Annotated in this window: 42 protein-coding genes (1 of these 42 running past the window's edge); 19 read left to right on the top strand and 23 right to left on the bottom strand. The window is 69.6% G+C overall.

The features are described from left to right. Nucleotides 1-1,251, top strand: partial view of a helicase HerA-like domain-containing protein gene (locus Q0654_RS15265; protein WP_298855336.1) — the 3' portion only. Its footprint begins 282 nt before the window's first position; only the last 1,251 of its 1,533 coding nucleotides appear in the window; its start codon lies off the left edge, out of view; its stop codon occupies nt 1,249-1,251. A gap of 85 nt (nt 1,252-1,336) precedes the next feature. After that, nucleotides 1,337-1,462, top strand: coding sequence for a type B 50S ribosomal protein L36 (ykgO, locus tag Q0654_RS15260; RefSeq protein WP_091238229.1), 126 nt, complete (start codon nt 1,337-1,339; stop codon nt 1,460-1,462). A gap of 93 nt (nt 1,463-1,555) precedes the next feature. Here the strand turns inward: ykgO and Q0654_RS15255 are convergent, their stop codons facing one another. From Q0654_RS15255 to Q0654_RS15230, 6 genes are all read right to left on the bottom strand, one after another. After that, a complete protein-coding gene (locus Q0654_RS15255) occupies nt 1,556-1,846 on the bottom strand; it encodes a helix-turn-helix transcriptional regulator (RefSeq protein WP_298855333.1) in 291 nt (96 codons plus the stop codon). Between the two features lie 387 nt (nt 1,847-2,233). Then, nucleotides 2,234-3,346 carry a hypothetical protein gene (locus tag Q0654_RS15250; protein WP_298855330.1) on the bottom strand — a complete coding sequence of 371 codons (1,113 nt, stop codon included), beginning with the start codon at nt 3,344-3,346 and terminating at the stop codon, nt 2,234-2,236. A gap of 81 nt (nt 3,347-3,427) precedes the next feature. Then, a complete protein-coding gene (locus Q0654_RS15245) occupies nt 3,428-4,699 on the bottom strand; it encodes a hypothetical protein (protein WP_298855328.1) in 1,272 nt (423 codons plus the stop codon). Nucleotides 4,700-4,701: 2 nt separating this feature from the next. After that, nucleotides 4,702-6,144 carry a hypothetical protein gene (locus Q0654_RS15240; RefSeq protein ID WP_298855326.1) on the bottom strand — a complete coding sequence of 481 codons (1,443 nt, stop codon included), beginning with the start codon at nt 6,142-6,144 and terminating at the stop codon, nt 4,702-4,704. A 30-nt stretch (nt 6,145-6,174) separates the two neighbouring features. Beyond that, on the bottom strand, nt 6,175-6,873 hold the full coding sequence (locus Q0654_RS15235) for a hypothetical protein (RefSeq protein ID WP_298855325.1): 699 nt from the start codon (nt 6,871-6,873) through the stop codon (nt 6,175-6,177). A 21-nt stretch (nt 6,874-6,894) separates the two neighbouring features. Further along, nucleotides 6,895-7,599 carry a hypothetical protein gene (locus Q0654_RS15230; RefSeq protein WP_298855323.1) on the bottom strand — a complete coding sequence of 235 codons (705 nt, stop codon included), beginning with the start codon at nt 7,597-7,599 and terminating at the stop codon, nt 6,895-6,897. Between the two features lie 360 nt (nt 7,600-7,959). Here Q0654_RS15230 and Q0654_RS15225 point away from each other — a divergent pair, with 360 nt between their 5' ends. Genes Q0654_RS15225 through Q0654_RS15205 form a run of 5 tightly spaced genes read left to right on the top strand, consistent with a single transcriptional unit; the run spans nt 7,960 to nt 12,092 of the window. Then, nucleotides 7,960-8,328: a hypothetical protein gene (locus Q0654_RS15225; protein WP_298855322.1), complete on the top strand. Its 369-nt coding sequence runs from the start codon at nt 7,960-7,962 to the stop codon at nt 8,326-8,328. After that, nucleotides 8,325-9,371 carry an agmatine deiminase family protein gene (locus Q0654_RS15220; RefSeq protein WP_298855319.1) on the top strand — a complete coding sequence of 349 codons (1,047 nt, stop codon included), beginning with the start codon at nt 8,325-8,327 and terminating at the stop codon, nt 9,369-9,371. Before Q0654_RS15225 ends, Q0654_RS15220 begins: the two co-directional genes overlap by 4 nt. Beyond that, nucleotides 9,358-10,254 (top strand): carbon-nitrogen hydrolase, encoded by an 897-nt coding sequence (locus Q0654_RS15215; protein ID WP_298855317.1) that lies wholly within the window; start codon nt 9,358-9,360, stop codon nt 10,252-10,254. Before Q0654_RS15220 ends, Q0654_RS15215 begins: the two co-directional genes overlap by 14 nt. Beyond that, on the top strand, nt 10,247-11,488 hold the full coding sequence (locus Q0654_RS15210; protein WP_298855315.1) for a TraB/GumN family protein: 1,242 nt from the start codon (nt 10,247-10,249) through the stop codon (nt 11,486-11,488). Before Q0654_RS15215 ends, Q0654_RS15210 begins: the two co-directional genes overlap by 8 nt. A 10-nt stretch (nt 11,489-11,498) precedes the next feature. Beyond that, entirely contained in the window at nt 11,499-12,092 is a 594-nt protein-coding gene (locus Q0654_RS15205; protein ID WP_298855313.1) for a DUF938 domain-containing protein, read from the top strand. A gap of 334 nt (nt 12,093-12,426) precedes the next feature. On the opposite strand, the gene Q0654_RS15200 is transcribed toward Q0654_RS15205, so the two are convergent. Beyond that, nucleotides 12,427-14,781 carry a 2OG-Fe(II) oxygenase gene (locus tag Q0654_RS15200; protein ID WP_298855311.1) on the bottom strand — a complete coding sequence of 785 codons (2,355 nt, stop codon included), beginning with the start codon at nt 14,779-14,781 and terminating at the stop codon, nt 12,427-12,429. A gap of 5 nt (nt 14,782-14,786) precedes the next feature. Then, the gene (locus Q0654_RS15195; protein ID WP_298855310.1) at nt 14,787-15,215 is read right to left on the bottom strand and encodes an NUDIX domain-containing protein; all 429 of its coding nucleotides are present in this window, start codon (nt 15,213-15,215) and stop codon (nt 14,787-14,789) included. A gap of 197 nt (nt 15,216-15,412) precedes the next feature. Here Q0654_RS15195 and Q0654_RS15190 point away from each other — a divergent pair, with 197 nt between their 5' ends. Together Q0654_RS15190 and Q0654_RS15185 are read left to right on the top strand one after the other, a co-directional pair. Further along, a complete protein-coding gene (locus Q0654_RS15190) occupies nt 15,413-15,919 on the top strand; it encodes an antitoxin Xre/MbcA/ParS toxin-binding domain-containing protein (protein WP_298855308.1) in 507 nt (168 codons plus the stop codon). After that, nucleotides 15,916-16,392 (top strand): RES family NAD+ phosphorylase, encoded by a 477-nt coding sequence (locus Q0654_RS15185; protein WP_298855307.1) that lies wholly within the window; start codon nt 15,916-15,918, stop codon nt 16,390-16,392. The genes Q0654_RS15190 and Q0654_RS15185 overlap by 4 nt, the downstream gene beginning before the upstream one ends. A gap of 7 nt (nt 16,393-16,399) precedes the next feature. Here Q0654_RS15185 and rlmH read toward each other — a convergent pair whose 3' ends face one another. From rlmH to leuS, 6 genes are all read right to left on the bottom strand, one after another. Continuing rightward, a complete protein-coding gene (rlmH, locus tag Q0654_RS15180) occupies nt 16,400-16,873 on the bottom strand; it encodes a 23S rRNA (pseudouridine(1915)-N(3))-methyltransferase RlmH (protein ID WP_298855305.1) in 474 nt (157 codons plus the stop codon). Between the two features lie 30 nt (nt 16,874-16,903). Next, on the bottom strand, nt 16,904-17,356 hold the full coding sequence (gene rsfS / locus Q0654_RS15175) for a ribosome silencing factor (RefSeq protein WP_298855303.1): 453 nt from the start codon (nt 17,354-17,356) through the stop codon (nt 16,904-16,906). Nucleotides 17,357-17,422: 66 nt separating this feature from the next. After that, entirely contained in the window at nt 17,423-18,112 is a 690-nt protein-coding gene (gene nadD / locus Q0654_RS15170; protein WP_298855302.1) for a nicotinate-nucleotide adenylyltransferase, read from the bottom strand. An 8-nt stretch (nt 18,113-18,120) separates the two neighbouring features. Then, complete coding sequence (gene holA / locus Q0654_RS15165; protein ID WP_298855300.1) at nt 18,121-19,143, bottom strand: DNA polymerase III subunit delta; 1,023 nt, start codon at nt 19,141-19,143, stop codon at nt 18,121-18,123. Next, the gene (lptE, locus tag Q0654_RS15160; RefSeq protein WP_298855298.1) at nt 19,143-19,625 is read right to left on the bottom strand and encodes an LPS assembly lipoprotein LptE; all 483 of its coding nucleotides are present in this window, start codon (nt 19,623-19,625) and stop codon (nt 19,143-19,145) included. The genes holA and lptE overlap by 1 nt, the downstream gene beginning before the upstream one ends. A 34-nt stretch (nt 19,626-19,659) precedes the next feature. Then, entirely contained in the window at nt 19,660-22,512 is a 2,853-nt protein-coding gene (gene leuS / locus Q0654_RS15155) for a leucine--tRNA ligase (protein ID WP_298855358.1), read from the bottom strand. A 172-nt stretch (nt 22,513-22,684) separates the two neighbouring features. On the opposite strand from leuS, the gene Q0654_RS15150 reads away from it, so the two are divergent. The 6 genes from Q0654_RS15150 to Q0654_RS15125 all read left to right on the top strand — a co-directional run bounded on the left by Q0654_RS15150 (nt 22,685) and on the right by Q0654_RS15125 (nt 30,972). Beyond that, the gene (locus tag Q0654_RS15150; RefSeq protein ID WP_298855295.1) at nt 22,685-24,532 is read left to right on the top strand and encodes a DUF294 nucleotidyltransferase-like domain-containing protein; all 1,848 of its coding nucleotides are present in this window, start codon (nt 22,685-22,687) and stop codon (nt 24,530-24,532) included. Next, nucleotides 24,529-25,200 carry an exonuclease domain-containing protein gene (locus tag Q0654_RS15145; RefSeq protein ID WP_298855293.1) on the top strand — a complete coding sequence of 224 codons (672 nt, stop codon included), beginning with the start codon at nt 24,529-24,531 and terminating at the stop codon, nt 25,198-25,200. Before Q0654_RS15150 ends, Q0654_RS15145 begins: the two co-directional genes overlap by 4 nt. Before the next feature lie 126 nt (nt 25,201-25,326). Then, on the top strand, nt 25,327-26,145 hold the full coding sequence (gene nei, locus Q0654_RS15140; RefSeq protein WP_298855291.1) for an endonuclease VIII: 819 nt from the start codon (nt 25,327-25,329) through the stop codon (nt 26,143-26,145). Nucleotides 26,146-26,678: 533 nt separating this feature from the next. After that, entirely contained in the window at nt 26,679-27,647 is a 969-nt protein-coding gene (locus Q0654_RS15135; protein ID WP_298855289.1) for a peptidylprolyl isomerase, read from the top strand. Nucleotides 27,648-27,793: 146 nt separating this feature from the next. Then, nucleotides 27,794-29,512: a DUF1800 family protein gene (locus Q0654_RS15130; RefSeq protein WP_298855287.1), complete on the top strand. Its 1,719-nt coding sequence runs from the start codon at nt 27,794-27,796 to the stop codon at nt 29,510-29,512. After that, nucleotides 29,509-30,972 carry a DUF1501 domain-containing protein gene (locus Q0654_RS15125; protein WP_298855285.1) on the top strand — a complete coding sequence of 488 codons (1,464 nt, stop codon included), beginning with the start codon at nt 29,509-29,511 and terminating at the stop codon, nt 30,970-30,972. The genes Q0654_RS15130 and Q0654_RS15125 overlap by 4 nt, the downstream gene beginning before the upstream one ends. A 216-nt stretch (nt 30,973-31,188) precedes the next feature. On the opposite strand, the gene Q0654_RS15120 is transcribed toward Q0654_RS15125, so the two are convergent. Beyond that, entirely contained in the window at nt 31,189-32,637 is a 1,449-nt protein-coding gene (locus Q0654_RS15120; RefSeq protein ID WP_298855283.1) for a serine/threonine-protein kinase, read from the bottom strand. A gap of 83 nt (nt 32,638-32,720) precedes the next feature. After that, nucleotides 32,721-34,133, bottom strand: coding sequence for a deoxyribodipyrimidine photo-lyase (locus Q0654_RS15115; protein ID WP_298855281.1), 1,413 nt, complete (start codon nt 34,131-34,133; stop codon nt 32,721-32,723). A 205-nt stretch (nt 34,134-34,338) separates the two neighbouring features. Here Q0654_RS15115 and Q0654_RS15110 point away from each other — a divergent pair, with 205 nt between their 5' ends. Beyond that, nucleotides 34,339-35,337 carry a DMT family transporter gene (locus Q0654_RS15110; protein WP_298855280.1) on the top strand — a complete coding sequence of 333 codons (999 nt, stop codon included), beginning with the start codon at nt 34,339-34,341 and terminating at the stop codon, nt 35,335-35,337. On the opposite strand, the gene Q0654_RS15105 is transcribed toward Q0654_RS15110, so the two are convergent. The 3 genes from Q0654_RS15105 to Q0654_RS15095 form a co-directional block, all read right to left on the bottom strand. After that, a complete protein-coding gene (locus Q0654_RS15105; protein WP_298855355.1) occupies nt 35,338-38,613 on the bottom strand; it encodes a ligand-binding sensor domain-containing diguanylate cyclase in 3,276 nt (1,091 codons plus the stop codon). A 76-nt stretch (nt 38,614-38,689) separates the two neighbouring features. Further along, nucleotides 38,690-42,031, bottom strand: coding sequence for a ligand-binding sensor domain-containing diguanylate cyclase (locus tag Q0654_RS15100; RefSeq protein WP_298855278.1), 3,342 nt, complete (start codon nt 42,029-42,031; stop codon nt 38,690-38,692). A gap of 122 nt (nt 42,032-42,153) precedes the next feature. After that, nucleotides 42,154-43,713, bottom strand: coding sequence for a cryptochrome/photolyase family protein (locus Q0654_RS15095; RefSeq protein ID WP_298855276.1), 1,560 nt, complete (start codon nt 43,711-43,713; stop codon nt 42,154-42,156). 45 nt (nt 43,714-43,758) lie between these two features. Between Q0654_RS15095 and Q0654_RS15090 the strand changes: the two genes are divergently transcribed. Further along, nucleotides 43,759-48,630, top strand: coding sequence for an alpha-2-macroglobulin (locus Q0654_RS15090; protein WP_298855274.1), 4,872 nt, complete (start codon nt 43,759-43,761; stop codon nt 48,628-48,630). Between the two features lie 206 nt (nt 48,631-48,836). Here the strand turns inward: Q0654_RS15090 and Q0654_RS15085 are convergent, their stop codons facing one another. Further along, nucleotides 48,837-49,592 (bottom strand): helix-turn-helix domain-containing protein, encoded by a 756-nt coding sequence (locus tag Q0654_RS15085; protein WP_298855273.1) that lies wholly within the window; start codon nt 49,590-49,592, stop codon nt 48,837-48,839. Between the two features lie 6 nt (nt 49,593-49,598). Next, on the bottom strand, nt 49,599-51,662 hold the full coding sequence (locus Q0654_RS15080) for a S9 family peptidase (protein ID WP_298855271.1): 2,064 nt from the start codon (nt 51,660-51,662) through the stop codon (nt 49,599-49,601). A 174-nt stretch (nt 51,663-51,836) separates the two neighbouring features. Here Q0654_RS15080 and Q0654_RS15075 point away from each other — a divergent pair, with 174 nt between their 5' ends. Next, nucleotides 51,837-53,423, top strand: a complete 1,587-nt coding sequence (locus tag Q0654_RS15075; protein ID WP_298855269.1) for a peptide MFS transporter — start codon at nt 51,837-51,839, stop codon at nt 53,421-53,423. A 146-nt stretch (nt 53,424-53,569) separates the two neighbouring features. Here the strand turns inward: Q0654_RS15075 and lptG are convergent, their stop codons facing one another. Beyond that, nucleotides 53,570-54,667, bottom strand: a complete 1,098-nt coding sequence (gene lptG, locus Q0654_RS15070) for an LPS export ABC transporter permease LptG (protein WP_298855267.1) — start codon at nt 54,665-54,667, stop codon at nt 53,570-53,572. Continuing rightward, the gene (gene lptF, locus Q0654_RS15065) at nt 54,664-55,767 is read right to left on the bottom strand and encodes an LPS export ABC transporter permease LptF (RefSeq protein WP_298855265.1); all 1,104 of its coding nucleotides are present in this window, start codon (nt 55,765-55,767) and stop codon (nt 54,664-54,666) included. Before lptF ends, lptG begins: the two co-directional genes overlap by 4 nt. Before the next feature lie 246 nt (nt 55,768-56,013). Here lptF and Q0654_RS15060 point away from each other — a divergent pair, with 246 nt between their 5' ends. Continuing rightward, nucleotides 56,014-57,486, top strand: a complete 1,473-nt coding sequence (locus Q0654_RS15060) for a leucyl aminopeptidase (protein WP_298855262.1) — start codon at nt 56,014-56,016, stop codon at nt 57,484-57,486. Nucleotides 57,487-57,671 lie beyond the last annotated feature (185 nt).

The following is a 57,671-nucleotide window of genomic DNA, read 5'->3' as shown; positions in this document are numbered from 1 at the left end:
TTCTGGGACATCTACGGCGAGCTTGGCCACCCCGTGCGCTGCTCGATCTCGGAGATGGGCCCGACCCTGCTGGGACGCGTGCTGGAGCTGAACGACACCCAGGCCGGCGTGCTCGACATCGTGTTCAAGCTCGCCGACGAACAGGGCCTGCTGCTGATCGACATGGACGACCTGCGCGCCCTGCTCGGCTTCGTCGCGGAGAACCGCAAGGACATCAGCACCCAGTACGGCCTGGTCAGCGCGCAGAGCATCGCCGCGATCCAGCGCCAGCTGCTGCGTCTGGAGAACGACGGTGCCGAGCACTTCTTTGGCGAACCCGCGCTGGATCTCAACGACTTCATGCGCCAGGACATGTCTGGCCGCGGCCTCGTCAACGTGATGGCGGCCGACCGCCTGATCCTGAAGCCGCGACTGTATTCAAGCTTCCTGCTGTGGATGCTGTCCGAGCTGTTCGAGAACCTGCCCGAGGTGGGCGACCTCGACCGCCCGAAGATGGTGTTCTTCTTCGACGAGGCCCACCTGCTGTTCAACGACTGCCCGCCCGCCCTGCTCCAGCGCGTCGAGCAGGTGGTGCGCCTGATCCGCTCGAAGGGCGTGGGCGTCTACTTCTGCTCGCAGAACCCCGACGACATTCCCGGCACCGTGCTGGGCCAGCTCGGCAACCGCGTGCAGCACGCGCTGCGCGCCTTCACCCCGCGCGACCAGAAGGCCGTGCGCACGGCCGCCGAGACCTTCGCCAGCAATCCCAGGCTCGACGTCGCCAAGGTGATCGGTGAGCTTGGCGTCGGCGAGGCCCTGGTCTCGACCCTGCAGGACAAGGGCATTCCGCTGCCGGTCGAGCGCACCCTGATCTGCCCGCCGCGCTGCAGGATCGGCGCGATCACGCCCGAGGAGCGCCAGACCCAGCGTATGCGCAGCCCGGTGGGCGGCAAGTACGACACCGCGGTCAATCGCGAATCCGCCTACGAAATGCTGTCCAAGCGCGCCGAGGCTGCGGTCAGCGCCGCCCCTCCTTCGCCGCCGCCATCACCACCGCCGGTGTCGCGCCCGAGCGCAGGCGAGCGTCGACCGGCTCCCAAGCCCGCCGAGTCCGGTGGCGTCGGCCAGAAACTGAACGAATGGCTTTTCGGCACCTCGCGGCGCCAGGGCGCGGTCGAAGCCATGGCCAAGTCGACGATGCGCACGGTGGGCAACCAGCTGGGCCGCCAGCTGCTTCGCGGCGTGCTGGGCAGTCTCGGCGGCAAGCGCTGAACGCGCGCCCCACGCGCTTGTCAATGCCTTGACAGGGCATTAGAATGCCGCGTTTGACGCGCCACACAGCCTAAGGCCCAATCCCATGAAAGTCCTGAACTCCCTCAAGTCGGCCAAGACCCGCCACCGCGACTGCAAGGTCGTGCGTCGCCGCGGCAAGGTCTTCGTGATCTGCAAGAGCAACCCCCGCTTCAAGGCCCGCCAGCGCTGAGCGCAGCGCGTTGGAAGCACGCAGGAAGGCCGCCCAGGAGGCGGCCTTTTTGTTTGGCGGCCCCGGAACGCGGGCAGCATGGTTCCACTGCGCCTAGTCCCCCATCCGCTCGTAGGCTTCTGCTACGCAGCCAGCCTTGGAATGCACTCCGAGCTTGATGTAGACGCGGCGCGCATGGGACTTCACGGTCTCAGGATGAATGCCAAGCTCACGCCCCACCTCCTTGTTGGTGTAGCCCAGCGCGTAGAGCGCGACGATGCGGCGCTCTTGCGGGCTCAGGCATTTGAGATGCGGGAACGGTTCGGCGGTCAGCGGACGTGCCGCGACCGTCACCGATCTCGCGGGCGCCGAAGGAGGTTCGGTCTGACGCAATGGCATCGGCATGGGGAGTCTCCGTGGGTGCCAAATCGAATCCGCATCGACAGACCATCGGACGTGCGGCAGCGGACCTGGCGACACTCCGCCCGCCGCGCCACTGCCCTCCCCCTGGAGGCCGAGTGTCCGACAAATCTCCGATTGCAACAGGGCGATCGGCGCCCGCGAGCGAATCGCGGAATCGACGGACCCAGCGAACAGAGGAGGCAGGGGCGCTGACGTCTCAACCCGAAGCAGGAGCAGGAGCAGGAGGTTCCGGAAAACCCTTACACACGGCGCCACATCGGCGGCCAGGCAGGACGGCCTCGACGCGGGTACTGCGGATGGCAGCGAGGCACGCACCCCGCCACGACATTGCTCCCGGCGCCTGCGCACCGTCTATCGCCACCCCCATGCTCAACCCGCCGCCTTTCTGAAGGGCACGACATTCGCCGCGGCGGCAACCGGCGCGCGCGCCAGCAGTCCGACCGACTGCGCAGAGGTCAGCCATTCCTCGGCTGCTTCTGACACCGGCTCGGCCAGGGCCTCGAACTCCGCGCGACTGGTGGTCAGCACGAAGGGCTGGGCCAGCCAACGGATGATGTCGCGACCGGTGATGCCCATGCGCGAGCGCTGCGAACTCTGCGGCTGCTCGTTGAGGTAACGCTTCAGAATCTCTTCCAGCGCGTCCCAGGCGGTGTCGGCGCCGAACTGACGCAGCACATCGTCGGCACCCAGAATCTCGAAGGCCTGACGCAGCAACTGCATCAATTCGACGGTGAGCACGCTGACGTCACCGAAGGCGGCCTGCTTCAGGTTGGCCCTGAAATCGAGGCCGGCACGGCGCGCGGCCGCCACTGAGCCGAATGCCGCATCCGGCGTCGCCGCCGGGCCGCGGAAGGTCTCGGCGATCCGACGGTCGCGATAGAGCTGGGCGATCTGGCTGCAGAAGCCCTGCAGGTGTCCATGGAAAGCCGTGTTGGGCCGGGAGCCTTCGGGCGGGGCCACGTTGGTGTAGCCGAACACGCGGCGGTAGGCCTGCATGCGCTGCTCGCGGGTGTAGCGCAAAGTGCTCTTGCGATCGAAGCGATAGAGCCCGAAGGCACCCTGGCCATCCTCAAGCTTGATCGAGCCGGCGCGGAACAGCTCCTGCAGCTTCTGCACGGCGCGGAACATCCCCAGGCGCTCATGCTGGTAGCAGTAGTACAGATCGGCCAAAGCGATCAGGCGCCCCGAGGGAATACCCTCGTCATAGGGCTTGACTTCGATCGGCGTGAACGTTCCGCCCAGGTTGGGCGAAGCGCTTGGCCCCAATCCGACCAGCCCGGCGTCGCCGCCGTCGGTGGGAGCTGGTCCGGCCCCGTTCTGCAGCGCCTGCAGCAGGGCCTGGTTGATCTGGGCGAACTGGGCGTTGGCCAGCTGGATGGCGGCGTAGTCGCCGGGCGCGCTGGCGATGACCTGCTGCACCATCTGTTGCTGGGCCTGGGCCTGCTGCAGCAGCAGCTGAAGTAGATCGTCTCGAGTGGTCATGGATGCATCCTCGGTGGAACGGCCTCGGACTCACCGTGGCCATGCGTCGGAAAGCGCTGGATGGGCGGATGTGCTGACGGGCTAGTCCCGTTCGAGATCCTGCATGGGAGCCGTATCCGCACTGGGCGGAGCGGGCACCGCTTTCGCAGCGGACGCGCTCGCAGGGGGCGTGCGCTTGGGCTTGGCAGCGGCGCGATTCGCGGACTCCATCGCCGACGCGTCGGCGCGCTGCGAGACCTGCGGAATGGACGCTGACAGTCGGGCAGATCGCGAAGAAGGATCGGCTGCGACTTCGGGATCGAGCTGTTCGAGAACGTCCACCGCTGGGGCCCGGCCGCGCATCACCTGCGCAAGCTCCCCCGCACAGCACTCGGCGCGAAGACGCAGGCGTATCAGCGTCCGGTGCAGCCGCTCTGCATCCTCGTCTGCCAGCGCGAACGCCTTGCCCAGATCGTGCTCGGAGATTCCCTGCATCTGTGTAGCGATACGTTTGGAGGCCTCGATCGCGATTCGCCGGACCTCTGTCAGCACGTCGCCACCCTCAAGCCCAGCGATTTGGGTGATGAGTGCCCAGCTTCGCCCCAGACCCTGCAGGATCGACAGCAGGCTGGTCTCCGACTCGAACACCAGCACGCGATCCATCTCGCATTCGTCCAAGCCGAGCTCGCGCGCGGTTTCGTGCACGTCGGCAATCCCCTCTTCGATGCAGCGCCCGCACTGCTCGACCGTCTGCAGGGCATCTGCTACGGGCGCCGACAGCCAACGCTTTCCCAGCAGAGTCAGCAGTGCACGCAGGCGGGCTCTGCACGCGCGCAGACTGATGTGCATCACCTCGGTCTCTGGCGTGGTCCCGCTCACCAGCCGGCCGAGACGCTTGACGAGCTTGGCGGTCGCCCTGATGTCCGAACGCAGCTCGTTGACCGGAGCGGCATCGCTGATGGCGCGCTCCAGCGACGCGAGCGACAGCAGGATCATGTCGCCGAGGGTGCGCGCGTCCTCGGCACAGGCCTCCTCGAAGCAGGTCACATGGGGCAGCCGCGCGAGCGCCGGCGCGAGTGCGGCACGCACCGAGCGCAGCTCAAGCAGCAAGGTCGCGGACACCGGGTCCCTGGCGTTCACTGCTGAACCGCGCTCCGCCGGCGCAATGTCGAGAACACCGCCGCGGGAGTCGAGTGCGATAGGGGCGCTGCGACGAAAGCCACTCAGAATGCGCGACCATTCGCCGCCATCCAGCTCGCCCAGGCTTTGCCCGGCGCGCAGAAAGCCGCTGCGCGACACACCGAACACCTTGCCGAGCACGCTGTTCACCAGTGCGGGGCGGTCGATCGGTCGTTGGAAACTCAGAGCGCTCATGGTTATCTCCGTCCTAGCGTTGCGTAGAAGTTGCGGGTGAGGGCGACGGGCGAGGCCAGCCCCCGATCGAAGGCGTATCGCACCGCCGAGAGCAGGAAGCGCTCGGGCACGATGCCGGGGTCGGCGCCACGAGCCAAGCGATGCGCAGCTTCGACCGCGACCTGCTGGTCCTGCGGCCGGAAGCACACGACCTGGCGCAGGCTCTTGCCACCCAGCTGCGGATACGGCGATTCCGCAAGCACTTCGACCACCAGCCCAACGCAGCGACGAAACGCGCGACGCAAGGCGAAGGGAATCGTGCTTGCGCGTTCAGGCGGGTGCAGCGCGAACCAGGCGCGGCGCAGCGCGCGCGCCTCGTTCTTGAAGTCCATGCGGCGCAGCAGTTCGAGGTTGATCAAGACCCGCAGGAACGGCGTCGGATGTACCGCCATCGGGTTCCAGGCAACGGTCGAGCGCGGTGACTTGGCGACCACGTCAGTGATCGAGCCCACATACCCTGGACCGATCAGCAGCACGCTCAGCAGGTCCGCGAAGATCTCTTTCTGCCAGCGTACCCAGGGCCTGCGCACCTCCAGCGGCAGGCCGGCTGCGCGCAGGGCGCGCAGCAATCGCCTCGGCACCGCCGTCCACAGGCCGAGATCGGCCTGCAGGTTGTGCGCGACTTCATGCGGAATCGCACCGAGGGTCCAAGGTGTCACCAGTCGATGGTCTGGCAGCTTCACCAGAGGAAAGGGGTTGGGAAACATCCCCAGCTTCGACAGCCGCACGTCGCGCCGATACGTGGCCGGGCCGGCGCCGGCCTCCATATAGCTCAGCGGCGGCGGCGAGGGGATGGGTCGGGCTCGGCCCAGGCCCTGATAGACGTACTGATAGCAGTCGAGCGCGATGCGGTCCGCAGCCAGAAGTCGCACCAGCATGCCGCCCTGTCGCTGTCCGAACAGCGACCAGTACCCGTGCCAGATCTTCTCGGCCTGGGCCATCAGGGTCGCACCCTCCTCCTTGAGTTCGCTGACCCGATCGAGGCGCCCGCGGTCAGGCCTCTGCAGCGCCAGGTCACAGGATGCCGCCAGCGCCTTCGCATTGGCGGCGACCACCTCGCGCACGCGCTTCAACAGTCGGTTGGCTGCGTGCAGATGGGCGGCACCGGGGCTGCCCGCGGCACTGCCGAACTCGCCCATGCGAAAGTCGCGCAGCAGCCGCAGGGACTGCAGGGCATTGACCTTCTGGCTGCGCAGCCAGTGGCGCAGCGCGCGCTGCGCCGAAGCATCCAGGGCCTCGGCCGCAGCCGCCGGTCGCACCGGCGAAACGACGGTTGCCGACGCGCCGGATTGCTGCTTCAGGCGCCCGACCCGCTGCCCCGCCGGCAGGCGCAGACCGGGCACGGCCAGCCGGGGTTCGGCCAAGGCGACAGCTTCGATCGGGCCATCAGGCATGGACGTGCGCATGGAGTTCTCCAGAGGCAGCGTGAATCGCGATCAGGCAAAGCGCACCGGCCGCGGGCCGCGCTGATTGATCGCTCGATTGCGCTGGATCGCCTGCCGGCAGCGTTGCGGCGTGCGCAGCACGCGCGCGGCCTGCCGCGCAGTGGCGCGGGCCGCGATCTGCGGCGACATCTGGCCGGTGCGCGCGTAGTGGCGGGCGACATCGGCGGCCGCGTTTCGCGCCACGGTCGGCAGCGCCCTCACCAGCTGCCGGGTGTGCGGCGAGCGCACGATCTTGCGGCCGATCGAAAGGATGCCGCGGCCGATGTGCGGCAGCGCCTTCTTGATCATGGGCGCGGCCAGTTTGCCGACCTTGCCCAGCACCGGCAGGGCCTTGGCAGCCAGCGGTGCGAGCGCGGCCAAGGCAGGGAAGAAGTCGTCCACTTCGGATTCGCCCTCCGCCTCCGCCAGCTGGTCGACGACCATTTCCATCAGCGCTGCTGCCTGGCGGGCGGCGGCGATCTCGCCCCCTGCGGCGGCCGCCTCCGGCGGCGTCTCGTACTCGAAATCAAGAAAGCCATCGGACGTCGTCTGACCCTCGAAAAACTGACCCGGGTCCTCGCCATCGAAGCCATCGAGACCATCGAGGCCATCCAGGCCATCAAAGCCATCGAAACCCTCGAAGCCTTCAAAGCCCTCGAAGCTGTCCAGGGTCGGTTCGGCAAAGCCATCGGTGATGTAGGGGGTGCTCATGTTCAACTCCTCTCGGGGGGATCAGCCTTCGGCCCGTGCGATCGCACGGCGATTCAGGCGCTTGCGCACAATGAAGATCCGCGCCAGTGCGCCGGCCAGCAGACGCGGATTGCGGAACGTGGAAGCCGCGCGCCCCGCCAGCGAAGCCGCGGCGCGCGCTGCAGTAACGGAGTGGCCGGCCTGCGCTCTGCGCGACAGATCGCGCAGGGCACCGCGCGCGATGCAGCCGACTACCGGCAACAGCGGGCGCGTGCGGGGCGAGCGATACAGGCTGTGTACGAGTCGGCAGCTGCCGCGAGCGATGACCGGCAGCACGCGCAGCACTGGCGGTGGCGCGCGCCAGCTCAAGGTCAGACTCAAGCCCCCGGCAAATGCCAGGGCCTCGGCTTCAGAGTCGAATTGCGCGCCGTGGCCCAGCAAGGCCTCGGCCAGCGCTTCCGCATCCGGCATCGCCTGCTTTCCGGCCCAAAGGGCGTTCAGGGCCTCGGACGACAGCTCGGAATCGGCCAGCAGGTCCTCCTCCGAAAGCCAGGGAAAGGTGATCTGCGCGGCGGATTCCTGTTCGGAAGAAGCGTCGTCGGCAAACGGCGAGGCCCAGCCAGAGCGCATCTCTGCTTCTGCAGCCAACTCGCGGAGCGCACCCGGCAGGTTCCGTCGCAGCATCGGCAGTGCGCGACGAACCAGACCGGCGGCCACACGCAGGGCCTCGCCAACCGCGGGCGTCATCGTCGTCACTGCGGGGCCTGCCTCGGCGTGCAAGGGCCGAAGCGGCTTCTGCGCAGACGGGGAAAGACCGGTGTCCATCAGGGCTGGCACTCAGGCGGAACGATGGTCAGAGGCTAGGCCGATGTGAGCTGACGCACAGTCCGCTCGGTGGGGTCACCCGGAGATGGTCACCCCGATGGGGTAACACCGAAGCAGTGCTCCGGCCGCACTTGCCCTCGACGAAGTCACCCACCACTGCGGGTCGGCGGGCCCGGCACCGCGCTTCGATCGAGGCTCACGCGGGCGCGAATGCGGTCCTGCACTCGTATCGGCATACAATCCGCGCTGGGGAGTCCGCCACCGCTGACGGAGAATCGAACGATGTTGCGCAGTCTCGGCTGTCTTGTTGCCTGCTTCGCCCTGTCCAGCGCCGTTGCGAGCGCACAGTCCACCACCAACCGCGTCATCGAGGGTGATGTCCTGTTGATCGAGCGGGTGGAGCGCACCCACAGCGGCGCCAACCTGCCGCGCCGCGGCATGTTGATGAACCAGGTCGAAGCGCAGTTCGGCGCGCCGACCACCAAGCACGCTCCGGTCGGCGGCAGCAGCCCGCAGCAGCCGCCCATCACCCGCTGGAGCTACCCCGAGTTCACGGTCTATTTCGAGCACAACCACGTGGTCAACGCCGTGGTCAACCGCGCCGGCCCAAACGAGAAAGGCCCGATTCGCAAGGAACAACCGAACGGATGAACCAGGCTGCAGCGCGTTTCCCCGCGGAGTGGGAAGACCAGTCCGCGGTGTTGATCGCGTGGCCGAACGCCGACACCGACTGGGCCCCGCGCCTCGACGAGGTCGAGGGCACCTATGTCGAGCTGGCGGCAGCCATCACCCGCTTCCAGCCGCTCGTGATCTGCGTGCGCGATGCCGCGCTCGAAGCGCGTCTGCGCGGCCTGCTCACAGCGCGCGGCGTTGATCTGTCGCGGCTGCGCTGCGTCGAGGCCGAGTACGACGACACCTGGCTGCGCGATTCCGGACCGATCACCGTGCGAACGGCGGATGGATTCGAGCTGCTCGACTTCCGCTTCACCGGCTGGGGCGGCAAGTTCGAGGCCAGCGCCGATGACCGCCTGGTCGAGCAGCTGTTCGCAGCCGGCGTGTTTGCATCGAACGCGCAGCGGCGCCGCATCGACTTCGCGCTGGAGGGCGGCGGCATCGAAACCGATGGCGCCGGCAGCCTGCTGTCGACCTGGCACTGCCTGAGCGAGCGCCATCCCGACCGCTCGCGCGCCGAAGTGACCGAGCTGCTCTGTCGCGAGCTGCGCCAGGACCGCGTGCTGTGGCTGGACCACGGCTATCTGGAAGGCGACGACACCGACGCCCACATCGACACCCTGGCCCGCTTCGCGAGCCCCTCGCGCATCGTCTACCAGGGCTGCAGCGATCCGGCCGACAGCCACTTCGACGAACTGGCGACGATGGGCCAGGAGATTGCCGCCCTGCGCCAGTCGAACGGCGAGCCTTACGAGGTGTTCGTGCTGCCCTGGGCGCAGCCGATCCTGGACGAAGGCCGTCGACTGGCGGCGTCGTACGCCAACTTCCTGATCATCAACGGCGCCGTGCTGATGCCGGCCTATGGCGACCCGGCCGATGCCGAGGCCCAGGCCGTGCTGGCGCGCGCCTTCCCGGACCGACAGATCATCGCCCTGCCCTGCCGGCCGCTGATCTGGCAGAACGGCAGCCTGCACTGCATCACCATGCAGCTGCCGCGAGGAGTGCTGAATGAGCAAGTCTGATACGCATGCGCTGCGCGTCGCCCTGATCCAGGATCGCGACCGCGGCTCGGTCGAGGCCAACCTCGAACGCATCGAGGCGCGCGTGGCCGAAGCCGCCGCCGCAGGCGCCAAGCTGGTGCTGCTGCAGGAGCTGCACAACGGCGCCTACTTCTGCCAGCACGAGAGCGTGGACGAGTTCGACCGCGCCGAACCCATCCCTGGCCCGAGCACCGAGCGGCTGGGTGCGCTGGCGAAGCGGCATGGCGTGGTCATCGTGTCTTCGTTGTTCGAGCGTCGCGCCGCCGGCCTGTACCACAACACCGCGGTGGTGTTCGAAGCCGACGGCCGCATCGCGGGCAAGTACCGCAAGATGCACATCCCGGATGATCCGGGCTTCCTCGAGAAGTTCTACTTCACCCCCGGAGACCTGGGCTTCGAGCCCATCGACACCTCGGTCGGTCGCCTCGGCGTGCTGGTCTGCTGGGACCAGTGGTACCCGGAAGCCGCGCGCCTGATGGCGCTGGCCGGCGCCGAGCTGCTGCTGTATCCGACGGCGATCGGCTGGGACCCGAACGACGTGCAGGACGAACAAGACCGCCAGCGCATGGCCTGGATCCTCTCGCACCGCGGCCACGCGGTCGCCAACGGCCTGCCGGTGCTGAGCTGCAACCGCACGGGCTTCGAGCCCTCGCCCACCGGCGGCAGCGGCATCCGCTTCTGGGGCAGCTCGATCGTGCTCGGCCCGCAGGGCGAGATCCTGGCCGAGGCCGACACCGACAGCGATGCGCTGCTGCTCGTCGATGTGGATTTGAAGCGCTCGGAAGCCGTGCGCCGGATCTGGCCCTTCCTGCGCGACCGCCGCATCGACGCCTACGCCGACCTGCTGAAGCGCTACCGTGACTGAGCCCCTGGCCGACCTCGCCGGCGAGGCAGAGCAGGACCCGCTCGCCGGCCAGCCGATCGCCGAGATCGAACGCGATGGCGTTCACTACACCCTGCTCGGCACGGCGCATGTCTCGCAGGCCAGCGTGGACGCGGTACGCGCGCTGGCCGCGCAGCAGCGCTTCGATGCGATCGCGGTGGAGCTGTGCGAGCCGCGCTACCAGTCGATGCGCGATCCGGATGCGCTGGCCAAGCTCGATCTGTTCCGGGTCATCAAGGAAGGCAAGGTCGGCTTCGTCGCCGCCAACCTCGCGCTGTCCGCCTATCAGCGGCGTCTCGCCGAACAGCTGGGGGTCGAGCCGGGTGCGGAAATGCGCGCCGCCATCGAAGAAGGCGATCGTCTGCGGCTGCCGGTCTGGCGCGTTGATCGCGACGTCAGCACCACGCTGAAGCGCACCTCGGCCGCGGTCGGCTTCTGGCAGCGGCTGATGATGATGAGCGGGCTGGCCGCCAGCCTGCTGGTCAGCGACAAGGTCGAAGAGGACGAGATCGAGAAGCTCAAGCAGGGCGACCTGCTGGAGTCGACCTTCGGCGAGTTCGCCAAGAACCGCGAGCCGCTCTACCGCGCCCTGATCGCCGAGCGCGACCAGTACATGGCCGCAGCCCTGCGCCAGGAGGCTGCGCGGAACCCGGCGGCCAAGCGCGTGCTGGTGGTGATCGGCGCCGGCCATCTCGCCGGACTCGCCCAGCATCTGGCCGAAGACACCCGCGAGCCCGGCGCACTGCGCGAAAGCCTGCGCCAGCTGCCGCCACCGAAGAACTGGGGCACCGGGATCACCCTCGCCCTTGCAGTCGTGGTCGTGGGTGGCTTCATCTACGGCTTCAGCCAAGGCCTCGACGTGGGCAAGGACCTGCTGCTGCAGTGGGTGCTGATCACCGGCACCGGTGGGGCGATCGGCTGCCTGCTGGCCGGCGGACACCCACTCTCGATCCTTGGTGCCTTCGCCGTGTCGCCAGTCACGCCCCTGCACCCGGCCCTGGCCTCGGGCATGGTCAGTGCGCTGATCGAAGCCTGGATCCGCAAGCCCACGGTCGCCGACTTCGGGCATCTGCATCGCGATGTCACCAGCACCGCGGGCTGGTTCCGCAATCGCGTCTCGCGCACCCTGCTGAACTTCTTCCTGACCAACATGGGCACGGCGCTCGGCTTCTACACGGCGGGCTGGCTGATGTTCAAGACGCTTTCTGCCGGCTAGGCCGACGCGCTTGGAACTGCCCTTCTCCCCCGCCTGCGAACGCAACCGCGAGCCGATCCTGGCCGTACTGCGCGAACACCTCGCTGCGCCGGCGCGCGTGCTGGAGATCGGCGGCGGCACCGGCCAGCACGCCGAGTTCTTCTCGGCACATCTGCCACATCTCCACTGGCAGAGCAGCGACCGCGCCGACTATCTGCCCGGGCTGGCCGCGCGCATTGCACAGGCCGAGCTACCGAACCTGCCCGCGCCCTTCGAGCTGGACGTCTCCCGCCGCGAGCTCTGGCCCGCGCAGCGCTTCGATGCCGCCTACAGCGCCAACACCCTACACATCATGGGCTGGCCGGAGGTCGAGCAGTTCTTCGCCATGCTCGGCGAGGTGCTGGACCCCAAGTCGACGCTGATCGTCTATGGCCCGTTCAACTACGGCGGCCGATTCACCAGCGAGAGCAATGCCGACTTCGATGCACAGCTGCGCGCGGACGACGCCAAGCGCGGTCTCCGCGACTTCGAAGCGGTCGACACGCTGGCCCGCGCGCAGGGCTTCGCACTTGTCGCCGATATCGCGATGCCAGCGAACAATCGCTGTCTGGTCTGGCGTCGGTAGAGACTACCGAAGCTCATCTCGGCTCGCAGCCAGATCTCTCAAGATGCAGAGGCACCGGAGGCCGTTCTCCCGAGAACACCTGGCACGCGAAACGGGGCTGGGAGGCCCTCAAGAAACAGAACGATTGCGACCCCATTGATCGTCGCCCCCGCGTAGGCGGGGGCCCAGTGTCGCTTGCCGCAGTCGCACGAGTCCTGGCTCCCCGCCCCCGCCTTCGCGAGGGCAGGCTCTCCGAGGGGATGACGAAGCCCAGCCTCCCCGAGAACGCCTGCAGCGCGGCGCAGCGCCGGGAAGCGCTCAACAGCGAGTCGCCCAGCCTTGAAGCGCAGATGCCTCAATCCAGCTGACTGGCCACGCCCTTCAACCCGTCCAGAGCCCGAGCCCAACGCTGGCGATCCAGAACCTCACGCTGGAACAGCGCCTGGGACTTCTCCAGCACCAGCTTGTAAGGGCTGCCCTTGCGCAGGGTGGTGCAGGTCACCGGCAGGTCATGGTGGGCGATGGTTCTCGCCACGTGCTCGCGGCCCTGGGTGGCCAAGGGCCAGGTGCGCGTCCGCTCTGCCGTTGCCGCCAGAAACTGCTGCAACACCTCGCACTCGCTGCACGTGCATCCCAGTCGAACCACGATCGACCAATCATCGGCCGCGCGCTCGGGTTGGGCGAGACGCTGTTCGAGCAACTGCCTTGCATGGTCCATCAGAGTCCGCAGGCGCGCCTGCACTCGGCGCGCGCGCCGAGCGTCCTTCAGCGCCTCCCGCAGCAGCAGGACCAGGGCCTCCGGCGAGAGCGCGACCTCACTGCGAATGAGCAGGTCGTCAATCGCCTGCAGTGTTGTCGAAGCGCCCACGATCTCGCCTGCTTCGATCAGGCCAAACAAAGGCGCGCAGAACCCTTGCACGCGCTGGGCGCGATCACGCGCGGGAACGCGCTCGGGCCGCAGGTCGTCGCGCAGGCACTGCTGCAGCCACGCCCACTGCTCCGTCAGCAAGGCCTCCGCCAGACGACGGCCTTGCGGCGGCTCGGCCGCACAGCAGGCCTCGCAGAACTCGGGCAGCGCGTCGGCAATCCACGCTCGGTGCTGCTCGATCCCGGCGCGCCGCCAACCGCGTTCACCGCGCCACTGGGCCAGGAGATCCTCGCACCAGCGAAGCCCGTAGCACCTCAGCAAGCCCGCGAAATCCTCGGCGGCGCTGGCCGGCATGCATGCGGGTTGCAGCGGGCCAAGCAGGTCAAGCGCCAGCCCCGCATGCTCCGAGCGGCGCGCCACGCTCACCGCCAGACCTCCCAGAACGGGGTCATCGGTCGGCAGCTGTTTCCAGAACGGGAGCACGTGTTCGACGAGATTGACCGCCGCATCTGCGCCCTCCGCCACGAGCCGGGCGTCGACCTGCTGCAAGGCCCATAGCGGTGAGGTTCTGGCGCGCAGCTCGAAAGCGCGGGCGCGCGGCCAGATCACCACGGCGGCACGGTGGTACCAGCGGTCCAGCGTGTTGCCATAGTTGCCCATGAAGCCTTCGTACTCGGACTCGAAGGGCTCGCACTCGCGGCTGGCGCGGGTAAGGCATAGCTCGCGGCTGTCGACACGCGCGCCCATCACATCCGCTTCGCTGCCGTCCGCTGCCAGCCCATGGCGCAGTTCGATGTCGTCATCGATGAGCTCGCCCAGCCGCATGTCCGAAGCCAGCGCTGGATCACCGTCTGCATCGTCTGCGTCGAAATCGTCGTCTCGATCCCAGCGGCTGCGTCCAGGGCCTGCCTCGCAGCTCCAGACCTCATGCACGTCGGCCAGCGCGAGGATGCATTCGCAGTCCAAGGCCCCGGCCGCCTCGCGCAGCGCAGCCACGCGCGGAGCGTCGGCGTTCTTGAGCAGTGCCCAGCCCAGGCCGCGCTGCGTGTACTGGTGATCGAGCAGATAGACCAGGCGATCAGGCGGTGCGGCGGGCGGATCCCAATCCCAGCGCGGGGGCACCACGGTGGCGAAGTAGCGCCGCAGCTCGCGAACGAGAGGCTGGGCCGCAGCGTCCAGCGCACTCGTCGAGGCGCCCTGCTCACCGGCAATCAGCCTCAGGTTGTAGGTCAGCACCACCCGGTAACCCGACTTGACCGCCTGCGCTTCGTGCGAGCAGTCCGCGAAGAAGGCGGTGAATCCGAGCTGGCTGGCCGATCCGCCGACGCGAAGGCTCTCGCCCTGATGTTCGATGACGAAACGACCGCCAGTGAACCTGGAAGGCAAGGTCACCACCAGGGTCGCCAGCATGCCGTCGGACTTCTCCGAATCCTGGTGGCGAGCGAAAAACTGACCCGGCTCGTAGACCAGCAGGTTGTGCAGATCGGCCTGCAGCAGGCTCGAATCGGGCAGGCCCAGATCCTTGTGGATGCGCTGCAGCGCGTCGTCCAGTACGGGCTGCCAGGTGGCCACGTCCATGCGGATACGACGGGCGGGAATCTCCCAGGTGTTGCGCACACGGGTGTCCAGACGGGTCTCGTCGCGGTAACCGTGCAGGGCCAGTTCGGCAGATTCGCACAGCGTTCGTGCCACCAGCGGGTCGATCGGCAGAGGCACCTTGCCCAGGCCGTCCACCTCGATATGCAGCCCTTTCGCTGGCCGCAGGAAGTGCGTCGCGAAGCGCCCGGGGGCGTCGATGGCCGCAAGCGTGGCGGCGAGCTGGCGCAGGGCGTCCGTGCTCATCGGGCTTACTCGCGCGTAACCGCGGCCCAGGCCGGCAGGATATGGTCGCGGCTGAGTGGCGCCACCGGCACCGTGGGGGCATGCGGATCGACCCAGGCCAGCTCGGCGATCTCGGCGTGCGGCTGTGGCTCACCGGCAATCGTCACCGCGTACGCGATCGCACGCACGCGCCGACCGGACTCGTTCACCGCGGCGGCCTCGAACTCGCCCAGCGCAACAGCCGTCGATTCGACGAGCTCGACACCCAACTCTTCGCGCAGTTCACGCGCAAGCGTCGCCAGCGGCGACTCATGGGCTTCGCGCTTGCCGCCAGGCTGGATGAAGAAACGGGTATCGCGTTTGCGGACCAGCAGCACGCGGCCATAGGCATCGGCGATGACGGCCGCCACGGTCTGGATCGGTTGATCGGTTGCGGAACATTCGTTCGAGTTCATCGCGCAAGTCTAGCGCGGCCGCTCCGGCCTGGCCTTCCTCGCAGCGGATGAAGCACGCCGCGGAATTCGCCTGCGCATCGGAATTCGCGCTCGTGCGCAGCTGTCCCTTCGACAGACTGCCCCAGCGCATTCCCCGCCTTGCATCCTTCAGCCATCGGCGTATCGTCTGATCCCGAGCATCGGATCAGGAGTCCAGCGTGTCCAGTCGAACCCAGGATCCCCCCACCCCTCCTTCGCGCAGCCGATCCGCCGCGAGCAGCCGTCGCAGCGGCGTGCGCGAGCCCGGCGTGGCCGATGCGTCCAACGCCTCCCTCACTGCGCTCGCGCAGTCACCGCTGGTGCGGCACGCCCAGCTGGGCCGTCGCGTACCTCGGCAGGCGATGCTGCAGCTCATTGATGCCCTGCCCGGCGATGTCCATGCACGATTGCAGGCCGTGGGCCTGGGCGAGGCCAGCCTGAAACGCTTTCGTGCCCAGCCCCGGCAAGCCTTGAGCGAGGAACATGCCGAGCGCACGCTGGAGATCACGCGGCTGGTGCAGATGGCTCGCGAAGTGCTCGGCAGCATCGAATCGGCGGACAGCTGGCTGGCCACACCCCAGCGCGCGCTCGACTTCCAGGCGCCGCGCGCGCTGCTGCGCACCGCGCCTGGCCGACAGGCGGTTGAGCAGCTTCTGGGACGGATCGAGTACGGCGTGTACTCGTGATCGTCTGGCGAGTCGAGGCGCTGAAACACGCCGACACGGCGCTCCACGGCATTGGTGCCGCCCGCTTCGGTGGTCGCTGGAATCGCGTCGGCACGGCGCTGGTCTACACCAGCACTACGCTGGCCCTGGCCGCGTTCGAGAAGTTCGTGCATGCCGAACGGCAGGTCGCCGACATCGCCCTGGTGGCGCTTGGCTTCGAGTTGCCCGACGACTGTGCGCTCGATCGCCCCGCCGCACTGCCCGCCGACTGGCGAGCCGCCGCCGCACCCCACTCGACTCAACAATGGGGCAGCGAATGGGCGCGCCGGGGCCGCCCGCTTGCAGCGGCCGTGCCTTCCGTTCTACTGCCAAGCGACCACTGGCTGAGCCACGGCGAATACAACGTGCTGATCAACTGCGCCGCACTGGGCGAACACGCCGTGCGCGAAGTCGCGCGCCTGCCCTACGCCTACGATCCGCGGGCGTGGAAGTGACAGCGCCTCAGCCACCCCGATGGTAAGGATGATTCGCCAGCAGGCTGCAGGCCCGGTAGAGCTGCTCGGCCACCACCACGCGCACCAGCGGATGCGGCAGGGTCAGCGGGCCGAGTGACCAGCTCTCAGCCGCGGCACTGCGTACCGAGTCGTGGAAGCCGTCAGGCCCGCCGATCAGGAAAGCCAGATCCTGACCCTGCATGCGCCAGGCCTGCATGCGCGTTGCGAGTTGTTCGCTGGAATGCGCGCGGCCGCGGCCATCGAGAAGCACGATGTGCGCGCCGCGCGGCACCGCCGCCAGCAGGCGCTTGGCCTCGTCTTCCATCGCGCGAGCGGTGTCGCGGCCCTTGCCGCGCTCGCCGGGGGCCAGCTCGACCAGCTGCAGCGGCAGCCAGTGTGAGAGGCGCTTGAAGTAGTCGGCGCAGGCCGTCTGCACCCAGTCGGGCATGCCGGTGCCGACGGCGATCAGCTGGGCCTTCATGGTGCGCGCTCGCCAGCAACGCGAGCGGGATCAGCCTTCGTCGGTCTCGGCATCCGCCGCACGCGGCGTATCGCCATCGACGCTCCACAGCCGCTCCAGCGCATAGAACTCGCGCACGCGCGGCAGGAACACGTGGACGACGGCGTCACCAAGGTCGACCAGGACCCACTCGGCCTCGCGTTCGCCTTCGACGCCCAGCGGCATTGCGCCGATTTCCTTGACGCGCTTCTGCACCTCGTCGGCGATCGACTTGACGTGGCGGCTCGAGGTGCCCGAGGCGATGAACAGGGTGTCGGTGAAACCCGACTTGCCGCGCACGTCGATCTCGCGCACATCGCGGGCCTTGAGCTCTTCCAGCGCGAAGCGGATGCGCTCGTTCAGGGCTTCAGTCGAGGGGCCGCCGGGGGCGGTCTTCTTGGCGGCACGGGCGCGCGGGGCGGGCTGGGCGGGGGCTTTCGGGTTCAAATGGTTGACCTGTGGCATTGGGGACGCTCGGGGGCGCGAGCGCGAAGTATAGGTGAGCCCGTCCGCGGGCGCCCTCGGCCTCGTTCAGGTTGACCCGGAGGCGTGCCGGCCGTACAGCCCATGACGCTTGATGTAGGCGGCCACGCTGGGCTCCAGATAGGCCTCGATGGCACGTCCATCGCCCTGCGCCACCGCTGCGCGCACGTCCGTTGCGGAGGCCGGTTCCGGCGGCAGGCTCAGCCTGCAGAATCCGCCGGCGGGGGCTTCGGCAAGTCCGGCCAGCGGTTGCGTGCGCTCAAGCGCCAGCGCTTCGAGCGCCGGCGATGCAGCAGGGATCCCGGCATGCGGGCGATCCACCACCAGCAGATGCGCCAGCCGCGGAATCGCCTGCCAGCGCTGCCAGCGATCGAAGCCGCGCCAGGCGTCCTCGCCCAGCAGCAGCACCAGCGGCGCCTCGGGCCCAAGCTCGCCGCGCAATTCCTCCAGCGTATCGACCATGTAGGAGGCGCCGCCGCGGCGCAGCTCGCGCAGGTCGATGCCGAAGCCGCTCTCGCCGGCCAGGGCCAGCCACAGCATGGCGACGCGGTGGCCGGCCGCCGCGCCCGGCGGCGCGCGATGCGGCGGATCCGCATTCGGCAGGAAGTCGAAGGCCCGGATCTCGAGACCTTCCGCCAGCAGGGCCTCGCATGCGGCGCGGGCAATCGCCACATGGCCACGGTGCACCGGATCGAAGGTGCCGCCGTAGACGATGTGCAGCGGGCGTGCGGTCGACACGGACGCGCTCAGCCCGCCAGCAGGGTCGGCCGCACGCGCGGCTCGGCCAGCGCCGCCAGCAGGCGCTCCAGCTCACGCCAGCCGTCGCCCTGCTCGCGGCCCTTGCCGATGCGCTCGATCCTCGCGCACTGCGCCAAGAGCGCCTCGAAGTGCGCGACATCGCCGCGCGCCAGCGCCTTCTTGAAGGGCGCCTGCCGCGAAGACCACACGCCTGCCGCCTGCAGCGCGGATTCGACATTGCCGCCGCGCGCCTTGGCCTCGGCCACGCGCAGCAGCTGCTGCACCTGCGAGGACAGCCAGCCGACCAGCGCCGGCACCGCCTGGCCTTCGGCGCGCAGGCCAGCCAGCATCTGCAGGGCACGGCGCGCATCGCCGCCGATCGCGGCATCGCTCAGGCCGAACACGTCGTAGCGCGCGTTGTCGGCCACCGCGTGCGCCATGTACTCAAGATCGATGCGCCCGGTGGGCTTCAGCAGTGCCAGCTTGTCGACTTCCTGGGCTGCCGCCAGCAGGTTGCCCTCGACCCGCTCGACCAGCAGCTCCAGCGCCTCGCGGCTGGCCTCCAGCCCCTGCGCGCGCAGCCGCTGGCCCAGCCAGCCGGACATCTCGTGCACCTTGATCGGCCACAGCACCTGGGCGCGGCCGGCCTTCTGCACGGCGGTGAACCAGGCGCCCTCGTGCTTCTTGCTCCAGTCCTCGCACAGGATCAGCAGCAGGATGTCGGGCGCCGGGTTGCGGCAGTAGGCCTGCAGCCAGTCGACGCCGTCCTTGTTGGGCTTGCCCGAGGCGATGCGTAGCTCGACGATACGGCGGCTGGCGAACAGCGACATCGCCGCACAGCTGGCCTGCACCTGCGCCCAGTCGAAGCGCGCGTCGACTTCGAAGATCTCGCGCTCGCTGTAGCCCGCAGCACGCGCCTGGGCACGCAGTCGATCCGCCGCCTCGACCCGCAGCAGGGCCTCGCTGCTGGCGATCAGCGCAACCGGCGGCAGATCGCCGCCAGCGCCCGTGCTCGCTGCGCCGCCGATCATCAGCGCAGGGCCGAGTCGATCCGCCGCAGGATGGACTGCACCAGCTCACGGTGCAGTTCGGCGCGCATCAGCTCCTCCTCGTTCGAGGTGCCCTGCGCCTGTGCGGTGTCGAACAGGTAGTCGCGGCGCAGCTCGATCAGCTGCGCGGGCATCACCGCCACGCCGTCGGCATCGAGCAGCGAGACCTCGGCACTGAGAACGATCTCGAACTCCTGGGCGCGGCCGGCGGCGTCAACGGTCAGTGGGTTGCGGCGCTCATCGAGCTTGTCGATCCGCAGCACCGACGCCGGCACGGCCGGGTCGTCGACCAGGGTCGCACCGGCGCGCTCGAGCGCCGCCTGCAGGTCGCGGCCGATCGAGGAGTAGGGATCGACCTGGGCCAGACGCAGCGTCTTCAGGCGCTCCGGCAGGCGCACTTCTTCGCGCAGACGGAAGCCGCAGGCGGCGACCGCCAGCAGCAGACCCAGGACCAGCATTCTCATCAGCGTGCGCATCACTGCCCTGCCCTGCACCGGCTCAGCCGGCGACGATGTTGACGATCTTGCCCGGCACCACGATCACCTTGCGCACCGTGAGCCCGTCGAGCGCCCGCTGCACCGCGGGCTCGGCCAGGGCCAGCTGCTCGATGGCCTCACGCGCGGCCTCCACGGCTACTTCGACCGTTCCGCGCAGCTTGCCATTGACCTGCACCGCCAGGGTAACCGCATCGCGGACCAGTGCGGCCGGATCGGCCTTGGGGAAGGGCTGGTCCTCGATCAGGGTCTCGGCATGGCCCAGCGCCTGCCACAAGGCGTGGCTGGTGTGCGGGGTGATCGGGTTCAGCATCAGCGCGATCGCGGTGTAGGCCTCCTGGCGCACGGCGCGGCCCTCGGCGCTGTCATCGTCCGACTTGGTCAGCGCGTTCAGCAGCTCCATCACCGCGGCGATCGCAGTGTTGAAGGCGTGGCGGCGGCCGATGTCGTCGCCGACCTTGTCGATGGTCTCGTGCAGCTTGCGGCGCAGGGCCTTCTGCTCGGCGTTGAGCGCCGCCGCATCCAGCGCGGGCGCCGCGCCGGCGCTGACGTGGCGGTGCACGGCGTTCCACAGGCGGCGCAGGAAGCGGGCCATGCCTTCGACGCCGGCCTCGTTCCACTCCAGGCTCTGGTCCGGCGGGGCGGCGAACATCGAGAACAGGCGGACGGTGTCGGCACCGTACTTGTCGACCATCGACTGCGGGTCGACGCCGTTGTTCTTCGACTTGGACATCTTCTCGGTGCCACCAGCAAAGACCTCGCGCCCAGAGAAAACCAGAACTCCGGTAACACCGTTGCGATCCTTGGTTGGCACAGTCTTCAGGCCATCCGCGAAGATCGACATAAAGGGTGTCGCACCCTTCCCTTCAACAAGACTATCCGCCATGTTCAGTGGCACAACATCCGTCCAATGTGTCTTGCTGCCATCAGCATGCGTGTACGTGACAACCTTTGTGGGGTCGACCCACTCCTTGCTGCCGTCGGGATTCAACGCGTAGAAGGAAGGCGCGATAACCATGCCCTGGCACAGGAGATTGGTCGCCGGCTCATCGCTGTCCACATAGCCGGCGTCACGCAGCAGCTTGTGGAAGAAGCGGAAGTACATCAGGTGCATCACCGCGTGCTCGATGCCGCCGATGTACTGGTCCACCGGCAGCCAGTACCTGGCGCGGCCGTCCAGCATGTCGTCGGCGCCCGGGCAGCAGTAGCGCGCGTAGTACCAGGAGGACTCCATGAAGGTGTCGAAGGTGTCGGTCTCGCGCTCCAAGGCCGCGCCCGTTACCGGGTCGGTGTACTTGCGCCACTCGGGGTCGGCCTTGATCGGCGAGGCCACGCCCGAAAAGCTCACGTCCTCGGGCAGGCGCACCGGCAGCTGGTCTTCGGGCACCGGGCGGGCATTGCCCTCGGCGTCGTACAGCATCGGGATCGGGCAGCCCCAGTAGCGCTGGCGGCTGACGCCCCAGTCGCGCAGCCGGTAGTTCACGCGGCGGGTGCCGCGGCCCATGGCTTCGAGTTTCGCAGCGATGGCCTCGAAGGCCTGGGCGAAGTCGAGCCCGTCGAACTCACCGGAATTGACCAGCCAGCCACGCTCGGTGAACGCCAACTCTTCCTTGATGGCGGCCTCGAACTTCTCGATCACCTGCACGGCCGCCGAGGGCTCGAACACATCGCGCAGGGCGCCGCCGCCCAGCGCCGTGGTCAGCGCGTCGCCGCCCTTGGCCGCGTCGCGGCGCAGTTCGTCCAGCGCATCGCGCACGTCCTGGTTGATGATGACCATGCGGATCGGCAGGCCGTACTTGCGCGCGAACTCGCCGTCGCGCTCGTCGTGGCCGGGCACGCCCATCACCGCGCCGGTGCCGTAGCCCATCAGCACGAAGTTGCCGATCCAGATCGGCACGCGCTCGCCGCTGATCGGATGCAGCGCGTAGCGGCCGGTCGGCGCACCCAGCTTCTCCTGCGTTTCCAGCTCGGCCTCGTTGACCGCGCCCTGCTTGCAGCGCTCGATGAAGGCGGCCAGCGCCGGGTCGTCCTGCGCGGCTTCCAGCGCCAGCGGATGCTCGGCGGCAACAGTGACGAAGGTGACGCCCATCAGGGTGTCGGGGCGGGTGGTGAACACGGTCAGGGGCTGGTCCGTGCCTTCGACACCGAACTGGATCTCCAGGCCTTCCGAGCGGCCGATCCAGTTGCGCTGCATGGTCTTGACCGCTTCCGGCCAGCCCTCAAGCCTGTCCAGGCCGTCCAGCAGCTCGTCGGCGTAGGCGGTGATCTTCAGGAACCACTGCGGGATCTCGCGCTTCTCGACCACTGCGCCGGAGCGCCAGCCGCGGCCATCGACCACCTGCTCGTTGGCCAGCACGGTCTGATCGATCGGGTCCCAGTTGACCACGCTGTTCTTGCGATAGACCAGGCCCTTCTCGAAGAGCCGGGCGAAGAACTGCTGCTCCCAGCGGTAGTACTCGGGCGTGCAGGTGGTCAGCTCGCGCGACCAGTCGTAGGCGAAGCCCAGGCGCTTCAGCTGCCCGCGCATGTGGTCGATGTTGGCGTAGGTCCACTTGGCCGGCGCGGTCTTATTCTTGATCGCGGCGTTCTCGGCCGGCAGGCCGAAGGCATCCCAACCCATCGGCTGCATCACGTTGAAGCCCTGCATGCGCTTGTAGCGGCTGATCACGTCGCCGATCGTGTAGTTGCGCACATGACCCATGTGCAGCGCACCGGACGGGTACGGCAGCATCGACAGGCAGTAGTACTTCGGACGCGAGCTGTCCTCGACGACCTCGAAGGCGCGGGTGCGGTCCCAGAAGCTCTGGGCAGCGGCTTCGATGGATTTGGGGTCGAAGTTCTCTTGCATGGCGGGGATATTCGGGGATCGGGAGGGCAGTCGCGCAGTTTAACCGCCTGCGCCGGCTGGCGGGCGCGCTTTCGGCGGTGCCAGGGATGGTGCGGCAGGCGATGCGCCTACACCCAAAGCCGCATCGCCGGGCAACAAGGGCGGCGCTATGGTGGAAGCCCCGCCCGCCAGCGCAGCCGCCATGAGCATCAGCCCAGAACTCGCCGAGGTCATCGACTTCCTGCGTGGGCACGCGCCCTTCGACCGGCTGACGCCCGAACAGCTCGAGTCGGCCGCCCGGCGCATCGAGATCATCTATCGCCGCCGCGGCGAGGTCCTGCTCGGCATCGGCCAGGCGAACACCGCGCTGGCGGTGATCCGGCGCGGCGCGGTTGAGGTCCACGATGGCGCCGGGCGCCTGATCAATCGGCTGGCCGAGGGCGAAAGCTATGGCCTGCCTTCCCTGCTGACCGGCAAGCCGGTGCGCAATCGCGTGACCCTGATCGAGGACGGCCTGCTCTACCTGTTGCCGGTGGCCGACTTCAACCGCCTGCGCGCGGCCAACGCGGCCTTCGAGCAGCATTTCGTCTCGACCCTGGAAGAACGCATGCGCGCCGCCGCCGAAGCCGGCGGCGGCAACGAGCTGATGGCCACGCCAGTCAGTCGGCTGGGCAGCAGGGCACCGGTGATGGTCGGGCCCGAGGCCAGCATCCGCGAGGCCGCGCAGCTGATGTCGCAGAAGGGCGTGTCCTCGATCCTGATCGGCAACGCCGAGCGGATGCAGGGCATCGTCACCGACCGTGACCTGCGCAATCGCGTGCTCGCCGCAGGCCTCGATCCGAATGAACCGGTGACCCGGATCATGACCCCGGATCCGACCCATCTCGACGTCCACCGGCCGGTGTTCGAAGCCTTCCTGGTGATGGCCAACCGCGGCATCCACCACCTGCCGCTGACCCGCGAGGGCAAGCCCGCGGGCATGATCACCACCCGCGACCTGGTCAGCCTGCAGACCCAGCACCCGCTGTACCTGGTGCGCCAGGTCGGCAAGCAGGACACGGTCGAGGGCCTGCAGGACGTTACCCGACGAATGCCGCGCATGTTCGCGCTCATGCTCGAGAACGGCGCGCGCCCCGAGGACGTGATGCGCATGCTCAGTGCGCTCACCGACGCGGTGACCCGCCAGCTGCTGCGCATGGCCGAGGAACGCTTCGGCCCGCCGCCCATGCCCTATGCCTGGCTGGCCTTCGGCTCGCAGGCGCGCAATGAACAAGGCCCGCACACGGACCAGGACAACGGCCTGCTGCTGGCGCAGACGCCCGACGAGGGCGGTGCCGACTACTTCGAAACCCTGTCGAAGTTCGTCTGCGCGGGCCTCGATGCCTGCGGCTATGTCTTCTGCAATGGCGACGTCATGGCGCAGAACCCGCGCTGGCGGCAGCCGCTGGACGTCTGGCAGGGCTATTTCCGCAGCTGGATGCACGAGCCCGACCCCAAGGCCCTGCTGCACGCCTCGATCTTCTTCGACCAGCGCTGCGTGCACGGCGACCGCAGCCTGCTCGATGCCCTGCAGGAATCGCTCTTCGATGCCTCGCCGCGGCACGGCATCTTCCTCGCGGTGCTGGCCAAGCATGCGCTGACCCACGAAGTACCCCTCGGCCTGTTCCGCCGTTTCGTGGTCGAGCACCGCGGCGAACACCGCGACACGCTGGACATGAAGAAGGCCGGCAGCCTGCCGCTGAACGACCTGCTGCGGGTGCGCGCGCTGGCCGCGGGCATACGCGAGCCCGGCGGGCTGGCGCGCATCGAAGGCTTGCGGCGCATGGGACGGATGGCCGACATCGACGCCGCCGAACTGTCGGCGGCCTTCAGGCTGCTCGCCCGCCTGCGGCTGGAGCACCAGGCGGCACAGCTGGCCGCGGGCGACAAGCCCGACAACCGGATCAACCCCAGCCAGCTCAACCGCATCGATCGCGATGCCCTGCGCGACGCCTTCCTGGTGATCCGCCAGGCGCAGGCCGGGCTGGCCAACGCCTTCGGCGTGCAGTGAGCGGACTGCGGCGACTGCTGTATGGACGCCGCGCGCGGGGGACCCCGCTGGAGCGGCACTACGCCCTGCCCCTGCCCGCGCTGTCCACGCGCTGGGCCGAGGCCGAGCTGTTGGCAGTGGATTTCGAGACCAGCGGCCTCGACACCCAGAACGACCGCATCCTCAGCATGGGCTGGGTGCGGATCTCGCAGGCGCGGATCCACATGGACAGCGCGCGCCACCTGCTGGTGTGCGCTGATGCTCGCGACAGGGAGGGCGTCGGCCAGAGCGCGACCGTGCACGGGCTCACCGACACCGACGTGGCCGAAGGCATCGAGCCCTGCCAGGCCGTCGCCCTGCTGCTGGCCGAGCTGGAAGGTCGCGTGCTGGTCTCGCACGGCGCGCCGATCGAGCTGAACTTCCTGGCCGCGGCCAGCCGGCGCTGCTTCGGCCTGCCGCCGACCCTGCGCTACATCGACACGCTGGCTCTGGAGCGGCGCATCCGCCGCAACGAGGTCGACCCCAAGGGCTACCTGCGCCTGCACGCCTGCCGCGAGCGCTACGGCCTGCCGACCTATCGCGCCCACAACGCAGCGATCGATGCCCAGGCCTGTGCGGAGCTGCTGCTGGCCCAGGTCGGCAGGATCGGCGACGAGGCCGGGCTGCGTCTGCGTGACCTCGCGCGGTAGGCGGGGTGGCGGCGAGACCCTATGCCATGGTGGGCCAGGGCCCACCCTATCTGGCTGGAGCGCTGCACGCGTGAGCTCCGCCGGCTTCACGCGCTCACGCCCTGCGTTTCCACACACTCCGCGCCCATGCCCGAAGGCCCTGAAATCCGCCGTGCTGCCGATCAGCTTGCCCGCGCCGTGGTGGGGCAGCCGCTGACCGATGTGTGGTTCGCATTTCCCGCGCTGGCGGCGCGCGCCGACGAACTGGTGGGTCAGCGCGTGCTCGCCATCGAACCGCACGGCAAGGCCCTGCTGACCCACTTCGAAGGCGGCCTGAGCCTGTACTCGCACAACCAGCTGTACGGCGTCTGGAAGGTGGCCGCAGCGGGCCGATGGCCCGACACCACGCGCAGCCTGCGGGTCGCACTGTCGACCGCGAGGAAATCGATCCTGCTGTACTCGGCCTCGGACATCGAACTCTGGCCCACCGATCGGCTCGGCGAGCATCCCTTCCTGGCCAAGCTTGGCCCTGACGTGCTGGACGAACGCCTCAGCGTGTCCACGGTGGCACAGCGCCTCTGCGACCCGCGCTTCCGCGGGCGCAGCCTGGTCGCCCTGCTGCTGGACCAGGGCTTTCTGGCCGGCATGGGCAATTACCTGCGCTCCGAGGTGCTGTTCGAAGCCTCGATCGCGCCGCAGCGGCGGCCGCGCGATCTGGATGACGAAGAGCGCATGGCCCTGGCCCAGGCCCTGCTGGAGGTGCCGCGCCGCAGCTATGCCACCCGCGGCGTCGCGCGACGCAGCCGCAGCCGCCTGCGCTCCGATCTGCAGGTCGATCACGGCGAGCGCTTCCGCTTCCGCGTGTTCGACCGCGCCGGCGAGGACTGCGAGGCCTGCGGCGGCCTGATCGAACGCTCGGAGCTGGGCGGCCGCCGCCTCTACTGGTGCCGGCGCTGCCAGGCCTGATGGCTTCCCGGCCCCGCTTTCCGGCGCGGATTTTCTCGAAGAAACCTGGACTCGTCATCCCCGCGCATGCGGGGATCCAGAGTTCTTGCGACTGCGGCAAGCGACACTAGGCGCCCGCATTCGCGGGGGCGACGAGCCAGGGATCGCTAGACGCTGTTTCGGCCGGACTTTCATGCCGCGCCGTCGCGAGGACGCTCCCATACGATCATGCACCTGCGATTCTGCTTCTTGAGCGCTTCTCGGCCCTACGTCGCTGACCAGACGTTGTTCTAGAACGCAGGCACTTGCGCCTCTGTCACGCAAGAGGCCGGCAAGTTCCAGCGGCTGCAGTGTCGCTGCGCGCCTGCGACCGGGAGCCTATGTGTGCGTCGTGAACGCTCTACTGCGCTGGCTGATTCGCGAGGCGAGCGCTGTGCAACGGGACGTGCCAGCAGCGACGATCGTCGTGACCTCTTCGTTCATCCGCACCGTCAGGCGCTATCCTTCACGGCTGCCGCAGCCCGCGGCTGCCACGTACAGGAATGGACCCCACGATGCTGCAGCGCCTCGGATTCGCCCTGCTCTGCCTGCTTCCCCTCGCTGCCTTCGCCCAGACCGCACCACGGGTGCTGCTGGATACCGATCGCGGCCCGATCCTGCTTGAGCTCGATAACGTCAACACGCCGCGCACCACGGCCAACTTCCTGTCCTATGTCGATGACGGCAGCTACAACAACACCCTGTTCCATCGCATCGTGCCGAACTTCGTGGTGCAGGCAGGTGCTGCCGATGCGCGCTTCCAGGCGATCCGCGCCAAGCCTTCGATCGCCTCGGAACGGCGCCCCGCGCCCAGCAACCTGCGCGGCACGCTGGCGATGGCGCTGGCCTCGAACCAGTTCACCGGTGCGGCGCTGCGCGATTCGGCGACCTCGAGCTTCTTCATCAACACCCGCGACAACGCCAATCTTGATCCCGACTTCACCGTGTTCGGGCGGGTGGTCCACGGCATGGGCGTGGTCGATCAGCTCAATGCCGAGCCGATCTTCCCCAACAGCACCGACTCACCGGTGCGCTATCCGCTGATCAAGCGCGCCGTGCGCACCACCGGCTTTCCGATCCTCGACCTGCACGCTGGCTCCTGGTTCGACCCGGACAAATCAGGCCGCGGCTTCGTCGTGGAAGTCGCGCAGTCCGCCCCCGGTACCGCCACCGGCGACCAGCCGCTGCTGATCGTCTACTGGTACGACTACTTCGAAGGCCAGCAGATCTGGATGAATGGCGCGCAGTCCTTCGCCTGGGGCGCCAGCGAAGTCACGGTCTCGCTGCAGCGGACCAGCGGCGGCCAGTTCGGCGCGGCCTTCGCGCCCGGCCAGGTGCAGGCCGACCGCAACTGGGGCCGGGTCACCGTCAAGTTCAGCGGCTGCGACCGCGGCCAGTTCCGCTTCGAGTCCAGCTACGGCAACGGCGAGTACAACCTGCAGCGCATCACCGTTCCAACGGCGAGCCGCTGCAGCGCGAACTGATCGACCGGCGCGCTTCGACGCCCGCGCCTGCCTGAACGGGGCCGTCCGCCAATCCTGCGGACGGCCCCGTTCGTCGTTTCGGGCTTGTATCGACGGAGCGGCCCATTAGGGTTCGCCTTCACAGTTCGTCACAGATGGCGCGCCGCATGCCGCAGCCCCAGACTCCTCGCCCCTCCGTACTCCGCCGCTGTGCGGCCTGGGCCGTGCTGCTCGTCGCGCTCGGCGCGGCTGCACCGGCCTACGCCCAGCGCATCTTCGCCAGCGGCTTCGAGCCGTTTGCGCCGGAGACCGACGCCGAGGCCGCGCGCTTCCTGACCCAGTCCACCTTCGGCACGCGCCTCACCGACATCCAGCGCCTGCGCCAGATCGGCTATGAGGCCTGGCTCGACGAACAGTTCGCCGCCCCGGTCTCGCGCCAGGTGCCCTATCTGGACTACGTGGTGGGCTTGGGCGAGCCGCTGTACCAGAACGCGCGCATGGAGGCCTGGTTCCTCAATGCCATCACCGGCCCGGACCAGCTGCGCCAGCGCGTGGCCTATGCCCTGAGCCAGGTGCTGGTGGTGTCGGACGCCAACGGCCCGCTGGAGATCGAGCCGCGCGCGGTGTCGGTCTACTACGACCTGCTGATCGAGGGCGCCTTCGGCAACTACCGCGACCTGCTCGGCCACATCACCCGCAGCCCGGCCATGGGCAGCTACCTCAGCATGCGCGGCAACCGCCGACCCGATACGGTGCTGAACATCCGCCCCGACGAAAACTACGCGCGCGAGATCCTGCAGCTGTTCTCGATCGGCCTGGTCATGCTCAACCCCGACGGTACGCCGGTACTGCAGGGCGGCCAGCCGGTGCCGAGCTACAACCAGTTCAACATCAAGACCTTCGCCCACGTCTTTACCGGCTGGAACTTCGGCAACTGCTCGGGCTTCGAGTTCTGCTCACCCGGCTGGCCGAACGCGATCGGCTGGACGATGCCGATGCAGGCCTTCGCCAGCTTCCACCACACCGAACCCGACGCCGACCCCGACAACCAGCAGCTGCTGCTGGGGGTGACGCGTCCTGCCGGCGGCACGCCCAACAGCAACCTCGACTTCGCGCTGGACAACATCTTCAACCACCCGAACGTCGGGCCGTTTCTCTCGCGCCGGCTGATCCAGAACCTGGTCACCAGCAATCCCTCGCCGGCCTACATCGCGCGGATGACGGCGGTGTTCAACAACAACGGCCAGGGCGTGCGCGGTGATCAGCGGGCGCTGGTGCGCGCGATCCTGATGGATCCGGAAGCGCGCAGCGGACACCTGACGCAGCCGCAGCGCTTCGGCAAGGTCCGCGAGCCGCTGCTTCGCCAGACCCATCTGTGGCGTGCCTTCGGTGCGGCCGCGGCCAACGGCCGCTATGCCGACTGGAACCCCGAATCGCACTTCAACCAGGCGCCGAACCGCAGCCCCTCGGTGTTCAACTTCTACCAGCCCGACTACCGCCGGCCCGGCGAGCTGACCCAGCTCGGCATGTATTCGCCGGAGCTGCAGATCGTCAATGAGGTCTTCGTCACCCGCACGGCGAACTGGCTCTACAACCAGGCCGAGCGCCACTACACCGGCAACGGGTTCAACCCCAACCCCGATGCGCGCACGGTGATGATGGACTTCAGCAACCTGTGGTCGCTGGCGACCGCGCCCGCGCAGCTGGTCGAGCATCTCGACGTGCTGCTGATGAGCGGGCAGATGTCGGCGCACATGCGCGGCGTGGTGGTCGCCTACATCGAAAGCATCCCGTACACCGGCTTCGGCGACAGCGGCGGGCGCCGACGCGCCTGGGAAGCCGTGCATCTGATCGTCACCTCGCCCGAATACCAGGTGCAGAAATGAACCGTCGCGACCTGATCCGCCGCAGCCTGCTGGCCACGCTTGGCGGCGCCAGCCTGTATTCGCAGTTCGGCAACCTGCGCGTGCTGCAGGCCGCCGCGCTCGACAACAGCGCCATCGCCAAGGGCAGCGACTACAAGGCGCTGGTCTGCATCTTTCTGGATGGCGGCAACGACAACGTCAACACGGTGATCCCGCGCGACAGCGCGACGCACGCCACCTACGTCGACGCGCGCCCCGGCCTCGCCCTGCCCTTGACCGCACTCACCGCCGGCACCCACCTGAACCCACTGACCGCGCAGTCCAACGGGCGCCAGTACGCCCTGCATCCCGCCGCCGCGCCGCTGCGCGATCTGTTCGAGGCCGGACGCTGCGCCATCGTCGCCAACGTCGGCCCGCTGATCGAGCCGGTGACGCGTGCGACCTTCCAGAACGGCACGGCGCGGGTGCCACCACAGCTGTTCTCGCATTCCGACCAGCAGGTGTTCTGGCAGACCTCACGGCCGGACATCCCCGACAAGATCGGCTGGGCCGGGCGCATCGCGGACCTGCTGCAGGCGCAGAACCCGAACCCGCAGCTGTCGATGAGCATCTCGCTGCGCGGCCACAACTTCCTGCAGACCGGCATGAGCGTGCAGCCCTATGCCATGGGTACGCAGGGCGCGGAGGCGCGCAGCGGCTACCTGCAGGAGTTCAACGCCCCAAGGCGCGCGGCGATCGATGCCCTGCTGAACGGTCCGCTCAACCACCCGATGGAGCGGGCCGCCGCCGAGATCCAGCGCCGCAGCCTCGACAACTACGCACTGGTGACCTCGGCGCTGGCGGCCAACCCGCCGCTCGCCACCCCGACACCCACCCTGCCCGAGGGGCTCGGCCTGGTCGCACCAACGGCCTACCAGCGGCTGGTCGGCCAGCTGCGCATGGTCGGGCGGATGATCCAGGCCCGCGCCCAGCTCGGCCAGCGCCGGCAGGTGTTCTTCGTCGGCGTCGGCAGCTACGACTTCCATGACCGTCTGCTCGACGAGCACCGCGACCAGATGGCGGCGCTGTCGCACGCGATCCGCATGTTCCACGACATCACCGTCGAACTCGGCGTGCAGGACCAGGTGACCACGTTCACCGCTTCGGACTTCGGCCGCACTTCGTCCGCGAACGGCGACGGCAGCGACCACGGCTGGGGCGGCGAGCATTTCGTCGTCGGCGGCGCCGTGCGCGGCCGCGACATCTACGGCGAGATGCCGGGCCTGGTGCGCAACGGCCCCGACGACGCGGGCTGGGGCCAGATCATCCCCAAGCTGGCGGTCGACCAGTACGCGTCGACGCTGGCGCGCTGGTTCGGCGTCAGCGAGTCGCAGATCAACGACATCTTCCCGGCCCTGGGCGGCGCGGTGCCGCGCTTCGGCCCGGCCACCGGTGGCTACATCGGTACGTATCGGGATCTCGGCTTCATGTTGCCGGGCTGAGCCCACTCACTCAACGAACAGAACACTTGCGCCGCCCTGGATCGTCGCCCCCGCGTCGGCGGAGGCCCAGCGTCGATTGCCGCAGCCGCACGAGTCCTGGATCCCCGTCCCCGCCTTCGCGAGGACAGGCTCTTCGCGGGGATGACGAATCAAGGCTTCCCAGGAACACCTGGCCCGCCGCGCGAGGCTGGGACGCTCGGAGTTATCCGCCGGAGATCAGCCGCCGGACTGCCCACGCTCGGCACGGGCCAGCAGGGCCTGCAGCTCGCTGCTCTCCGGCGCCGCGGAGAGGCCCTTGCGCGCATTGGTGGCACAGGCCTCCCACAGGCTGCGGTCGCAGAGCTTGCCGGCATTGTCCTGGTAGAAGCCGGCGATGCGGGCGATGCCGGCAGCAGCGCGTGCGTTGCCGGGCTCCAGGGCCAGCGCCTGCCGGTACAGACCGAGCGCCGAGTCATCGTCGGGATAGTCGAGACGCCGCCCGAGATTGCCCGGCTGGGTACCGTAGTCGAGATAGGCGTCCGCCTGGGTCAGCAGGGACTCGATCTCGCTGATGTCCGCCGGCAGCGCGATCGCGGGGGCGGTCGTCGATGTCGGCAGCGGCGCCGCATCGAGCGCGCCGGCAGGTGAACCGGTTTCGCGGGTCGTTCCCCACAGCAGCCAGCCGACCACCACCGCTCCGACCAGACCCGCCGCCAGCGCCAGCGGCGCGCGTCGTCGCGCGTCCGTTCGGGTGATTCGGGTGGACGCGGAGATCGGCACCGTCGGCGCGCTCTCCACCGCGACGCGACGCGCGGTGTCGTGGCGCAGCAGCTGGGTCGCCTGCGTCCTGGGCATGCGCGCGCGCAGCTTGTCCAGCGCCTGCACGAACTCCTCGCCGCTGGCATAGCGATCCTGCGGCCGCTTGGCCATCAGCCCATCCAGCGCCGGCTGCAGCCAGGCGTACTCGCTGGGCAGGGTCGGCACCGGCTGGGTGATGTGGGCCAGCGCCACCGCGAAGGGATCGCTGCCGTCATAGGGCGGCTTGCCGATCAGCAGCTCGAACAGCATCACGCCCAGCGCATACAGGTCGGAGCGGCCATCCACCGGCTCGCCGCGCGCCTGTTCGGGGCTCATGTAATCGGGCGTGCCGATCGACGCGCCGGCCAGCGTCGCGGTGGAGCTGGTGTCCATCGCCTTGGCGATGCCGAAGTCGGCCAGCACCACGGTGCGATCGGCCTTGTAGAGGATGTTGCTGGGCTTGACGTCGCGGTGCACCACGCCCTTGTCGTGGGCGTAGTGCAGGGCCCGCGCGACATCGGTGACCACGTCGAGGATCTGCGGCACGGTCAGGCCGCGGTTCATCAGGTCGCGCAGAGTGCCGCCGTCGATGTACTCGGCGGCCAGGTAGTACACGCCCTCATGCGAGCCGATGTCGAACACAGTGACGAGGTTGCGGTGCGAGAGCTTGGCGGTGATCCGCCCTTCCTTGAGGAAGCGCTCGGTGAACTCACGGTCGGCCGCCAGCTGCGGCGACATCACCTTCAGCGCGACCTCGCGGTCCAGCGATTCCTGCACCGCCAGATAGACCGAGGCCATGCCGCCGGCACCGAGCGGGCGCAGGATGCGGTAGCCCGGCACCTGCAGGCCGCCGCCCTGCCCGGGGGTGTGGATGAGGGTTTCCTGCACGCCGCGCTCCCGCATTCGCCTGGACTGCCGCGATTGTGGGCACGGGGCGCGGCGGCTGTCACGCCGCGCTCACGATTACCGGATTAGCCGCGCATCGCCTTGTAGGCAGACAGCGCGGCCTCGCGCGAGGCCTTCATGTCGACCACCGGGCGCGGATAGTCGGGCGCCAGCCGACGCTGCAGGTCGGCGTGCTCAAAGGGCGCATACAGCGCCTTGTCCGGCAAGCGCGCGAGCTCGGGCACCCACTGCCGGATGTAGCTGCCGCGGGCGTCGAACTTCTCGGCCTGGCTCACCGGATTGAAGATGCGGAAATAGGGCGCAGCGTCGGCGCCGGTGCCGGCGCTCCACTGCCAGCCACCGGTGTTGTTGGCGAGATCCGCATCGACCAGCGTGTCCCAGAACCAGCGCGCGCCGTGCAGCCAGTGCAGGCGCAGGTTCTTGGTGAGGAAGCTGGCGACGATCATGCGCACGCGGTTGTGCATCCAGCCGGTGTGCCAGAGCTCGCGCATGCCGGCATCGACGATCGGAATGCCGGTGCGGCCGCGCTGCCAGGCGGCAAGCTTCTCGTCCGGTGCATTCCAGGCGAAGTGCTCGAACTGCGGGCTCAGGTTTTCGTTGGCGGTCTTCGGAAAGTGGAACAGCAGGTGAGCGTTGAACTCGCGCCAGCCGAGCTCGCGGATATAGCCCTCGACCTGCTCGCCGGCGGCCGCCGGCCAAGCCTCGCGCTGCAGGCGGCGGATGACCTGGGCCGGGGTGATCTCGCCGAAGTGCAGGTGCGGCGACAGCCGCGAGGTGCCGGCGCGGTCGGGCAGATCGCGCTGGCTGACATAGCTGGCCGCGGCACCTTCGATGAAGGCCTCCAGCGCATCATGGGCGCCGGCCTCGCCGGGCGTGAAGCGCTCCCAGAAGCCGGCGTCCCAGCCCAGCTTCGGCGCGAGTTTGAGCGCCTCGACCGGCAGCGATTCGACTTCGGGTGCCGCAGGCAGGCGTGCCGGCGCATCGATCGCGGCCCCGGTCTCGACGCGCGGCCGCGCGTTGCGCCAGAACGGGGTGAACACGCGGTAGGGCCCGCCGCTGCCAGTCATGACCTCGTCGCGCTCGAACAGGGTGGCGCCGCGGAAACTCTCGGCGCGCAGGCCCGCGGCCTTCAGCCCTGCCTTGACCGCGGTGTCGCGGGTGATGACCGCCGGCTCGTAGCGCCGCTGCCAGTAGACCGACTCGGCGCCGCAGTCGCGGGCCAGCTGCAGCAGCGTGTCGAGGCTGGCGCCGCGGCGGACGATCAGGCGCGAGCCGCGCGCGCGCAGGTCGGCGTCCAGGGCCTGCAACGATCGGTGCAGCCAGGCCAGCGAGGCTGCGCCCGGCGCCCATTCGCCCTCTTCCTCCGGGGCGTGCACGTACACGAAGACCGGCGCCTCGCCGCGCTCCAGCGCGGCGGCCAGCGGCAGATGGTCGGACAGCCGTAGGTCGCGGCGCAGCCAGATCAGGGCGCGGGACATGGGGGCACTCGCAGGGTCGGGGCGCGAAGTTTCGTGCAGGGGGCGTGAGCAGGGCAGCAAGGCCCGGCGCGCGTCCGTATCGATCAGGCCCCTCACGCAGCGGCAGTGCGCCACTCATGACGCCCGCGGCGATCGCTGCCACAGCGCGTCTGTTGGTCTCGCGGGCTCGCTATGCTGCCCGCCCCCGACCTTGGCTCGACCCGCCTTGTCCACGCCCTCCTCCGCCGCGCTGGATCACCGCAGCGGCCTGCTGCTGGCTGCGGCCGGCGCGATCCTGTTCTCGGCCAAGGCCATTCTCGCCAAGTTCCAGTACCGCTATGGGCTCGACGCACTCGATGCGCTGACCCTGCGCATGCTGTTCGCGCTGCCGCTGTTCGCCCTGCTCGGCCTGCGCGAGCGCCTGCGCGGGCCGGGGCCGCGGCTGAGTACACGCCAGCGCTGGGCCCTGCTCGGCATCGGCCTGCTCGGCTACTACCTGTCCTCGCTGCTCGACTTCTGGGGCCTGGAGTTCGTGCCGGTCTCGCTGGAGCGCCTGATCCTGTTCCTGAACCCCACCTTCGTCCTGCTGATCGGCCTGCTGTTCCTCGGCCAGCGGGTCAGCGGGCGGCAGTGGCTGGCGATGGCGGTGAGCTATGCGGGCATCGTGCTGGTGCTGGTCGAAAGCCTGCGGGTCGAAGGCGAGCACGTGCTGTTCGGCGCCCTGCTGGTGCTGGGCGCGGCGATTTCCTACGCGCTGTACCTGGCCGTCTCCGGCGAGCTGATCAAGACGCTGGGCACGGTGCGTCTGGTGGTCGCCGCCATGGCCATCTCGACCGCGGCCGTGTTCGCGCACTACCTGCTGGTGCGCTCACCCGGCGACCTGCTCGGCTTCGCCCCCGCGGCCTACGGCTGGGCGCTGGCCAACGCCTTCTTCTGCACCTTCCTGCCGGTCACCTTCACCATGGCGGCGGTGCGTCGGGTCGGTCCCGGCACCGCGGCGCAACTGTCGGTGCTGGGTCCGGTTTCGCTGGTCTTCCTCGGCGCCTGGCTGCTGGACGAGACCATCACCCTCGTGCAGCTGATGGGCACCGCGGTGGTGCTGGGCGCGGTCTACCTGCTGACCCGCTCACCTGCGTCCAGCACGGCGAGCCCCGTCGAGGGTCCGCGTGCAGACACTCGGGTCGAAGACACTGCGGCAGCCTCGGTCCAGCGCGAGACGCGCTGATCAGACGCTCAGGGCAACCTCGCTGTCCTCGGCAAGCGCGGCCAGCACGCGCTGTGGGTCACGGCTGCTGAGCAGCAGCGCCGCACCCGAGCGCAGGCGAGCAGGTTCGGCCCAGCCGACCGCACGCGCCGGAGCCTGATCGGCAGCTTTCGGGAACACGCCGACCCAGGCATCGCGCCCGCTGCGCTTGGCCGCGTACAGCAGCCGATCGGCGAGGTCGACCACTTCTTCCCAGCCGCCGCCAGCGGGGCGCTCGCCCAGCAGCGGGAAGGGCGCGAAGCCGATGCTCAGGCTGCAGCACAGCCGGCTGCCGTCCTCAAGCTCGACCGGACGCTCGACCATCAGCCTGCGGACGCGCTCGGCCAGGGTCGCGGCGTCCTCCTCGCGGAGGCCGCGGGCGACCACGAGGAACTCCTCGCCGCCCCAGCGGATGATGTGGTCCGAAGCCCTGAACACCTCGCGCAGCCGATGTGCGAACTCGACCAGGACCGCGTCACCGGCAGCGTGGCCGTACTGGTCGTTGATCGCCTTGAAGTGGTCGACATCGCAGAGAAACAGGACCAGCCCGGCATCCCTGCCCGCAGCTGCGGAACCGGGCCCATGGCGCAGGCAGAGCGCGACCTCCTTCGGCAGCGCCTGCATGGCGAAGCGGCGGTTGCACAGCCCCGTCAGCGGGTCGGTGAGGCTGGCCCGCTCGAACTCCTGGTTGCGCCGCTGCAGCTCGGCCGACAGCGCATGCAGGTCGGCCGTGCGCGCCTGCACCTCGGCCTCCAGGCGGTCGCGGCTGCGCCGCAGCCGGCGCTCGCGCCGCCGCACCACCGCCATCACCGCCCGCACCAGCAGGGCCAGGCCGGCCAAGGCGGCCGGCAGGGTCTGCCACCAGTGCGGGCGCACCTCCACGGTCAGCTGCCGCGGCGGCGCAAGGAAGCGGCCGTCGCGCGTGCTGCCCTGCAGTTCCAGCGTGTATTCGCCGGGCCAGAGGCCGCCGAAGCTGGCGACCCGCGCGCCGGCGCCGACCCGCACCCACTCGGGCGCCACATCGAGCAGCCGGTAGCGGTAGTTCAGCAGCTCGGGCGCGCTGAAATCGAGCGCGGCGAACTCCAGGCTGAAGCCGCGCTGGCCGGGGCCGATGACGATGCGCTCGGCCAGCGGACCGGAGGGGCTGGGCTCGCCATCGATGCGCAGCTCGGTGGCGACCAGCGGCGGCACGAAGGTCCAGGGCTGGAAGCGTTCGGGGCGCACCACGAGCAGGCCCTCGGTGGCGCCGAACACCAGCCGTCCGTCGGGCAGGCGCGCGTAGGCGCGGAACCAGCCGGTGCCCGCATGTGCGCCGTCGGCGCGGCCGAGCCGGTGGAAGGCATCGGTGGCGGGATCGAACAGGAAACGGTGCGACCAGATCCGGCCCTGCGCGTCGTCCAGCAGGTTGGCGCCGAACGCGACGCCGGCGAAACCGTGGCGGGCGCTGACGGCCTCCAGCCGGGCGATGTCGCCGTCGACGGCGAGCAGGCGATGCAGGCCCGCGGCGTCGAGCCAGAGCTGGCCGCGGGCGTCGAGCAGCAGCCCGAGCACGTCCGCCTGCAGTTCGACGCCCTCCACCTGCATCCGCAGGCGGCGCAGCGTGCCCTGCGCCGACGCGAGGCGGAACAGGCCCGCCGATCCGCCCACCCAGGCGCCCTCGGCATCGAAGGCCAGGGCATTGATCGATCCACCGACCCGCCCGCCATCGGCGAGCGCAAGTCGCGTCAGCCGTCCATCGGCGTCACGACGGAACAGGCCGTCGCCGGTCGCCATCCACAGCTGGCCTTCGGGCCGGGCCCAGAGCCGGCGGATGGCGGCGCGCTCGAGGAATTCCGGGCCGGTCGCCAGCTCAAAGGCGCGCGCGCCCGGTGCCCGCACGAACAGACCCCGTTCGGTCGCCACCCACAGCCGGCCGTCCTCGGCTTCGACCACCCCCGAGGGCTGCTGGCCGGCGAAGGCGCCGAGGCTGGGATCCCCATCGCGCAGGAACTCGCGGATGCGCAGCTCGGCATCGACACGCACCAGGCCGTTCTGCGCCACGCCCACCCACAGGCCACCGCTGCGCTCCGGCGCCAGGGTGAGCGCGCTGAACTGGGTCAGCGGCGCGTCGTCGAGCGCATCGAAGCGCCGCGAGTACAGGGCGCTGGGTCGCGGATCGCTGCGCTGCATTCCACCGCCGAAGCTGCCCGTCCAGACCCAGCCCGAGTGATCGAGCAGCAGGTCGCGGATCTCGGCGTTCGCCAGCGCCAGCGCATCGACTGCGCGCGGCCGGATCTGCTCGCGCAGTTCGCCGCTGGCGCTGTCGACGATATCGATGCCGCGGGCATGGGCGATCCAAAGGCTGCCGTCGCCGGGCTCGACCGCCGCATTCATGCCGGTGCCGCGCCAGCGCTGCACCTCGTCGGCGCGCGGCGGCTCGGCACGCTCGGCGACTGCGGCTGGAATTCGCGCCATCTGGCCCTGCTGGGCACCGACCCAGACGTCGCCGGCAGCGCTGACGTGGATGCCGCGGATGGTGGTGTTGGCGAAGCCCTCGCCGTCGTCGGCGTCGGACAGCACCCGCTCGACCGCTGTCGCGCCCGGCCGCAGCCGGCCCAGCCCCTGCCAGCTGCCGATCCACAGCGCACCGCTGCGGTCCACCGCGAGCGCCGAGATGCGCGCGTCCATCTTCAGCCCGTCGACATCGGTCGCGGCAAAGCGACCCACCCTGCCATCGGGCTCGATGCGGCCGAGACCATTGCCGGTGGTACCCACCCAGATCACTCCGTCGGGCGTCTGCGCCAGCGCCCGCACCGTGCCCGACGGCAAGCCCTCCGGCTGGTCGGCCCGCGCACGGAAGGATTGGAAGCGGTCGCTGACCGGGTCATATGAGGCGACCCCCTCGCCATAGGTGCCCAGCCACAGGCGGCCGTCGGCGGCGGTCAGCAGCTGCTGGATGCGATTGCCCGGCAGGCCGTGCGGATCCCCGGGATCGGCCTGATAGAGCTTGAAGCGATAGCCGTCGTAGCGGACCAGGCCGTCGGTGGTGCCGATCCACAGCAGGCCCTGCCCGTCCTGGGCCAGCGAGGTGATGACGCCATCGGGAATCTGCTCGTCGGTGCCGACCGCTTCAAAGACCCGCGGCGCTGACGCGCCCGGCGCCGATTCGGCCGCATGGCCGGGCATCCATGGCAGCAGCGCAAGCACCAGCAGCCAGCGCGCGAGCGCGCGCTCGCGACGGCTTGCAGGGGCCACGTGATCGGCGGCGTCTCGACTCACAGACAACGGGTCTCGGTGGCGGCGTCAGGCCAATCGACAAGCGAATCCCGTGCCAAGCCAAAGCCGACGTGCCGCTTCAAGGCCGCAGCCCCAGGGCTTCGACGACGCGCGCCAACGGCAGATTGCTCTCGATGCGCACATCGCCGCACTCGACCCGCGCCGGGTCCGCCCAATCGAGACTGCGCTCGGGCGCGCCGCTCTCGCGCTCGACGAAGAGGCCGACCCAGGCATTGCGGCCGGCGCGCTTGCCCGCCATCAGCAGGCGGTCGGCGAGCGCGACGGCGTCCTCCCAGCTCGCGGCGAGCGGCGCCCGCGCCAGCAGCGGATACGCAACGAAGCCGATGCTGGCCGTGACGGCGAGCTGTTGCCCATCGGCCAGCGCGAAGGGCAGGTCGGCGATGCGCGCGCGGATCCGCTCCGCCAGTCCGACCGCCGCCGCCCGGTCGGTGTCGCGGGCGGCGATCAGGAACTCCTCGCCGCCCCAGCGGATGAGGTGGTCCGAGCCGCGGCAGGCCTCGCGCAGGCGCGCCGCCAGCTGGCGCAGCACCGCGTCGCCAGCAGCGTGGCCGAAGTCGTCGTTGACCCGCTTGAAGTGGTCGAGGTCGAGCAGCAGGAAGACCAGCGAACCGCCCTGCCGGACCAGGCTGCCGTTCTGCGCGTAGGGTCTGCGCTGGTAGAGCGCGGCCTCCTTCGGCAGCTCCTGCTCGGCGAAGCGACGGTTGCGCAGGCCGGTGAGCGCATCGGTGAGGCTCGCCTCTTCGGCCTCGCGCGAGCGCTGCTCAAGCTGCGCGCTGAGCCGCTCCAGCTCGGCCGTGCGCAGCTGCACCTCGGCTTCCAGACGCTCGCGCAGGCGCTGCAGGCGGCGCCGGCGCAGCCGCACCATGGCCTCGACCAGCAGGGCGGCGAGCACGGCCAGCGCTGCCAGCACCCAGGGGCGCTGCCAGGGCTCCGGCTGGACATCGACCGGCAGCTCCAGCAGGGCATCGCCGAAGCGGCCGGCGCGATCGCTGGCCTGCACCTGCAGCCGGTAGGCGCCGGGCAGCAGGCCGCCGAACGCGGCGACGCGGGCATCGGCGCCGACCTCGATCCAGTCCTCAGCGTTGCCGAGCAGGCGGTAGCGGTAGCGCAGCAGCTGCGGCGCGGTGTAGTCGAGCGCTGCAAACTCCACGGCGAAGCCGCTTTCGCCGGGCGCCAGCACCAGACCAGCACTGCGCGGCCCGAAGGCGCGCTCGACGCCATCCACGCGCAGGCCGGTGAAGGCCAGCGGCGCGTCCAGGCTGGCCTCGTCGAAGCGCTCGCTGTCGATGACCAGCAGACCCTGGTTCATGCCGAAGGCGAAGCGCCCATCGGCAAGCCGCGCATAGGAGCGGAACCAGCCGGCCCCGGCCAGCGCGCCCTCGCGCGGACCCAGCGGATACAGGCGATCGCCGCCCGGGTCGTACATGAAGCGCTGCGACCAGATCCGCCCCTGCGCGTCGTCGAGCAGGTTGGCGCCGAAGGCCACGCCCTCGAAGCCGTGGCGGCGGCTGATCGACTCGAAGCGCGCGTGGCTGCCGTCGAAGTTGTCCATGCGCAGCAGGCCGCCGGCATCGATCCACAGCTGGCCGCGCGCATCGACGACAAGGCCGAGCACATCGAGCTGGCGCGATCGACCGTCGACTTCGGTGCTGACCGGGTGCAGCTGCCGGCGCTCGACGTCGACGCGGAACAGGCCGGAGCTGAGCCCGGCCCAGGCGCCGGACTCGTCGAATCGCAGGCTGTTGACGGCACCGCCGACGCGCGCGCCATCGGCGCTGGCGAGGCGCTGCACCGCGCCCTCGGCGCTGCGTACGAACAGACCGTCACCGGTGCCGATCCAGACCTCGCCGCGCGCGCCCGGCCAGACCCGGCGCACCAGCTTGCCCTCGATGAAATCCGGATCGGTGATGCGCTGCGGAAGTGCCGCGCCCGGGGGGCGGTGGTACAGGCCGAGCTCGGTCGCGACCCACAGCCCGCCTTCGGCGTCGCGCGCCAGACCGTACTGCAGCAGGCCGGCGAGGCCCGGCTCGCCGGCCTGCACCAGCGGAATCCGGTCGCGGATGAGCAGGCGGCGGTCCATGCGGATCACCCCATAGCCATCGACCACCGCCCACAGGCCACCGTCCGGCTCGGCCGCGATGCTGGAGATGCTGAGCCGCTCCAGCGGGGCATCGCCGTCGGGATCGAGACGCCGCGACAGGATCGCCGATTCGCCCGGAAAGGTCCGCAGCAGGCCGCCGCCGAAACTGCCCACCCACAGCCAGCCGCTGCGATCCAGCAGCAAGTCGCGGATGCCCAAGTCGGTCAGGCCGTAGGGCTCGCCGCGCCGATGCCGGTAGCTGGCACGGTGCACGCCGCCCGCCTCGAACAGCTCCAGGCCGCGACCATGCGCCAGCCACAGCCGCCCATCCGCAGTTTCCAGCGCCGAGTTCAGGCCCATCCGCGGCCAGCGCATGAGACGCGAGTGGTCCATCGGCTGCTCGCCGCTGGCGATGTCCGGCGGCAGGCGGATCAGGCGGCCGTCCTGCGAGCCGACCCAGAGCGCGCCATCGCTGGCGGCGTGGATGCCGCGCACCACCACGTTGTGCAGGCTGTCCTGCTCGCCGGGTTCGGACAGCACGCGTTCGAAGCGCTCGCTGCCCGCGCGCAGCACGGCCAGACCCACCCAGCTGCCCACCCAGAGGTTGCCCTGTGCGTCGACTTCCAGCGCACTGATGCGGTCGTCGGGCAGCCCGGTCCACTCGTCCTCGGCATTGATCACGCGCACCGCATCGTCTGCCGCGACTCGCCACAGCCCCAGCCCCGAGGTGCCGACCCAGACCGCGCCGTCCGGCGTCTGCGCGAAGGCGCGCGCCGGCGCGGGGCCGGGCAGGCGCGGACGACTGACCCGATCGGCCGGCGGCAGCAGGCGGATGAAGCCATCGCTGTGCGGATCATGGCGGGCCACGCCATCGCCGTAGGTGCCGACCCAAAGGCGGCCCTCGCGATCGCTGAACAGGTGCTCGATACGATTGGCGGGCAGGCTGTCGGCCACGTCCTGGGCATGACGGTAGGCCTTGAAGCGGTAGCCGTCATGGCGCACCAGGCCTTCGGTGGTGCCGATCCAGAGGAAGCCGTCGCCGTCCTGGGCGAGCCCGGTGATCACCCCGTCGCGCAGCTGCTGGTCATCGCCGATGCGCTCGAACAGCAGGCGGGGGATCTCTGGCGGGCCAGCGGCATCGGCAGGCGTCGACGCACCGGCCTCCGGCTGCGGGTCGGGCTCGGCAGCGCCGGCAACTCCGCAGCACAGCAGGGCCGAGAGCAGGGCCGCGCGCCAGCAGCGTCGGGCGCCCGGATCCAGGAGCAGTGCGGCACGGCGATGCAGGAAGGTCGCCAAACCCGTGACGCTGCAGGCAAGCACGGCCACTCCGGGCATCGTCGGTCAGATGGCCGCCGACTATACGGCGCTGCCTGCAGCCACGGCAAAGACAGGCGAAGCCTTGGTGACTCAGCGGCCCGACCGCCGCGTCGAACGCGGTGCTGTCAGCCCGCAGCCGCCGCCAGCTGCTGCCGCAGCGCCTGTGCCTGCTCGCGAATCGCCGCGCGCTTGGCCTCGGGCAGGCGCTCCAGGCTGCGCCACTGCAGGGCGGCGCGCGGGTGCTTCGCAAAGCGCTGCTCGTGCCTTTCGAGAAAGTCCCAATACAGGGTGGTGAACGGGCAGGCCTTGGGCCCGACCGCCTCGTCCGGCTTGAAGCGGCAGCCGCTGCAGTAGTTGCCCATGCGCTGGATGTACTTGCCCGAGGCGCAGTAGGGCTTGCTGGCCATGACGCCACCGTCGGCGAACTGGCTCATGCCCAGCACGTTCGGCAGCTCGACCCACTCCACCGCATCGACATAGACCGCGAGGTACCAGGCATGCACCTCGCGCGGGCGCACGCCGAGCAGCAGGGCGAACAGGCCGGTCACCATCAGCCGCTGGATGTGGTGGGCGTAGCCGTAGCGCAGGGTCTGGCCGATCGCCTGCTTCAGGCACTGCATGTCGGTGTCGCCGGTCCAGAAGAAGTCCGGCAGCGGGGCTTCCGCGCCGAGCGCGTTGTCATCCAGATACACGGGCATGCGCAGCCAGTACAGGCCGCGCACGTACTCGCGCCAGCCGAGGATCTGGCGCACGAAGCCCTCGACCGCAGCCAGCGGCGCATGCCCATCGCGCCAGGCCTGCACCGCGGCATCGATGACCCGTCGCGGGGGGATCAGCTTCAGGTTCAGCGCCACCGACAGGCGCGAGTGGTAGAGCCAGGGTTCGTCGGTCCACATCGCGTCCTGGTAGCGGCCGAACAGCGGCAGGCGATGGCGGATGAAATCTTCCAGCGCCTCTTCGGCCTGCGCAGGCGTCAGCGGCCAGTCGAAGTGCGCGAGTTCACCCGGATGCCCGGCGAAACGCTCGTCAACCAACGCCAGCACTTCGGCCGTGATCGCATCGGGCTCGAACGCGACGGGCGCCGGCAGCAGGCCCGGCCCGCGCGCATCAAAGCTCTCGCGGTTGTCGGCGTCGAAGTTCCACTGACCGCCGGCGGGCTCGCGGCCGTTCATCAGCACGTCGTGGCGCTGGCGCAGCCAGCGGTAGAAGAACTCCAGGCGCAGCTCTTTCTTGCCGCGCGCCCAGCCCGCGTAGTCGTCGATCGTGCAAAGGAAGTGGCGGTCCTCGCGCTCGATCACGGCGAGCCCGGCCTCGGCCGCCACCGCCAGCAGGCTTTGCCAGACCCGCCAGTCGCCGGGCCGCACCCAGCACAGCTCGGCAGGCTTCAGGCGCGCGATGTCCGCAGCCAAAGCCGATCCAAGATCGGCGTGCGCGTGCTCGCCAAGCCGGTGGTAGACCAGCGCCCTGCCCTGCGCACGCTGGTCTTGCGCAAAGTGGCGCATGCCGGCCAGGAACACGGCGATCCGCGCCTTGTGCGACCACACGTGGGTGCTCTCGTCGGCGACCTCGGCCATCCACACGGCGTCGCAGGCCGGATCGAAGTCGTCGAACAGCGCGCTGTCGCGGTCCAGCTGATCGCCCAGCACGAGGTGCAGACGACGAAGGCGGGCGGGGAGCGGTTGCATGGCTGACCTATACTGGCGGCCCCGTTCGGGGCAGGGAGCAAATCGATGGGCAGTGTGCGCAGCGGGACGTGGATGGCGTGTGCGTTGGCAGCGGCGCTCGCCCTGCTCGGAACGGGATGTTCGAAGGACGCGCCGCCGCCTGCGCCGATCGAAACCCCCGCACTCGAAACCGCACAGGTGCAGGGCTTCGGCCTGGCGCGCTGGGGTGCGGAGCGCCACAACGGCCGCCCGGCCCTGGTGCTGGAGTTCTCGCAGCCGCTGGCGGTGACCCAGCCCTTCGACGAGCTGCTGAAGGTCACCGGCCCCGACGGCGCCGAAGGCCAGAGCGGCTGGACGCTCGACCCCGACCGCACGCGCCTGCGCTACCCCTACATCGAGGCCGACAAGAGCTACACGGTGCGCATCGACGCGCGCCTGACCGCGGCCGAAGGGGCGAGCCTCGGCAGCGAGGTGGTCAAGGAGATCCACTCCGGCGCCCTGCCGCCGCAGGTCGGCTTCGCCAGCCAGGGCAGCGTGCTGCCGGCGCGCAATACCGACGGCCTGCCGGTGGTGTCGGTCAACGTGGCCGAAGTCGACGTCGAGTTCCTGCGCGTGCGGCCCAGCGAGTACTCGAACTTCTTCGCCAACTTCCAGCGCTCCGGCCAGCGCCAGTGGTGGGACATGGGCAACCTGTCGGGCCTGGCCGATTCGGTCTATGCCAACCGCTTCGTGCTGAACCAGCGGCCCAACGAGCGGACGGTGAGCTTCCTGCCGGTGCAGACCGTGCCCGAGCTTCGCGAGCCCGGCCTGTACTTCGCCGTGCTGCGCCAGGTTGGCGACTTCAGCGGCCAGTACCAGACCACCTTCTTCAGCGTCACCGACATCGGCCTGCACGCCCGCCTGCACGCCGGCCAGCTGTGGGTGCGCGCGGCCTCGCTGGACAGCGGCCAGCCGCGCAGCGGCGTGCGCGTGGAAGTGATCGACGGCAGCGGCCGCGTAGTCGCCGAAGCCGCCACCGATGGCGACGGCCAGGCCACGCTGGCGCACGCGCCCAAGCCCGAGGACGTGCTGGTCGCCCGTCGCGACGCCGAGCTGGCCCTGATCCCCTTCCGCCAGCCGGCGCTGGACCTGGCCGACTTCGAGGTCGCCGGCCGTCGCCACACCGCGCTCGATGCCTATGTGTGGTCGGGCCGCGACCTGTTCCGCCCGGGCGAGACGGTGCAGGCCTCGGCCCTGCTGCGCGACTTCGACGGCCGCTCGCTGAGCGCCGCGCAGCCGCTGTTCGCGCGCCTGCTGCAGCCCGACGGCCGCGCCGTGGTCGAGCGCGAACTGGCCGCCGCCAAGCTGGGCTACTACAGCTTCGAGCAGAAGGTCGCGGAGGACGCACCCACCGGCCGCTGGCGTCTGGAGCTGCGCACCGCGCCCGACGACAAGACACCCGTCGGCAGCTTCAGCTTCCGCGTCGAGGAGTTCCTGCCCGAGCGCATGAAGCTGAACCTCGATGCCGAGGCCGGCCCGCTGACGCGCGGTGCCGATCTCGCGATTGATATCGAAGGCGCCTACCTCTACGGCGCGCCGGCCAGCGGCAACCGCTTCAGCGCCGAGCTGGCCTATCGCGTCGACAGCGAAGCGGTGCCCGCGCTGCGCGGCTACCGCTTCGGCGACGCCACCCTGCAGCTGCCGGCGCCGCATCAGGTGCTGGACGTGACGCTGGGCGAGGACGGCCGCAGCGCGCAGACCATCGAGCTGCTGAAGGACGGCGCCGCCAGCGCCAGCCCGCTGCAGGTGATCGTCAACGGCAGTCTGTTCGAAAGCGGCGGCCGGGCGATCCGCCGCAGCCTGGTGCGCAGCCTGTGGCCGGCGCCGCAGCTGGTCGGCGTGCGCCCGCTGTTCGAGCTGGCCGACGGCCCCGGCACCGAGACCGAGGCCGGCTTCGAGATCGTGCGCAGCGATGCGCAGGGCCAGCTGCAGGCCGGCCAGGGCCTGCAGGTCAAGCTGGTGCAGGCGCTGCGCGACCTGCACTGGAGCTGGGTCGACGGCAGCGGCTGGAAGACCGACTACAGCGAGCGCTTCCTCACCGTCGAGTCGCGCACGATCGACGTCGACGGCCGCACGCCGACGACGATCCGCATGCCGGTGCAGTGGGGCGAGTACCGCCTGGAAGTCACCGACCCGGCGACGGGTCTCACCACCCGTCTGCCGTTCACCGCCGGCTGGGGCTGGGACGACGAGAACCGCGGCCTGGACGCGCGCCCCGACAAGGTCAAGCTGGCGCTGGACAAGCCGGCCTACCGGGTCGGCGACATCGCCGGGATCACCGTGACCGCGCCCTACGAGGGCCCCGCCGTGCTGCTGGTCGAAAGCGATCGCCTGCTGCACAGCGAGTCGGTGGAGGTGCGTCCCGGCACCACGCTGCGGGTGCCGGTCAGCGAGGCGATGAACCGCCACGATGTCTACGCGACCCTGCTGCTGATGCGCCCCGGCCAGAACGCAAGCCAGCCCGGCCCGAACCGCGCGCTTGGCATCGTGCATCTGCCGATGGCCCGCGACGAGCGCCGCATCAGCCTCACGGTCGATGCGCCGGACGCACCTGTGCGGCCGGGCCAGCCGCTGGAGATCACCGTGCAGGCCAGCGACCTGGCCGGGGAGACGGCGCAGGTGACGATCGACGCGGTCGACCAGGGCATCCTGAGTCTCACCCGCTATCCGCTGCCCGATCCGATCGCGCATTTCCTTGCGCGCCGCGGCCTGTCGATCGAGGCCTGGGACCTGTACGGCCGGGTGATCGAACGCTTCGAAGGCCAGCGCGCACGCCTGCGCTTCGGCGGCGATGCGGCCCTGCCCAACCTGCCGCAGGCGCGTCGCCCCACCGCCAAGGTCAAGACCATCGCCCTGCATTCCGGCCCGGTCGCTTTCGACGCGCAAGGCCGCGCGACCGTGCGCTTCGAGGCCCCCGACTTCAACGGCGCCCTGCGTGTGGCGGCACTCGCCTTCAGCGCCGAACGCTACGGCCAGGCCGAGGACGAGGTCATCGTGCGCGCGCCGCTGGTGATGGAAGTCAGCACGCCGCGGGTGATGGCCCCCGGCGACCGCGCCCAGCTCAGCGTCGATCTGCAGAACCTGAGCGGCGCCGATGCGCGCTACACGGTGAACGCTAAGGCCGATGCGCCGCTGCGCATCGCCGGCGGCAGCCAGCAGGTCGAACTGCGCGACGGCGCGCGCCGCACCTTGGTCTTCGATCTTGAGGCCGGCGCCGGCAACACCGCGGCGAAGTTCAGCGTCAGCGCGAATGACGGCAGCCGCGAGCTCGTGCGCGAGTTCGAGCTGGTCGTGCGTCCGGCCTGGCCGGCCGAGCGTGTCAGCCGCATGCGCGTGCTCAATGACGGCGAGACGCTGAGCTATGACAGCGGCGACCTCGCCCCGCTCGAGGTCGACAGCGCCCTGCTGCAGGTCAGCCTGAGCCGACGCCCGCCGATCCCCTTCACCGATGCGCTCAAGGGGCTGATCGACTACCCCTACGGCTGTCTGGAGCAGACCAGCAGCCGGCTGTGGCCGCTGGTCTGGCTGGCCAGCGAGGGCGGCCAGCGCCTGCCGGTCACAACGATGAATGCGCACATGCGCCGCGACGCCATCGCCGCAGGATTCGCGCGGCTTTCGGCGATGCAGCAGGCCAGCGGCCACTTCAGCTTCTGGCCCGGCGACAGCTGGGAGCAGCCGATGTTGACGCCCTACGTCGCCGACCTGCTGCTGAGCGCGCGCGAACAGGGCGAAGCCATCCCCGAAGCGGTGCTCGAAGCGGCCTTGAAGCGCCTGTCCGAAGACCTGCTCAGCGGCGGCGACGGCTACTGGAACTACGAGAACCCCGCGCACCTGCGCTTCGCCGCGCGCGCCCATGCCGGCTATGTGCTGGCGCGGGTCAACCGTGCGCCGCTCGGCACCCTGCGCACCCTGTTCGACAACGAGCAGGGCCAGTCGCTGACCGCGCTGCCGCTCGTGCATCTGGCGGTGGCCCTGCAGCTGCAGGGCGATCCCGAGCGCGCGCGCAAAGCGCTCGCGGCGGCAGAGACCAAGACCGATGCGCGGCCGGAGTACCTCGGCGACTACGGCTCGGAAGTGCGCGACGCCGCGCTGATCCAGGTGCTGCTGCGCAGCCACGGCATGAGCGATGCGAGCACCGACGAGGCCCTGCTCAAGCTGGTCCGCGCCATCGACGCACGCGGTCCGCAGCGCTGGTTCAGCACCCAGGAGCAGGCCGCCCTCTTCCGCCTCGGCAGCCTGCTGCTGCAGGACGGCGATGAGCGTCTCGGTCTGCGCGTGTCCGGCGAAGACCCGCGCCCGCCCGCCCTGCTGCACAGCCTGCAGCTTGATGCCGACGCGCTGCGCGGCGGCGTGCGCATCGAGCCCGAGGGCGCCGCACCGATCCATGTGGTCGAAGACCTGGTCGGCTTCCGCCGGCAGGCACCAGCACCGGTCAGCGAGGGCCTGCGCCTGCAGCGCCACTACTTCCACACCGACGGCCGCGAGTGGGACGGCAGCACGCTGAAGGAAGGCGACACCCTGGTCGTGCGGCTGACGCTGGAGTCCGAGACCGCGCTGCGCGAGGGCCTGGTCGTCGATCTGCTGCCCGGCGGGCTGGAAGCCGAGAACCTCGGCTTGGGCGACCCCAACCAGATCGGCAGCATGGTCATCGACGGCCTGGCGATGAGCGAGCGCCAGTGGCAGGCCGACATCAAGCATCAGGAATACCGCGACGACCGCTTTGTCGCCGCCGTCAGCCTGTGGCCGGGCCAGCAGGCGCGCCTGTTCTACCTGGTGCGCGCGGTCAGCCCCGGCGACTACGTGCTGCCGCCGCCCTTTGCCGAAGACATGTACCGCCCGGACCGCCGCGCCATCGGTGAGGCCAAGCCGGCGCGGGTGCGGGTGGGTGGGGTGGAGTGAAGCGGGCGGGATAGGCAGCTTGGCGAGCAGCAGGCTTGGGATGCGCCTCCGGAGTGTCCCAATCTGCGGCGCACCGGGCACGCTCAAGACCAAGCATGCCTGCGTTGGGCCGAGCACTGCACACGGCCCAGCTTCACGCGCAAGTTCAAAGCTGACGACGCTGGGACGCGCTTTCGGCGTGTCCCGGCCTACAGCCCGGCGAAGTCTCAGCGCCCCGCCGCCCGCATCTGCTCCGGCGCGTGTGCGGCATCGGACAGGCGCTTGCTGTCGAGGATCTTCAGCTGGCGGCCGCGGATGCTGATGACGCCGTCCTCCTGCAGCTTGGTGAAGCTGCGGCTCACCGTTTCGATCACCAGGCCCAGGTAGCTCGCGATCTCCTCTCGGCTCATCGGCAGGCTGAACTGGTCGTGCGGCCGGCCCAGTGAGCGCAGTCGCTCGCTCAAGCCATGCACGAACAGCAGCACGCGCTCGGCCGCATGGCGGCGACCCAGCATGCCGAGGTGGTCCTGATCGAGCTCCATGCTCTTGCCGATGATGCGCAGCAGCTGGTGCTGCAGGCCCGGCACCTGCTGGGCCACGCGCTCCAGCTCGTTCATCGGGATCTCGCAGACTTCGGCACCTTCCAGGGCTTCGGCCTCGCAGCGGTGGCTGCCGCTGCCGAGCGCGTCGAGGCCGATCAACTCACCCGGCAGGTGGAAGCCGATGATCTGCTCGTCGCCGTCCTCGTTCATGGCGACGGTCTTGAAGCTGCCGCTGCGGGCGACGAACAGCGCCGACAGCGCGCTGCCGGTGCGGAACAGGCGATCGCCGCGCTCCAGCGGGCGGCGCTTCTTGACGAGCTCATCGAGGCGCTCCAGCTCCTCGCCGCTGATCCCGGCCGGCAGGCAGAGCTGCTGCAGCGAGCACTGCCCGCAGCTTTTGCGCAGGCGCGAAAGATCGAGCACGGTGGATTCGGTGGACACGTGCGCTTACTCCTTGGTCCAGCGGTCCAGCCAGTTCAGCACGGCATCATGCCACTGCACGCTGTTGGCCGGCTTCAGGATCCAGTGGTTCTCGTCGGGGAAATACAGGAACTGGCTGGGCACGCCGCGACGCTGCAGGGCGGTGAAGGCGGCGATGCCCTGCTCCACGGGAATGCGATAGTCGAGCTGGCCGTGGATCACCAGCATCGGGGTGTTCCACTTGTCGACGTGCAGCAGCGGGTTGAACTGCTCGTAGGCCTGCGGGTTTTCGTAGACCGTGCCGCCGTTCTCCCACTCGGTGAACCACAGCTCTTCGGTGCTGTAGCCCATCATGCGGGTGTCGAACACGCCGGCGTGGCTGACCAGGCAGTCCCAGGCCTCGCCCCACTGGCCGGCGATCCAGTTGACCATGTAGCCGCCGTAGCTCGCGCCCAGCGCGCAGGCGCGCTCGCCGTCGAGGAAGTCGTAGCGCGACAGCGCCGCCGCCCAGCCCTTCTGCAGGTCCTCCAGCGGCTTGCCGCCCCAGTCCTGCGAGATCGAATCGGTGAAGGCCTGGCCGTAGCCGGTGGAACCGTGGAAATCGATGAACACCACGCCGTAGCCGCGCGCCGCATAGGTCTGCGGGTTCCAGCGGTAGTGGAAGCTGTTGCCCATCGAGCCCTGCGGGCCGCCGTGGATGATGAAGGCGACGGGGTACTTCCGGCCGGCCTCGTAGCCGACCGGCTTGACCACATAGCCATAGACCGTCGCGCCGCCGTGGCCCTCGAAGCTGAACTGCTCGAACGCGCCCATGCCGATGCCGGCCAGACGCTCGCGGTTGAAGTCGGTCAGCGCCCGCTCGACGCCACCCTTGGGCGTGGACACGAACAGCTGGGCCGGCTGGGTCAGGCTGTCGCGCTGGAACACCAGGGTGTCGCCGTGCAGGGCGAAGCCGGTGACATTGCCGCCGCCGACCACGATGCGCGCCTCGCCGCTGTCGGGCTTGACCGCGAACAGCGGGTGTTCGCCGAGACGATTCGTCGTGGTGTAGAGCTCGCCCTGGTGCAGGCTCAGGCTGCCCGCCGAGAAGTCCCAGTCCGGGGCCACTTCGCGACGCGTACCGGACTGAAGATCCAGCGCCATGATGGCCATGCGGTCGGCCTCGAAGCCGGGACGCTTCATCGCCGTGTAGTAGAGGGTCTTGCCGTCGTCGGCGAACAGGGGATTGGCGTCCCAGGCCGGATTGTCAGGCGTCAGGTTGACCGGCGCCGCATCGCCAGCGACCTCGGCGCGGAACAGGTCGAAGTTGGTCGAGGTGGGCTCCATGCGCCCGGCGATGCGCACGCTGAAGACCAGGCTCTTCGAGTCTGGCGCCCAGGCGTAGTCATCGGCGCCGCCGAAGGGCACCGAGGGCACATCGCCGTCGATGCCGCGGCTGACCCGCACCGGCTCGCCGCGCGCCTGGCCGTCCTTCAGCTCGGCCACGTAGAGATGGTTGCGCTGGCCGTCATTCCAGCTGTCCCAGTGGCGCACGAACAGCTGGTCGTAGGTCTGGCCGCTGGTCTTGCTGCTGGCGGCCGCCTCGTTGCGCTGCTTGCTGCAGGCGAGATCGGCGCAGTCCGGATGCACGCGGAAGCTCAGCGCTACGCGCCGGCCGTCCGGCGAGAGCCGATAGGTACTCACCCCCAGCGGATAGTCGGTGACCTGACGCGACCGACCGCTACGCACCGATGCGGCCCACAGCTGCATCGAACCGCTCTCGGCGCTCAGGAAATACAGGGTGCGGCCGTCCGGCGAAAAGCTGGGGCTGTTGGCGCTCTTGCCCTCGGCATTGACCCGGCGCGGCTGCGCGCCGTCCTCCAGCCCGCGCAGGAACAGCCCGGTGCTGGCGCGGTTGGCCTCCAGATCCGCCTGTCGCAGCGTATAGGCCAGCACGCGGCCATCCGGCGACAGCGTCGGCGCGCCCACGCGATCCAGCGCGTTCAGATCGCGGGCATCGAGGCCGCGCTCTGCGGCGGAGACCAACAGCGGGGAATACAGCGGCGGGACTGCAAGAAGCAGGCAGGCGAAGCGCGCAAGCGGCTTGATCATCGGAGTCACTCCTGGAGGCTTCGGCATGTTAGGCCGCCCCCCTGATGCTGCCAACCCGCACCTTTGCTCGAAGCAGTCGGCCGGCGCGCTGTGGCTATACTCGCGCCGCCCTGTGCGCGCCATCGACCTTGGTCGAAGCCGCTCAGTCCAATCCTATCGGGGGAGTATCAACGCGTGTCCCAAGCCATCCAGCCCGCAAGCACCGGGGAGCTCCTCGGCCATCCCAAAGGCCTGTACGTCTGCTTCCTCACCGAGATGTGGGAACGCTTCGCCTTCTACGGCATGAAGGCGCTGCTCTTCCTCTATCTGACCAAGCACCACCTGTTCACCGACAGCAACGGCTACCTGCTGCTCGGCACCTATGCGGGTCTGGCCTACGCCCTGCCCCTGCTGGGCGGCATCCTCGCCGACCGCTATCTCGGCATGCGCAAGGCGGTGGTGTTCGGCGGTCTCCTGCTCGTGCTCGGCCAACTCGGCATGGCCTACACCGGCAGCCAGGCCAGCGGCAGCGTCGGCGCCGCCCAGCAGGACCTGCTCGCCATCCAGGTGATGTATGCCTCACTGGCCCTGATCGCGGTCGGCGTGGGCTTCCTCAAGCCCAATATCTCGACCATCGTCGGCCGCTTGTACGCCGACGAGGACCCGCGCCGCGAGTCGGGATTCACGATCTTCTACATGGGCATCAATGTCGGTGCAGCGCTGTCTTCGATCGTTGTCGCCTGGATTGGCGAGACGATCGGCTGGGGCTACGGCTTCGCCCTGGCGGGCGTGATGATGGGCGTGGGTCTCGTGCAGTTCGTGCTCGGCCAGAAGCACCTGCTGGGTCGCGCGGAGCCCGCGGATCCGGCCTTCCTGCGCGCCCCGGCGCTGGCCGGGATCTCGCGAGAGTGGCTGATCTACCTCGCCGGCGTGGTGACTGTTGTAGTGGTCTGGCAGGTGCTGCAGACCCGCCTCGACTTCAGCTGGCTGGGCGCAGTGTTCGAAGGCCATGAGGTCACCCTGACCGAGGTGGTCGCGGTGGTGATGGGCGCCGGTCTGTTTGTCTGGTTCGGCTTCTTCCTGTTCTCCGGCATCAGCGCGATCGAACGCGGCCGGATGATCGTGCTGATGGTGCTGATCGTGATCAGCGCCCTGTTCTGGGGCCTGTACGAGCAGAGCTACGGCCCCTGGGTGGCCTTCGCCGAGCGCGTGATGGATCGCAGCTTCCTTGGCTTCGAGTGGACCGCGGGCCAGACCACGTTCTTCGGCGCCGCCTGCGTGATCGCGTTCAGTCCGTTCTTCGCTTGGCTGTGGCCGCGCCTCGACAAGGCCGGCTTGAACCCCAGCCTTCCAGCCAAGTTCGGCTGGGCGTTGGTGCTGGTCGGTGCGGCCATGGGCGTGCTGCAGTGGTCGACAGCGTCCGCCGAGGGCGGCGCTCTGATCGGCATGGGCTGGCTGATCGCCGCCTATGCGGTGATGGTCGCGGGCGAGATGCTGCTGTCGCCGATCGGCCTGTCGGCGGTGACCACCCTGTCGGTGCCGCGCGTGGTCGGCCTGATGATGGGCGCCTGGTTCCTGTTCTCGGCCTTCGGCGAAATGATCGCCGGCCGCTTCGGCACCTGGGCCTCGATCGCGCCGGAAGCCGACGGCAGCTTCGACGTGGCCAAGGCGCTCGCCACTTACGGTGAGTTCTTCGGGCAGATGATGTGGATCGGTATCGCCGCCGGCGTGTTCATGCTGCTGCTGTCGCCGGTGCTGAATCGCCTGACCCGGCCGCGCTGAGAGCCGAACACGGCACGGGCGTGGTCTTCGACCCGCCCGTGCGCTGATTCGACACGCTCTTCGGCGCCAAAGCGTCGAACTCGGACCGCGCGCGCGAAGCGATCCCAGCAGGCGCATCGCGGCGATGAAGCGAGGTTTCGATCCGCTCAGAACCGCCTGCGGAACCGCCACCACGAGAAACCGCCCAGCAGCAGCGGCGGCAGCAGGTTGGCGAGCCAGATCGGCTGTCCATAGACCTCGGCCAGGTTGACGCTCAAGCGCTGCAGCAGGAAATAGCCGAGACCGAAGGCGATGCCGAGGAACAGGCGCTTGCCGAAGCCGCCGGTGCGCAGGCTGCCGAAGGCAAAGGGCATCACCGCCAGGCTCAGCACCAGCGCATTCAAGGGGTAGAACACCCGCGCCCACCAGGCGCTGATGAAAGGGCCGGCGTCGAGCTGGTTGCGGCTCAGGTAGTCGATGCTGTGGCCGAGATCGCTGAGTGCCAGATAGCGCGGCCGGGTGATGCTGAAGTCGAGGATCTCCGGGCTCAGCGCCGAGTCCCAGCGTTCGCGCGGCAGCTCCTGCAGTTCGGCATGGCGCTCGAAGAAGCGCGTGCGCCGCACCTCGATCAGGTCCCAGCTGCTGCCGATGTGCTCGGCGCGCGCGGCCAGTGCGATCGCCGTCAGCCGCCCCTCGCCGTCGAATTCGAACAGGCGCACGTCTTCGAGCACCACCCGCGACAGGCTGCCCTCGCCCTGCACCGAGCCGCGCCGCGCATTGAGGAACAGATCACCCTCGCGCGCCCACAGGCCGGAGCCGCCGGCCAGCGACACGTCCTTGGACTTGGCCTGCACCACCAGGGCCTGCGCCGCACGATCGCCCCAGGGCCCCAGGGTCTCGCCCGAGATCACCATCGCGCCGGTCAGTATCAGCACCAGCGAACCTGCGGCGGCGGCAATGCGCCAGCGCGGCAGGCCAGCGGCGCGCAGGGCAGTCAATTCGGACGTGGCAGCCAGGCTGCCGAGGCCGAGCACGCAGCCGATCAGCGCGGCGGTCGGAAACAGCTCGTAGGCGCGCCGCGGCAGGGTCATGGCCACGTACAGGAAGGCGGTGTCGAGCGCGTAGTCGCCTTCACCGATCTCGTCGAGCTCGCCGACCAGGGCGCCCATCGCGTCAAAGCCGAGCAGCACGCCCCAGGTCAGCAGCAGCGCGCCCAGCACCTGGGTGACGATCAGCCAGTCGGCGCGGTTGACCCAGCCCCTCATGCCGCACCCGCCTGACGCGCCCGCAAGCGCGGCCGGTTGGCGCGCGACTGCCGACGCAGCAACCAGATCGCGATGGCCGCGACCGACGCGTGGATGGCCCACAGGCCGAGCCAGCCCGGCACGGTGCCGTCGGCGATCAGGGCGCGGCCAATGCCGAGCAGATTGAGGTAGACCACGTAGCCCAGCAGGGCGATCAGCAGGCCGCCGTAGCGCGCCGCGCGCGGCGGCGTGCGCGCCAGCGGCAGCGCCAGCAGCACCAGCAGCAGGGCCGCGATCGGCGCAGCCAGGCGCCAGTGCAGCTCGGCTTGGCTGGCCGGGTCATCCGCCGCCAGCAGCACCGGCAGGCTGCGCTGGGATTCGGGTCGGCCGACCTCGGCCTGCTCGCTGTCCGGCACGCGGATGTCGTTGCGCGCGAAGCGCATCATCCGGAAGTCCAGCTGCCGCGGATCGCCCTCGACGCGGAAGCCATCGGTGAGCGACAGATAGCGCTCGTCGCCCTGCGCTTCGAGGAAGAGCTCGCCGGAGCGCGCGGTGATCACGTCAAGTCGCCCCTCGCGCTCGCTGGCCACGAACAGGCGGCGGAACTCGCTGCCGTCCTCGCTCATGTCGGAAAGGTAGATCACGGCGGCACGGCCGGGCAGCTCGACGAAGCGGCCGGGCTCCAGGCCGATCACCAGCAGGCTCTTGTTGGCCTCCTCGATCATCCTCGTCGCCGCGCGCTGCGCCATCGGCGACAGCCACAGCGAGGTCAGGCCGACGATCAGGGCCACCGGCAGGGCCAGGGCGAGAATCGCGCGCTTGAGATCGGCGATGCCCAGCCCGACCGAGGCCAGCACCGCCATTTCACTGTCGCGATACAGCCGCCCCAGGCCAAGCATCACGCCGAGGAACAGGGCCAGCGGCAGCAGCAGGGGGAGGATGTCAACCGACCGCAGGCCCACCTGCGACAGCAGCAGTGCGGCCGGCACTTTGCCGCGCGCGATCTTGCTGAGCAGGTCGGCGAACAGGCCGCTGAAGCTGACCATCAGCAGCACCAGGGTGGCGGCCACGAAGGCCCCGGCCAGCTCGCGCCAGACATAGCGGTCGATGCGGCGGATCACGCGGGTCGGCTCCGGCGGTGCGCGGCGCGGCCAGCGATGGAAGCGTGCTTGGGTTCCAAGGGCGTCGTTCGAGAGCCGGGCGCAGGCGCCACGGTGGCAATTCGTGAAGGCGTGGCAACGGTGGCAGCGGGACGGGCTGATAAACTCGCGGGCTTTACGCACCCGACAACCCACCGCCGAGCCGATCGGCGCGTGCGCTGCGGCGGGGCGCGGCAGTATCCACCGATCACGATGTACAGGAAAGCCATGGCACTCAAGCTGAACCTCGTCCAGACCCATCCCGCCGAGGCGGACGTCGACACCCTCATCCTCGGCGTCTTCGAGGACGCCGGCCTGAGCGCGCCCGCCAAGGCGGTCGATGAGCGCAGCGAAGGCCAGCTGTCGGCGTGGCTCGCCGCCGGCGACATCAGCGGCAAGGCCGGACGCAGCGCGCTGCTGCGCGGCGTGGCCGGCGTCCGCGCCAGCCGCGTGCTCTGCGTGGGTCTGGGCGAAGCGACGAAGTTCGATGCCGGTCGCTACCAGAAGGCGGTCGGCGACGCGGTCAAGGCGCTGGCCGGCAGCCCGGCGCGGCAGGTGCTGCTGACGCTCAGCGCGCTCGACATCGCCGCCCGCGACGCCGCCTGGGCCGTGCGCCAGGCAGCACTCGCCGCCGAGCATGCCAGCTACCGCTACACCGCCACGAAAAAGTCCAGCAGCGAGGGCGGCATCGAGAGCCTTGCCCTGCTCGCCGATGGCAGCCACGCGCCGCAGCTGCAGCGCGCCCAGGCCATTGCCGAAGGCGTGCGCCTGTGCCGCGAGCTCGGCAACCTGCCGCCCAACATCTGCACGCCGGCCTATCTGGCCGAGACCGCGCGCGGCATCGCCGCCAGCCACGACAAGGTCAGCGTCGAGATCCTCGAGCGCGAGCAGATGCAGGCCCTGGGCATGGGCAGCCTGCTCGGCGTCGCCGCCGGCTCGGGCAATCCGCCGCGCCTGATCGTGCTGAAGTACGCTGGCGGCGCCAATGATCAGCGACCCTATGCCCTGGTCGGCAAGGCCATCACCTTCGACACCGGCGGCATCAGCCTGAAGCCCGGCCCCGGCATGGAGGAGATGAAGTTCGACATGTGCGGCGGCGCGTCCGTCATCGGCACCTTCCTGTCCGTGGTCAAGCTCGGCCTTCCGATCAATCTGGTGGTGGTGGTGCCGGCGGTCGAGAACATGCCCGATGCGCATGCCTATCGTCCGTCCGACGTGCTGACCTCGATGTCGGGCAAGACCATCGAAGTGCTGAACACCGATGCCGAAGGCCGCTTGATCCTGTGCGATGCGCTGACCTATGCGCAGAAGTACGAGCCGCAGGCCATCGTGGACGTGGCCACCCTCACCGGCGCCTGCGTGATCGCACTGGGCAAGTTCCCGCACGGCCTGATGAGCAAGCACGACGATCTCGCCAACGAGCTGCTGGCCGCCGGCGATCAGGTCCACGACCGCGCCTGGCGCCTGCCGCTGTGGGACGACTACCAGCCCCTGCTCGACTCCGGCTTCGCCGACATGGCCAACATCGGCGGCAAGTGGGCCGGCGCCATCACCGCCGGCTGCTTCCTCGCCCGCTTCACCGAAGGCCAGCGCTGGGCCCACCTCGACATCGCCGGCACCGCCTGGGACGAAGGCCGCAAGGGCCTCGCCACCGGACGACCGGTGCCGCTGCTGGTGGAGTGGCTGAGCTCGAAGTCCTAAGAGCCGGGAATCGGGAATTGAGAATCGGGAATCGATGGTCTTGTGTCGGGCGCTCGCGCGCCCGACGCTCCCTTGATCGAAGCTCGCCCGTTTCCATGTGCCGAGGTTTCCGCACTCCCACTCTTCCGATTCCCGATTCCCGATTCCCGATTCCCGATTCCCGATTCCCGATTCCCGATTCCCGA

The sequence above is a fragment of the uncultured Aquimonas sp. genome, from assembly GCF_937888285.1.
Lineage (GTDB): Bacteria > Pseudomonadota > Gammaproteobacteria > Xanthomonadales > Xanthomonadaceae > Aquimonas.
Note: the sequence above shows the minus strand (reverse complement) of the source record. Positions and strands in the feature narration are given on the sequence as shown.

What these genes read in the sequence shown, in the direction of transcription:
- Q0654_RS15090 (WP_298855274.1), top strand. Translation starts at nt 43,759, where the DNA reads ATGGGCAGTGTGCGCAGCGGGACGTGGATGGCGTGTGCGTTGGCAGCG.
- Q0654_RS15150 (WP_298855295.1), top strand. Translation starts at nt 22,685, where the DNA reads ATGAGCATCAGCCCAGAACTCGCCGAGGTCATCGACTTCCTGCGTGGG.
- Q0654_RS15135 (WP_298855289.1), top strand. Translation starts at nt 26,679, where the DNA reads ATGCTGCAGCGCCTCGGATTCGCCCTGCTCTGCCTGCTTCCCCTCGCT.
- lptG (WP_298855267.1), bottom strand. Translation starts at nt 54,667, where the DNA reads ATGAGGGGCTGGGTCAACCGCGCCGACTGGCTGATCGTCACCCAGGTG.
- rsfS (WP_298855303.1), bottom strand. Translation starts at nt 17,356, where the DNA reads ATGCCACAGGTCAACCATTTGAACCCGAAAGCCCCCGCCCAGCCCGCC.
- Q0654_RS15245 (WP_298855328.1), bottom strand. Translation starts at nt 4,699, where the DNA reads ATGAGCGCTCTGAGTTTCCAACGACCGATCGACCGCCCCGCACTGGTG.
- Q0654_RS15200 (WP_298855311.1), bottom strand. Translation starts at nt 14,781, where the DNA reads ATGAGCACGGACGCCCTGCGCCAGCTCGCCGCCACGCTTGCGGCCATC.
- Q0654_RS15060 (WP_298855262.1), top strand. Translation starts at nt 56,014, where the DNA reads ATGGCACTCAAGCTGAACCTCGTCCAGACCCATCCCGCCGAGGCGGAC.
- nei (WP_298855291.1), top strand. Translation starts at nt 25,327, where the DNA reads ATGCCCGAAGGCCCTGAAATCCGCCGTGCTGCCGATCAGCTTGCCCGC.
- Q0654_RS15240 (WP_298855326.1), bottom strand. Translation starts at nt 6,144, where the DNA reads ATGCGCACGTCCATGCCTGATGGCCCGATCGAAGCTGTCGCCTTGGCC.
- Q0654_RS15195 (WP_298855310.1), bottom strand. Translation starts at nt 15,215, where the DNA reads ATGAACTCGAACGAATGTTCCGCAACCGATCAACCGATCCAGACCGTG.
- Q0654_RS15095 (WP_298855276.1), bottom strand. Translation starts at nt 43,713, where the DNA reads ATGCAACCGCTCCCCGCCCGCCTTCGTCGTCTGCACCTCGTGCTGGGC.
- Q0654_RS15250 (WP_298855330.1), bottom strand. Translation starts at nt 3,346, where the DNA reads ATGACCACTCGAGACGATCTACTTCAGCTGCTGCTGCAGCAGGCCCAG.
- Q0654_RS15235 (WP_298855325.1), bottom strand. Translation starts at nt 6,873, where the DNA reads ATGAGCACCCCCTACATCACCGATGGCTTTGCCGAACCGACCCTGGAC.
- Q0654_RS15115 (WP_298855281.1), bottom strand. Translation starts at nt 34,133, where the DNA reads ATGTCCCGCGCCCTGATCTGGCTGCGCCGCGACCTACGGCTGTCCGAC.
- Q0654_RS15080 (WP_298855271.1), bottom strand. Translation starts at nt 51,662, where the DNA reads ATGATCAAGCCGCTTGCGCGCTTCGCCTGCCTGCTTCTTGCAGTCCCG.
- Q0654_RS15230 (WP_298855323.1), bottom strand. Translation starts at nt 7,599, where the DNA reads ATGACGCCCGCGGTTGGCGAGGCCCTGCGTGTGGCCGCCGGTCTGGTT.
- rlmH (WP_298855305.1), bottom strand. Translation starts at nt 16,873, where the DNA reads ATGAAGGCCCAGCTGATCGCCGTCGGCACCGGCATGCCCGACTGGGTG.
- lptE (WP_298855298.1), bottom strand. Translation starts at nt 19,625, where the DNA reads ATGAGAATGCTGGTCCTGGGTCTGCTGCTGGCGGTCGCCGCCTGCGGC.
- Q0654_RS15220 (WP_298855319.1), top strand. Translation starts at nt 8,325, where the DNA reads ATGAACCAGGCTGCAGCGCGTTTCCCCGCGGAGTGGGAAGACCAGTCC.
- Q0654_RS15130 (WP_298855287.1), top strand. Translation starts at nt 27,794, where the DNA reads ATGCCGCAGCCCCAGACTCCTCGCCCCTCCGTACTCCGCCGCTGTGCG.
- Q0654_RS15255 (WP_298855333.1), bottom strand. Translation starts at nt 1,846, where the DNA reads ATGCCGATGCCATTGCGTCAGACCGAACCTCCTTCGGCGCCCGCGAGA.
- ykgO (WP_091238229.1), top strand. Translation starts at nt 1,337, where the DNA reads ATGAAAGTCCTGAACTCCCTCAAGTCGGCCAAGACCCGCCACCGCGAC.
- Q0654_RS15215 (WP_298855317.1), top strand. Translation starts at nt 9,358, where the DNA reads ATGAGCAAGTCTGATACGCATGCGCTGCGCGTCGCCCTGATCCAGGAT.
- Q0654_RS15125 (WP_298855285.1), top strand. Translation starts at nt 29,509, where the DNA reads ATGAACCGTCGCGACCTGATCCGCCGCAGCCTGCTGGCCACGCTTGGC.
- holA (WP_298855300.1), bottom strand. Translation starts at nt 19,143, where the DNA reads ATGATCGGCGGCGCAGCGAGCACGGGCGCTGGCGGCGATCTGCCGCCG.
- Q0654_RS15225 (WP_298855322.1), top strand. Translation starts at nt 7,960, where the DNA reads ATGTTGCGCAGTCTCGGCTGTCTTGTTGCCTGCTTCGCCCTGTCCAGC.